The sequence below is a fragment of the Polynucleobacter sp. MWH-Adler-W8 genome (assembly GCF_001889925.1).
In the GTDB taxonomy this organism is placed as follows: Bacteria; Pseudomonadota; Gammaproteobacteria; order Burkholderiales; family Burkholderiaceae; genus Polynucleobacter.
In genome coordinates this window covers 167,595-224,458 of sequence record NZ_LZFI01000005.1, presented here as the reverse complement: position 1 = coordinate 224,458, position 56,864 = coordinate 167,595, and the positions used below count along the sequence as shown (strand labels likewise).

The following is a 56,864-nucleotide window of genomic DNA, read 5'->3' as shown; positions in this document are numbered from 1 at the left end:
GCTACTTCTGCAATGTTATCGACTTTGATTCCACCATCTACCTCAAGACGAATGTGTCGACCAGTCTCTGTCTGGTAGCGATCAAGGCGTGTGCGTACTTGAGCAATCTTATTGAGGGTGCTGGGAATAAATGACTGGCCACCGAAGCCTGGGTTGACTGACATCAGCAAAACCAGATCGAGTAAGTCCAATGTGTGATCGAGATGATCTAGGGGTGTAGCTGGATTCAAAACAAGACCTGCTTGACATCCTTGATCGCGAATCAAGTTCAGTGTGCGATTGACATGAGGACTTGCTTCAGGATGGAAGCTAATTAAATTGGCACCCGCTTTGGCAAAGTCGGGGACGATACGATCTACCGGCTCGATCATTAAATGCACATCGATCACCGCAGGTTTGCCATCTTTATTTGCATAAGGACGAATAGCCTCGCAAACCAAGGGGCCAATAGTCAGGTTGGGCACATAGTGGTTATCCATCACGTCAAAGTGAATCCAGTCGGCGCCCGCCACTAAAACGTCTTGAACTTCCTTACCAAGACAGGCGAAGTCAGCCGACAAAATGGATGGGGCAATAACAAATTGACTATTTGAGGATGATTTTTGGCTTTCCATCCCTAGATTCTAGCTTGCAGTTGGCCTTAGGATGGAGCAGAATTCGTCCATGAATCCCCACGAAATGAGCATTACGGTCAAAGCCCAGTACCTTCCTGAGCAATCTGACCCCGATAACCGCCAATTTGCCTTTGCTTATACGGTAACTATCCGCAATACGGGGACTGCCAGTATTCAGGTAATTGCCCGCCATTGGTTCATTACAGACGGGGATAACGATGTCCAGGAGGTCAGAGGTCTGGGCGTTGTTGGGCAGCAACCGCTATTACGCTCTGGAGAGCACTTTGAGTACACCAGCTGGGCAACCTTGCCCACTCCGGCCGGAACAATGCGTGGGGAGTATTTTTGTGTCACTGAGGATGCCCAGTTCTTTCAGGCCCCTATCCCAGAGTTTGCCCTGGTGATGCCACGTACTCTGCATTAACGTAGGGTGGTGAGAATGTTATTTTTTGCCCTTGCCTGTCCAAAGAACAATAAATAACAAAAGTCCTAAGGCAACAGCGCCTTCGAAAGCAAACAGTAGCATTGGGTATTCATCGAGTAAATTGGCAATCATGATTTCTAAATTTAAATTAGTTCCGTTAAGTGTATTCGCTATCCTCATAACTAGCTTGATTGTTGGATGTTCTACGCCTCCCACTCGGGGGGCGGGATATCGCTCTAGTGGTTCTGGCACTTCGCCATCAAGCTATAGCTCCTCGATTGCAAGCTTTAGTGCTGTCTCTTGGCAAGCCTTGCCTGGATGGCAGGAAGACGACTTGTCTCAGGCTTGGCCTGCTTGGTTAAAAAGTTGCGATGCTTTGCGTAAGAAAAGTGCTGATGTGAACTGGCGCTCAGTGTGTGCCCAGGCCGCCAATGTATCAAGCCGTGACACGCAGGCTATTCGTAAATATTTTGAAAATAATTTTCAAGCTTATGAAATTCGCAATAGCTCCGGTAGTGACACGGGCTTGATCACGGGTTATTACGAACCAGTAATGAATGGCTCACAAACTCGTACGAGTGCTTATAACGTGCCGCTCTACGGCTACCCTAATGCTTGGCGCAAATCTAAGCCCAACCCAGGCCCAAGCCGTGCCGAGCTAATGAGTTCTGGTGTGTTGCAGGGCTCTGAAATTGCTTGGGTGCAGGATCCAGTAGCAGCAGCGTTCATGCAAATTCAAGGTTCTGGAAAAATTCGTCTTGATGATGGACGCATCCTGCGTCTGGGTTTTGCGGGCACCAATGATCAGCCTTTTAAATCCTTTGCTCAGTGGTTGTTAGATCGCAAAGAAATCACACGTAGTGAAGCGACGATGCAAGGCATTTCACAATGGGCTAAAAGAAATCCCGGCCAAGTAAATGAAATGCTGAACGCCAATCCCCGTTTTGTTTTCTTTAAAGAGTTACCTGGCAATCTCTCTGCTGATTTAGGCCCAAATGGCGCCCTCGGTGTTCCGCTCACAGCTGAGCGCAGTATTGCAGTAGATTTACAAGCCTTGCCACTGGGCGCGCCTGTCTTTTTAGCAGCCACCAAACCATTAAGTAGTCAGCCTTTGCAAAAGCTGGTGATGGCACAGGATACGGGTAAAGCAATTGTGGGTGGCGTCAGAGCCGACTACTATTGGGGATCCGGAGATGCTGCTGGAGAGATGGCAGGTCGTATGAAACAAAATGGCAGGATGTGGTTGTTGTTGCCACGTTAATTAATACTTTTCACCGAAAGAAATTCATGAGCTACAAAACTATTTTGACTGAAGTGGATGGTAAGGTTGCCACCATTACTTTGAATCGCCCTGAAGTGTTAAATGCCTTGAACGATCAGCTCATGGAAGAGCTTGGTGCTGCATTAATGGCATTTGACGCGGATGACAATATTGGTTGCATGATCGTTACTGGCATTGAAAAGGCATTTGCTGCTGGAGCGGATATTGCTTCAATGGCCAAGTACGGTTTAAAAGATGTTTATCGCGGTGACTTTATTACCCGTAACTGGGAAGAGATCAAAAAAGTACGTAAGCCTGTAATCGCTGCTGTCTCTGGCTATGCCCTTGGTGGTGGCTGTGAGTTGGCCATGATGTGCGACACGATCATGGCGGCGGATAATGCTAAGTTTGCTCAGCCCGAAGTAAAGCTAGGCATTATCCCAGGCGCTGGCGGTACACAGCGCTTACCTCGCGCGGTATCCAAAGCAAAAGCGATGGATCTAGCTTTGACGGGCCGCATGATGGATGCCGCTGAAGCTGAGCGCTCCGGTTTGGTTGCAAGGATCTTCCCACAAGCAGATTTGCTGAAAGAAGTTAAAGCAATTGCCAAAGGAATTGCAGATATGCCTTTGTTAACTGCAATGATGGTGAAGGAAAGTATCAACACTGCTTATGAAACTACCTTGTCTGAAGGTATTCATTTTGAGCGCCGCCTCTTTCATGCTTGCTTTGGAACGAGTGATCAAAAAGAAGGCATGGCTGCGTTCATGGAAAAGCGCCCAGCTAAATTTACCAATTCTTAATTCAATAGCTGAAGAGAAAGTTTGAAAGAACTCAGTTTTTTTCTAGGAAGCGTTGAGCTAGTTTGACCCAATAGCTCACGCCGATTGGAATCAAGGAGTCATTGAAGTCGTAAGAGGGATTGTGTAAGTGGCATGGACCCATGCCATGACCTACTGAGCGATGATCGCCGTCCCCATTACCTAAGAATACGTAACAGCCCGGCTTCTCTAGCAACATAAACGCAAAGTCTTCCGCGCCCATTGTGGGATCGATTGAAGCATTGACATTCTGCTTGCCAACCAATTCACTCATGACTTCGGTTGCAAATTCCACTTCGTTGGCATGATTAATAAGAGGCGGGTAATTTCTAGAAAACGTAATTTCTGCTTGGCAATCAAACGCCCCTGCAACGCTATGAGCGATTTCTCGTAGACGTTGCTCAATGAGATCCAGGACATCTAAGGTGAATGTGCGGACCGTGCCGCCGATGAAAGCATTATCCGGAATGACATTGCTCGTTTCACCCGCATGAAATTGCGTGATGGATAAAACTGCGGCGTCCACAGGACGTTTATTGCGTGTAATGATGCTTTGTAATGCAAGCACTACTTGGGCGCCAGTAAATACTGGATCTGCACTATTGTGGGGTAAAGCGGCATGACCGCCTTTACCGGTAATGGTAATTTCGAAAGTATTGCTTGAGGCCATCATTGGGCCAGAGGTAACACCAAAGTGACCTTCCGCCAGGCCAGGCCAGTTATGCAGGCCAAATACTGCATCACATGGAAACTCTTTGAAAAGTCCATCCTTAATCATTTCATTCGCACCAGCGCCACCTTCTTCTGCTGGCTGGAAAATAAAAATCACCGTGCCTTTGAAGTCGCGGTGATTTGATAAATATTGCGCCGCTCCAAGTAGCATTGCTGTGTGACCATCATGTCCACAAGCATGCATTTTTCCGGGGTTTGTTGATGCATGAGCAAAGTTGTTGTGCTCCTGCAATGGAAGCGCATCCATATCAGCGCGCAAACCAATCATTTTTCCGGGGCCTAAGTCACCATCTAAACGACCTACGACACCTGTTTTTCCCATGCCGCGGTAGACGGCAATTCCCCAGCTAGAAAGCGCTTCCGCAACTAGATCGGCAGTGCGATTTTCTTCGAAACGCAATTCAGGATGCGCATGAATATTGCGTCGAATTTCTTGAATGGCTTCCGCGGAGTCAATAATTTCTGGGGATAAATGCATCCCTTCATCTTATCCGAAAGTCTTTGGATATGCCTTTTGGGCTAAATTACCGCAAATTAATTGTCGGGTAATTGAATGTGCTTTGCAGCAAAACCCAAGGCTTCAATTGAATATGGGCTGTTATCGGCTTTTTGGAGTTCTTTTGGAAGCTCTGGAATGAGGCCCAAAAATGGGGTATCTATTCTGGCTTGTAGAGTCTGAATATTTTCTTCAAGCAGAGGCATTTCTGTGGATAGGGTATTCGCTACCCATCCCGCAATATTTAAGTTACGCGCTTTGATTGCCTCACAAGTTAGGAGGGCGTGATTAATGCAGCCTAATTTCATGCCCACCACCAGGATGATGGGTAATTTAATTTCTTGAGCGAACATCGCTAAATCTTCCTGATCATTGAGAGGGACGATTAAGCCGCCAGCACCTTCAACTACAACGCAATCTGCTTGATTTTGAATGTTCTGAAAACCCTGCAAGATCACACTCATTTCAAGTTTTAGACCTTGATGTGCCGCTACTAAATGTGGGGCAGCAGGCCGATCTAATACATAAGGACACAAACTTAACTCCTTGGAGCTGAGCTTTGAGGCGATGCGCAGCGTCTCTAAATCTTCATTCAGAGTGTGGCCTTGTGCATCTTGATAAGTTCCAGCAACAACCGGTTTAAAACCAATCGCATTGATTCCCTGTTCGCGCAATTTCAGAATGAGAGCACCGCTCACCAACGTTTTTCCAACCTCGGTGTCTGTGCCAGTGACAAAAAGGCCCGTGGACTTACTCATGAGAACCCTTTTGAATGACTGCTTGCTCAATGGCTTTCAAAGCACCAATGAGCTGACGCAAATCTGATTCGCTATGGTTTGCAGAGAATGTAATGCGTAATCTTGCGCTACCATTGGGTACGGTAGGAGGGCGAATGGCTGGAATCCAATAGCCAGCATCATCAAGTAACTTAGCGGCGAGCAGAGCATTGGCATTACTGCCCAAAATGACGGGCTGAATGGCGGTACAAGAAGACACCTTTTCCCATTGAGAAAATTGCATTTCATCTTGCCAGATGCGAATCAGTTTATTGAGTTGAGTGCGGCGCTTGCTGCCCTCGTCCCCTTCAATGATTTTCAAGCTCTTTGAGAGTGTATGCGCTATCGCAGGTGGCGTTGCGGTGCTGTAAATGAAAGGGCGACCCTTTTGAATGAGCCACTCAATAAAAGTGGCTTGTGCACAAACAAAGGCGCCGCTGACGCCTGCAGCTTTTCCAAGAGTGCCAATATAAATTAGGCGATCAGAGCAGATCTTTTCCTGCTCCAAAATGCCATGACCTTGTTTGCCCAATACTCCGAAACCATGAGCATCATCCACAAGCAATAGTGCATCGTATTGCTCAGCAAGCTTTAATAATTCTTTTGCTGGAGCGAGGTCACCATCCATACTAAAGACGCCATCAGCAACAATAATCTTTAGTGGATGTTGATCTGTTTTCAGTAATTCATTTAATGAGTCAAGATGCGTATGTTCAAACAGCACGACATTTGCTTGAGTCTGAGCAGCCGCTAAACGAATGCCATCAATTAAAGAGGCATGATTGAGCTTTGCAGAATAAATGCTGGTGGATTTTTGTGGCGCAAGTCTCGCTAGACCTGTGATGGCGGTAAGGTTGGCGAGATAGCCGGTACTAAAAAATAGGGCGCGCGCATTCGGAATGTGTTGCTTTTGAAAAGAGGCCAATTGGTTTTCAAGCAGCTCATGAGCCCTGCTGTGGCCGCTAATGAGATGGGAGGCGCCACTGCCTACCCCATACTTCTGAGCGCCTTCAGTAAGCGCTTGAATTAACGCAGGATGGTTTGCTAGTCCTAAATAGTCATTGCTACAAAATGCTTTGAGCTCGCGTCCATCAACTAAAGCTTTGGTATCGCATGGAGATTCTGTTGCTCTGAGTTTGCGTTTGAGTAATTGCGACTCAAGATCTGCAATCTGCTCTTGCGCCAACTTTAAGGCTTGATATGCGCTCGTCATGCCAGGGTTTTCTCAAGGGCAGCTTGCACGGCATGACCTAGTTGAATGGTTTCTGCTGCAGACAAAATATACGGTGGCATGACGTAGATAGTATTGCCGATTGGTCTAATCAATACACCTTCGCTTAAACAGTTTGAGAACATCGTTCGCGCAAACATCTTAGGCTTTTTCAGAAACTCATTTTTAATATCGAATGCCAAGATCATTCCTTGCTGGCGCCAATGCTCAATGCGGGAATCCGTTTTTGCCCACGCAAATGCATTTGCTAAATCCTTTGAGCGCTCAATATTTTTTTCTAATACTTTGTCAGTTTCGAAAATCTCTAAACAAGCCAGTGCGGCAGCACACGCTAGTGGGTTACCGGTATAAGAATGAGAATGTAAAAACCCTTGCTGGATTTGATCGCCATAAAAAGCTTGATATATCTGGTCTGTCGTAAGGCAGAGTGACAGTGGAAGATAGCCGCCGCTAATTCCTTTGGACAGGGTTAAGAAGTCTGGCCAGATACCAGCATGCTCACAGGCAAAGAACTTGCCACTCCGCCCACAGCCCACCGCAATCTCATCTGCAATCAGATGTACTTCGTAGCGATCACATAAATCCCTGACTAAACGTAGATACTCGGAAGAGTGCATGGCCATTTGCCCTGCGCACTGCACCAAAGGCTCGACAATAATGGCAGCAATATTGCCATGTTTTTTTACAAATAATTCTTCGAGTTGTTTTGCTGCATATCTTGCTACATCTTCTGCGCTCTCACCAGCTTTTGCTTTGCGTGCATCAGGTGATGTAATGGTAAAGACATCTTGCAATAACGATCCATAGGCGTCCCGAAAAATAGCAACATCCGTTACTGCTAATGCACCAAGTGTTTCCCCGTGATAACCATTTTCCAAGCAAACAAATTTCTTCTTTTGTGGTTTGCCGTTGAGTTGCCAGTAGTGGTGACTCATCTTGAGCGCTATTTCTACTGCAGACGCACCATCGGAGGCATAAAAGACATGGCCTAAATGGTGATTGGTGAGTGCAGACAGTTTTTCAGATAGCTCTACTACGGGCGCATGCGTAAATCCGGCGAGCATTACATGCTCAATTTTTTCGAGTTGCGTGGTAATGGCTTGATTGATGCGTGGGTTGGAGTGGCCAAATAAATTGGTCCACCAAGAACTAATGGAGTCGAGTAAGGCTTTTCCGTTTTCGTCATAGAGCCAGGCACCCTTACCTTTTGTAATGGCAACCAGTGGAAAGGACTCATGCTGTTTCATCTGCGTGCATGGATGCCAGACGGCTGCAAGGCTGCGATTAACGAGGGGGGCTTGATTTAAATCAGAAATAACCTTCATGTTTGATATTTGACCACTAGTTTTTCCAAATTCAGGCCTGTATCTGTTATGTTTATGCCTTGAATCCCCTCATTTTCTGGAATTTACCCATGCAGGACACTCAAACCGTTGAAAAACCCTTAACCCAATTCAAATCTAAAGCGGATTTGCATCAGGGCGTAAGCGCAGGGGGAGAGGCAACTGGCGAGTGGTCAGTGGCTCAAATTCAAGCCTTATTTGCACTTCCTTTGAATGAATTGATGTTGAAGGCTCAAGAGACTCATAAAGCCTATTTCCCAGAGGGTGATGTTGAATTAGCCACTTTGTTGTCAATTAAGACGGGCGGTTGTCCTGAGGATTGTGGTTATTGCCCTCAAGCTGCTCGTTATGACACCGACGTTAAGGCTGAGAAGTTAATGGGCTTAGAAGAGGTCTTAGAGGCTGCCAAAGCTGCTAAAGCCGCCGGTTCTAACCGTTTCTGTATGGGTGCCGCATGGCGCGAACCCAAAGACCGCGATATTGAAAAAGTGACTGCCATGATCAAGGGCGTAAAAGCCTTGGGTCTGGAGACCTGCGCCACCTTAGGCATGCTGGAGGCGGATCAAGCCCAGGCACTGCAAGAGGCTGGCCTAGACTTTTATAACCATAACTTAGATACCAGCGAAGATTTCTACCGTTCTGTGATCTCAACCAGAGGCTACCAAGACCGTTTGGATACGATTTCCAATGTCCGCGCCGCTGGCATGTCGGTTTGTTGTGGCGGTATTGTCGGCATGGGCGAGTCTAGACAGCAGCGCGCCGCATTTTTGGCTCGCTTAGCCAATTTGAGCCCCTACCCAGAATCCGTTCCTATCAATCATCTAGTGCCAGTAGCCGGTACGCCCTTAGCTGAGCAAAAGCCTTTGGACCCACTGGAGTTTGTGAGAACGATTGCGGTTGCTAGGATCACGATGCCTAAAGCCCGCGTACGTTTATCTGCCGGTCGTCAGGAGCTTGGCAGGGCAGTTCAGGCCATGTGCTTTATGGCGGGAGCTAACTCTATTTTCTATGGTGAGCAACTACTTACTACCGGTAATCCCGAGGCAGAACAAGACCGTGAGCTCTTGGCAGAGTTGGGGTTAAAAACTAAACAAAGCTGTAAAGCAGAGGTTTTGGTTTAGTTTTCCACGCGGATGTCTCCAATAGATCGCCTCATTCTGGAGTTTGATACCGCCCTTCGGTCGGTGGTCGGAGGTGCTCATGCCCATAGACCGACTCCAGGATCTGATTTTCGAGGTAATTCCGGTTTGGATACTGTCGAGCGCAAACATGCAGCAGGACTCATGCGAGTCAATCATGTGGGTGAAGTTTGTGCACAAGCGCTGTATCAATCGCAAAAATTAGTTGCTCGAAATCCTGAAATTCAGGAGATGTTAGATCACTCTGGGCAAGAAGAAATGGATCATCTGGCATGGTGTGAAAATCGTCTTCAAGAGCTCGGGTCACACACTAGTTATCTCAATCCACTTTGGTATGCGGGATCCTTTGCAATTGGCTTGGCAGCAGGCTTAGCGGGCGATAAGTGGAGTTTAGGTTTTGTTGCTGAAACAGAAAAACAAGTCGAGAATCACTTGGAAAGTCATCTCGAAAAATTGCCAAAAGAAGATCAACGATCTCGTGCAATTGTGGATCAAATGCGCATTGATGAAATTGCTCACGGACAAGCTGCAAAAAATGCTGGCGGTGCAAATTTGCCAGAACCCATTCAAAAAATAATGCAGGCGATGTCTAAGATAATGACCACCACTGCTTACAAAATTTAATACGGAAATAGGTTTTAATTCTCAAAACTCATCTCTGATTAATTTTTGAGATATTTTTTTACGTATTACTGTTTTTAAATACAGTATATTTAGGCATTATCTAGTGCAATAGCTAAGATCTATTCTTAAGTATATTTTCCAAGCCATTGTTTCAAGTAGCTATTTTATTATCACCATTTTCTCAACACATGACGCTAAGTGTTTGTAAACACTAGAGAAATTCCTAAAAAAACTCCTAAAAACACTCCTAAAAACACTTGACCCTATTAGTGCGATCCTCTAAAGTGGGAGGAAGTGTGAAAAAGTGGGGTAAATGGTGTTTCAAGGTGCGTCAGCTCTCAATTTAGATGCAAAAGGTCGCATGTCTGTGCCGGCTAAGCATCGTGACGCCTTGTTGGTACAAGGCGAGGGCCGCATCACGCTCACAAAACACCCCGATGGCTGCTTGCTTCTCTTTCCCAGGCCTGAGTGGGAAACCTTCAGAGCAAGAGTTGCGCAACTTCCGATGGATGCCCATTGGTGGCGCCGTATTTTTTTAGGTAACGCAGCAGAAATGGACTTGGATAGTGCCGGTCGCGTACTGGTAAGTCCAGAGTTGCGTGCTGCAGCTGGCATTGAAAAAGAAGTGATATTGCTTGGGATGGGAAGTCACTTGGAATTGTGGGATGCGGCTACATACGCTGCAAAAGAACAGGCTGCGATTGCGCAAGGCATGCCTGAAGCACTTAAGCAATTTAATTTTTGATGACAGGGTGCCATGAACATAACTCATCGCCCAGTGTTACTGGCCGAGGCGGTGACGGCGCTAGTTGGCGGTCCGCTGATTCAAAATCAAAGTGCAGCAAACAAAATTTTGGTAATCGATGGAACCTTCGGGCGCGGCGGTCATACACAAGCCTTGCTCAAGGAGTTGAATCCTTCGGCGCGAATGATTTCTTTCGACAAAGATTTGGATGCGATTGCAGTGGCGCAAAAAATCAACGATCCACGTTTAAAAATTGTGCACGACAGTTTTGCGCAGATGGACCAGTACGCGGAAGCGGAATCGGTCGATGGAATTTTGTTGGATTTGGGGATCAGTTCACCCCAAGTGGACGAAGCGCATCGGGGATTTTCATTTCGTCGAGAAGGTCCGCTCGATATGCGCATGAATACCGACCATGGTTTAACTGCAGCAGAGTGGTTGGAGCAGGCCCCACCGGAGGAAATCACTCACGTGATTAAGACTTACGGAGAAGAGCGCTTTGCATTTCAGATCGCAAAAGCCATTGTGGCTAAGCGAGAAGAAGGGCTTTCCCCCAAAACAACTACTCAGTTGGCAAGTCTAGTTGCGGGCGTAGTGCGTACGCGCGAGGCTGGTCAAGATCCCGCAACAAGAACCTTCCAGGCATTGCGTATTTTTATTAATCGAGAGTTAGAAGATTTAGAGCTTGGTTTAAAGGCGGCTTTGAAATTATTAAAGCCCGGCGCAAGACTTGCAGTGATTAGTTTTCATTCGTTAGAAGACCGCATCGTGAAGCAGTTTATGCAAGCGCATGCAAAAGTCGAAGTGCCCCGCGGGTTACCGGTACGCGAAAAAGACTTGCCACAAAGCGCCCTAGAAATTATTGGTCGAGTTAAGCCAAGCGATGCTGAGGTATCTGAGAATCCTCGTGCCCGCTCTGCAATCATGCGTGTGGCTGAAAAGCGCATGGGAGTATCCGCATGAATCGCGCTACCTTGACTCTGCTCGCATTGCTATTGATTTGCGCCCTATCGCTGGTTGCGGCTCAGCAACGTGCGCGAAAATTATTCATCCTTCAAGAGCGCGCGCAGATAGAAGAGCGTAAGTTAAACCAAGACTGGTTGCGCTTAGAGTATGAGCAGCGGAATTTATCGAAGTCTGCACGTATTCGCGACGTCGCTCGCAATCAATTACATATGTCTCCGATTTCTCCTGAGCGCACCTTGTATCTTAAGGAGGCGAAATGAGACCGGTTGGCTTCTCTACTACGCCAAATTTAGTTTTACGCCTGCCAATGTGGCGGTCGCGTTTGATGCTATTCCTTTTGTTCTTTGTATTCATGATGTTGCTGCTACGAGCATTTTGGATTCAGGGTCCAGGAAATGCGTTCTATGAAGCTAAAGGTGTGCGTGGTACTCAGCGCGAATTAGAGCTACCCGCTAGTCGCGGAAAAATTTTGGATCGTAACGGCCAAGTGATTGCAACGAGCTTGGAAGCCAAGTCGGTGATTGCCTATAACGATACCGTTCCAGATGATTTAGCCGCAGACAAAGTGCAGAAATTGGCAAGTCTTTTGCAAATGAGCGAATCTGATCTGCGCAAAAAGTTGAAAGAAGAGCGTAAGCAGGTTTTCTTAAAGCGTCAAGTTGATCCAGTTGTAGCGCAGCAAATTAAACAGCTAGAGATCCCTGGCATTGGTTTAAATAATGAATATCGTCGCTTCTACCCAGAAGGTGAGGCGATGGCGCACGTGGTTGGCTTTACAAATGTGAATGATCTTGGCCAAGAAGGAATAGAGTATTCAAGAGAAGAGCAGCTAGCTGGTCACACTGGGCAACGTCGTGTGGTCGTTGATCGGCTGGGGCGTGTAGTTGAGGAAGTGGGCATTGATCGCTTGCCTCAAAACGGTAAGGATTTGCAGTTATCAGTTGACAGTAAGATTCAATATATTGCCTATAACGCAGTAAAGAGTGCGGTCGAGGAACATCACGCAAAAGCAGGCAGTGCTGTTGTGATTGATACTCAGTCTGGCGAAATCTTAGCTCTTGCAAATTACCCAAGCTACAACCCAAATGACCGCAGATATCTCACGGGAGAGCAACTGCGCAATCGGGCATTGACAGATATGTTTGAGCCTGGTTCTACGATTAAGCCATTTACAGTTTCAGCTGCTTTAGAGAAGGGTGCAATCACACCCACCACGAACATGGTAATTGGTGCGAGTTATTTAGTTGGCAAAAAGCCAATTACTGACACACATCCCAACGGCAATTTAACTATAGCGCAAGTGATTCAAAAATCCAGCAATATTGGCGCCGCCAAGATTGCAATGAATTACCTCACGCCTGAAGAGATGTGGGATATGTATAGCGCCGTTGGCTTTGGCCAGACTCCAAAAATTGGGTTTCGTGGCGCAGTGGCTGGCACTCTTCATCCTTATTCAAAATGGGTGGCAAGCGATCAAGCGCGCATTGCATTTGGATACGGCTTATCAGGTTCATTATTTCAAGTGGCTCGCGCTTATACGATCTTTGCCCGTGATGGGGAGTTGGTGCCCATCACGATTGAGCGCAGCCCCGAATTTAAGCCTGGAACCAGAGTGATCTCAGCCAAAACTGCAACTGAAATGCGTCAAATGTTGGAGACGGTCACTCAGCCTGGTGGAACGGCTGTCAAAGCTCAGGCGGATGGATATCGCGTAGGTGGTAAAACGGGCACTGCACACAAGATTGTAGGAAAAGGTTATGGAAATAAATACTTAGCGTATTTTGCTGGTATCGCGCCTATTAGTGAGCCACGTATCTCGGTGGCGGTTATGATCGATGAGCCTACTGGGGGGAGCTACTACGGAGGTGATGTTGCAGCACCCGTATTCTCGACAATTGTTGGGGAGACGCTGCGTTCATTAAACGTCTTGCCAGACAACAAAGTTAAGCAAATGGTGTTGGAAGATAAAGCCCCAGAAGAAATTCGGCCAGCAGCTGCACACGCTCAACATGTGGTTTTGAAGCGATGAGGGTGGATTTGAAAATAGACACCAATCATTTGATTTACCACTTACATACTTTAGCGAACTTCTCCGCAAAAGTATGTGCGGATAGTCGCCAGATTCAGTCTGGCGATATCTTTTTTGCCTACCCTGTAGGTCATGGCAATGCTTTGCGTGATGGTCGTCAATTTATTGAGGCGGCATTAGAGAGTGGTGCAGCCGCTGTGGTCTTCGATCCAGCGGGTACGGGTAAGCAATATTTAGATCATCCACAATGTTTTGCTGTTGAACATCTTGCTACAAAAGCGGGTGAGCTATGTGCGCAATGGTATGGCCATCCGAGTAAAGCATTAAAAATCATTGGTGTTACTGGCACTAATGGCAAAACTAGCATCACACAATGGTTGGCTCAGGCTTTAGATACAAGTAGTCATCGCACTGCAGTTTTGGGCACCCTAGGTACTGGGTTCCCTAGTGCATTGGTTCAAACTGGCTACACCACTCCAGATGCACCTAAATTACAAACGCAGCTAGCAGAGTTACGTAGCGCTGAAGCAAAACAAGTGGCGATGGAAGTATCTTCGCATGCTTTGCATCAAGCGAGAATCGCTGGAACAGATATTCACTGTGCAGTCTTTACGAATCTGACGCAGGATCATTTGGATTACCACGGCAGCATGGCTGATTACGCCGAGGCAAAGGCTAAGTTATTTCAGCAAACCGGCCTTGAGCACGCAGTGATTAACTTGGATGATGCTTTTGGTCGTGAGCTTGCCATGAACTTGTTGGCAAAAGAGGGCTTGAAGGTCTGGGCATATGCATTGTCTCAATCCGCGTTCCAAGGATTTGAAAAATTTGGTGATCGTTTATTCCGTATCTATGCAAAAGATATCCTACTGAGTGGAGCGGGTTACAACGCAAGCTTCATTTTTAATGGAGTGGGAAGTGCTCAATTGCATATTCCTTTGCTAGGTGAGTTTAATTTAAGTAACGCGCTTGCGGTGTGGACGGTATTACTTTCACAGGGTATGAGCTTGGAAGTAGCCGCTCAAAAAGTGAGCCAATTAAATCCAGTGATTGGCCGTATGGAGTTAATTCCTTTGGGTAAATCTCAAAAGAAAGAGGGCTTGTTAGCAGTTGTGGATTACGCGCATACCCCAGATGCTTTGGAGAAAACCTTACAAGCATTACGTCCTATTGCTGAGCAGCGCGGTGGAAAAATTTGGTGTGTCTTTGGTTGTGGCGGTGATCGTGATGCTGGTAAGCGTTCGCTAATGGGTGCTGTTGCAGAGCGCAATGCCGACCATATTCTAATTACAAGCGACAACCCTCGTTCTGAAAATCCACAAGCCATTATGGAGATGGTGCGCGGTGGTATTAGCAAGGATGCACAGAACGTTCAAGTTATAGCCGATCGTGCATCTGCCATCATGGCAGCAATTCGTCATGCGGATGCTTGCGATATTGTCTTGGTTGCTGGCAAGGGTCATGAAACTACTCAAGAAACTAATGGTAAGAAATTTGATTTTTCTGATCAAGAGCATATTCGCTTAGCCGCTGGAGGTGGAGCCTGATGTCTATCATGACCACCCTTGCACAAGTACAGGCAATGTTGCCTGGAAGTAAATTGCTAAATACATCTGTACAGAGTTCCCAGGAAATCTCTGTTTCTCGAGTGGGTACTGACAGTCGCCAGATCGATCGCAATGAATTATTTGTCGCTTTAGTTGGTGAGCGCTTTGATGCACATGACTTTTTATCCGATGTGACTAAGGCAGGCGCCAGTGCTGCCTTAGTTAGTTCGCAAGATAAATGCCCGCCGGACTTACCTGCTATTTGCGTTTCAAACACGCGTATTGGTTTAGGAAATTTAGCAAAAGCATGGCGGGCTAATCACCCCATTCCTTTGGCATTGGTTACTGGCAGCAATGGTAAGACTACCGTTAAAGAGATGATTGCTTCAATTTTTAAAGCCGCAGTGGGCGAACAAAATACTTTGGTTACCAAGGGAAATCTGAATAACGATATTGGTTTGCCACTGACACTGTTGAAATTGCGCACAACGGATCGCCTTGCCGTGGTTGAGCTTGGTATGAATCATCCTGGTGAAACAGCGCAGTTAGCTGCGATTGCGCAAGCAAATATCGCATTAATTAATAATGCCCAGCGCGAGCATCAAGAGTTCATGGCCACAGTAGCGGCGGTAGCAGAAGAGCATTCAGATGCTATTCGTGCTTTACCAACTGATGGTATTGCTGTATTCCCAGCAGACTCAGAATTTTCAAATGTTTGGCGCCAGGCTGCTGCTGGTCGAAAAGTCATTGATTTTGTTTTGTTGTCTGCTCAGTCTAAGGTTTCGGCTGCTGTGACCGGAAGTTTGCTAAGCAATGGGCATGTACAGATTAAAACTGAACAAGGGGCTACCGAAGTTCAATTAAATACATTGGGTAGTCACAATGTTCGCAATGCCTTGGCTGCGAGTGCGGTTGGTATCGCAGCAGGTATAAGTCTTGAAAAGATTAAGCAGGGTCTTGAATCATTCTCACCAGTAAATGGGCGTATGCAGGCAAAAGTGATTGATTCAAATCACACCTTAATTGACGATAGCTATAACGCTAACCCGGATTCCGTAAGAGCTGCCATCGATGCTTTAAAGCAATCGGGTAATTTATCTTGGTTGATTTTGGGTGATATGGGTGAGGTTGGCAATCAGGGCCCCGAGTTTCATCGTGAAGTTGGTGCCTATGCTGCTGAACAAGGAATCTCAAAACTATTTGCTTTGGGGGAGCAATGCCAATTTGCTCTTCAGGGATTTAACGAGGTTGTTGGTAATAGTGCGACTGTATCTAGTGCAACTCATTTTGCTGATATGGATAGTCTCATTATGCAATTAAGAGATGCTTTGCATGCCCAGTCTAGCGGCAGCAATCAGCACTTAAATATTTTGGTTAAAGGTTCACGGTTTATGCGCATGGAGCGTGTAGTGCAGGCCTTGTTAGAGGAGGCTAAAACATGCTCTTAATGTTGGCGCAATGGTTGCAAGATGATTTCGGATTCTTCCGGGTATTTAACTACATCACTTTTAGAGCGGTGATGGCAACGGTTACTGCATTATTGATTGGTTTAGCTGCGGGACCTTGGGTGATTCGTAAATTAAGCGCCCTGAAAATGGGACAAGCAGTCCGCACTGATGGGCCACAAACCCATTTAGTGAAATCAGGCACCCCAACTATGGGTGGTGTTTTGATTTTGATCGGTATCTTTATCTCATGCATGTTGTGGGCCGATCTCAGCAATCGATTTATTTGGATTGTGATGATTGTGACTTTTGGTTTTGGTTTAGTTGGCTGGGTAGATGACTATCGCAAAGTAGTCTACAAAGATCCTAAAGGAATGGCTTCAAGAGAGAAGTTCTTCTGGCAAACACTAATTGGTTTATTTGCCGCTATCTATCTTGCATTCTCCGTTTCTGAAGTAAATAACCTAAAAGTATTGCAATTATTTTATGAATGGTTAAGAAGTGGATTTGCTTTAGATCTGCCTGCAAAAACCAACTTGCTGTTGCCCTTTATGAAAGAAGTGAGCTATCCATTGGGTGTGATGGGCTTCATTATTTTGAGTTACTTAGTAATCGTAGGCAGTAGTAATGCAGTGAACTTAACCGATGGTCTAGATGGCCTTGTCATCATGCCAGTGATCTTGGTAGGGGCTGCTTTGGGTGCTTTTGCTTATGTGATGGGTAATGCGATTTATGCAAAGTATCTCCTCTTCCCTTACATACCAGGCGCTGGTGAACTCATGATTTTCTGTGGAGCTATGGGCGGTGCTGGCTTAGCCTTCCTTTGGTTTAACACACACCCAGCACAAGTATTTATGGGTGATGTGGGCGCGCTCGCTTTGGGCGGAGCCCTTGGCACTATCGCTGTGATTGTTCGTCAAGAAATCGTGTTGTTTGTGATGGGCGGCATCTTTGTTGCTGAGACTGTTTCGGTAATGATGCAAGTATTTTGGTTCAAGCTCACTAAAAAGCATTTTGGAGAGGGTCGTCGCATTTTCCGGATGGCGCCATTGCATCACCATTTTGAATTGGGTGGTTGGAAGGAGACGCAAGTGGTTGTGCGTTTCTGGATTATTACCATCCTCCTAGTCTTAATTGGCTTATCTAGCTTGAAGTTACGGTGAACCAAAAGTAAATATGTTGATTTTAGAAAATACCTTTGCAAATGCAGCCTTCATGAGTGATGAAGGTTACCAAGCTCCGAACCGATTCCTTATCTTGGGATTGGGTGAGTCTGGAGTAGCTATGGCGAAGTGGTGCCTGCGAAATGGTGCCGAAGTCCGCTTAGCGGATACGCGTGAGCAATCCTCTTTTACTGTGCGTCAAAATACTTGGCTGGAAGAGCTTCGGATTGCTGGCCTCAAGGATCTTTGTTTTGGCCCCCTGGATGAAGGCTTACTTAAGAATATTGACGTGATTGGCATTAGCCCGGGACTTTCTCCGGTGCAAGACCCAACCTATGCTTTCTTGGTTAAGGCTGAGCAGGCTGAAATCGATGTGTGGAGTGAGATTGAATTTTTTGCCCGCGCAATTTCTGCATTAAGTCGTATGGCGCAAGCGCAAGAGTTGAGTTACGCAGCTGCAGTATTGGCTGTCACTGGTACTAACGGCAAAACAACTACCACCGCATTAACTGGGCAACTCTGTGAGCGTGCAGGCAAGAAAGTTGCTGTTGCAGGAAATATTAGTCCTGCAGCATTAGACAAGCTCATGAGCTGCTTGGATATTGCCGATCAAATCGTAGATATGCCGGATGTTTGGGTCTTGGAGCTATCTAGTTTTCAGTTGGTCTATACCCATACTTTGAATGCTACGGCAGCAACAGTGTTGAATATTACTCAAGACCATTTAGATTGGCATGGCGACATGCAAGCATATGTACAAGCTAAGTCACGGATATTTGGTATTGATACAGTTTGTATTCTGAATCGTGATGATTCTCTTGTAATGGGGCTGCTGTCTGAAGAGCAAAAAGCAGAGAGAGCCATTGTGACCTTTGGCTCAAATCGCCCAGATGAGCAAGGCGCTTTTGGAATTGAGCATGACTTACGCGCGGGCGGAATAGATTGGCTGGTATGGGCTGAAGTAGATGAGGATGTTGAGCCCAAGCCTAAGCGTCGTCGTAAATCTGCAGTAGTTGAAGAAGAGGAGCCGTTGCGCCTCAAGCGCCTTATTCCAGCTGACGCCTTAAGAATACGTGGCCGACATAATGCATTAAATGCGCTTGCAGCCCTGGCCTTAGCACGTGCTGCTAATTTACCTATGAATGCGCTGTTACATGGCTTGCGTGATTACCATGGTGAGCCACATCGTGTGCAAAGTATTGCGATTGTTAAAGATGTTCAATATGTAGATGACAGCAAGGGCACTAATGTAGGTGCGACTGTCGCCGCATTGAATGGCTTGGGTAGCAACGAGTCTGGCAAGCGAATTTGGTTGATTGCTGGTGGCGATGGCAAAGGCCAGGATTTCAGTCCGCTACGTGAACCCGCGTTACGTTTTGTGAAGGGCGCATTCCTAATCGGTAAAGATGGCGCTGCAATTGGCGAAGCTCTTGGCTCAGAAATTCAAAGTACAAATTGTGGCGATTTAATTTCTGCAGTTCAGGCTGCTGCCTCAAAAGCTGTATCAGGAGACTTGGTATTACTCTCACCAGCCTGTGCAAGCTTAGATCAGTTCCATGATTATGTTGAGCGTGCTCAAGTATTTGCTGCAGAGGTTGAAGAGCTAGGCATGCGCTTTGAAGGAGTCCAGGTATGAGCTTAAAAGAAAAATTCTTTCCTGAAAATCGACTTGGCCTAAATCGCTTCTGGAATTTTTCAAGGGGTGGAATCGATAACTTCCGCACTGGATTGCGAGATGCTGTTTCAGGTGTAGAGCAAACCCGTTCGCGCATGATGGAATATGACCAGTTACTTGTGTGGGCGGTCTTATCCTTGACCTTGATTGGCTTAGTCATGGTGTACTCGGCTTCCATTACTTTGGCCGATGGACCGAAGTATGCAAATTACAGTAGTAACTTCTTTCTCATTCGTCACGTGATTTCTTTGGTGATTGCGATTGGTGTCGGTATCTGGGCTTTTAAGATACCTACTAAAGTATGGGATCGTTATTCACCAGTCATTTTTGGGTTTACCGTTTTATTACTGATCGCCGTTCTAATTCCTGGTGTAGGCAAGGGTGTGAATGGTGCGAAGCGTTGGATTCCTCTGGGCTTGATGAATTTTCAGCCATCTGAGTTGATGAAATTTGCTGCTGTGATATTTGCAGCAAGTTATACCGTTCAACGCCAGGAGTATCTCCATTCCTTTGTGAAGGGCATGCTACCGATGGGTATTGCAGTTGCTCTGGTAGGTGGTCTGTTGATGGCTGAGCCAGATATGGGTGCATTCGTAGTAGTTGCCTTGATTGCATTTGGCATCCTCTTTTTGGGCGGTATTAATGCCAAGTTATTTGGCGGTTTGATTCTGGTTGGGTTGATGAGTGGTGCAACGATGATTGCGCTTTCCCCATTCCGTCGGGGACGCATGTTGGCCTTTATGGATCCATGGCAAGTAGATAACGCCGCCAATAAAGGCTATCAGTTAACCCATTCATTAATGGCATTTGGTCGTGGCGAATGGTTTGGTACAGGACTTGGCGGTAGCGTAGAAAAACTGCACTACTTACCAGAAGCGCATACCGATTTCATCATGGCTGTGATTGGCGAAGAGTTAGGATTTGTTGGTGTGGTGGTGGTGATCTTCTTGTTTTATTGGATCGTGCGTCGCGCCTTCTTAATTGGCCGCACTGCTTTGCAGTTGGATCGTAGCTTTGCAGGACTTGCAGCTAAGGGCGTTGCCATTTGGATTGGTTGGCAGGCTTTCATCAATATGGGTGTGAACCTTGGGTTGTTACCAACCAAAGGCCTTACTTTGCCATTGGTAAGTTATGGCGGCTCTGGAATTTTGATGAATGCTGTCGCTGTAGCAATGTTGTTGCGAATTGATTTTGAAAACCGCATCCTCATGCGTGGAGGGAAGCTTTGACTAAACCCTCAATCTTGGTGATGGCTGGTGGCACTGGTGGACATATCTTTCCAGGCCTCGCTGTCGCTGAATATTTGCGGATTTGCGGTTGGAACGTCTCTTGGTTAGGTAATAAAGCTGGCATGGAGTATCGCCTCGTGAAGTCTTGCAACTTTCCATTTGAGGCGGTCGAGTTCGGCGGCCTGCGTGGCAAGGGATTAAAAGCAAAGTTGATGTTGCCCATGAATCTCATGCGTGCTTGCTATCAAAGCTGGAAGATTATGCGTCGCCTAAAACCGAATGTTGTTTTAGGAATGGGCGGTTACATTACTTTCCCTGGTGGTTTGGTATCTAAATTATTGAAGCGCCCATTGGTTCTGCATGAATCTAATTCGGTAGCTGGAAGTGCCAATCGTGCGCTGAGCAAAATTGCTATGCGGACCTTAACTGGGTTTCCAGATACGATGGCGCACGCAGAGTGGGTGGGCAATCCTATTCGCGAAGAGTTTGATCATATGTTGGCACCTGCGGATCGATATGAAGGGCGCCAAGGGCCTTTATCTATCTTGGTCGTAGGTGGTAGCTTGGGTGCTGCTGCCCTTAATGAAAATATTCCGGCTGCTCTGGCATTAATTCCAGTGGAGTCACGTCCCAAAGTCGTTCATCAGGCGGGTGATAGGCATTTGGCTGACCTGCAGAAGCGATATGCTGACTTAGGTGTAACAGCAGATATTCGTCCTTTTATTGATGATATGCCCGCTGCATATGCACAAGCCGATTTGGTGATTTGTCGTTCAGGCGCCATGACAGTTTCTGAAATAGCAGCTTGTGGCGTTGCCTCTTGTCTTATTCCTTTCCCATTTGCAATTGATGATCATCAAACTGCGAATGCGCAATTTTTATCAAATGCCAGCGCAGCGGTTTTATTGCCGCAGCCATTACTAAACCCGCAAGATTTAGCAATGATGATTCAGAACTTTAATCGCACAGAATTAAAAGAGATGGCATTACGTGCGCATGCTTTAGCAAAACCACACGCTACCCAGCGTGTAGCTGAGGTATGCGCAGATTGTGCGGGAGTAGGAATATGAAGCATATCGTTCAGCAAATTCACTTCGTCGGTATCGGTGGTGCTGGCATGAGCGGCATCGCTGAAGTACTGTTGAACTTGGGTTACCAAGTTTCAGGGTCAGACTTAGCGGATGGCGCAGTCACTAAACGCCTTAGAGATTTGGGCGCAGTCATTCATATTGGGCATGACCCTAAAAATATTGGTACGGCAGAGGCGGTAGTGATTTCTACTGCTGTTGCAGGCAATAATCCAGAGGTTTTGGCTGCACGCGCGGCGAAGGTACCAGTGATTCAGCGCGCAGTCATGTTGGGTGAGTTGATGCGCCTGAAACAGGGCATTGCAATTGCTGGCACACACGGCAAAACAACTACTACCAGCTTGGTTGCATCCGTTTTAGCTGAAGGTGGTCTAGATCCCACATTTGTGATTGGCGGCAAACTCAATTCCGCAGGCGCCAATGCGCGCTTAGGTCAGGGAGATTTTATTGTGGTCGAGGCAGATGAATCAGATGCCTCTTTCTTGCAATTATTTCCGGCCATGGAAGTGGTAACCAATATTGATGCTGATCATATGGACACCTATCAGCACGATATGGCTCGATTGAAGCAGGCATTTGTTCAGTTCATTCAGCGCATGCCTTTTTATGGTGTGGCAGTGCTTTGTATTGATGATGCTAATGTGCGCGACATCATTCCATTCGTATCTCAGCCCGTACTTCGCTACGGTTTGTCGGAGGATGCAGATATTCGCGCAAGCAATGTTCGCGCTGATGGTACTCAAATGCACTTCAGGGTTGATCGCCGCACTGTGCGCAGGCATGGCAATAAGCCGGGCCCATTAAATATCACCTTGAATTTACCGGGCTTACATAACGTTCGCAACGCTTTAGCTGCTATTGGCATAGCAACAGAGTTGGGTGTGGGTGATGAAGCAATTATGAAAGCACTGTTTGACTTTAGTGGTGTTGGTCGTCGCTTCCAGCGTTATGGAGAGATTCCCTTGGTAGGTGGTGGTAGCTTTACCTTGATCGATGATTATGGCCATCACCCAGTAGAAATGGCTGCAACCTTAGCTGCAGCAAGAGGTGCCTTCCCAGATCGTCGCTTGGTATTGGCATTCCAGCCGCACCGCTTCACTAGAACGCGTGATTGCTTTGGCGAGTTTGTTCAAGTTCTCAAAAATTTTGATGCTTTAGTGCTGACCGATGTGTATCCAGCGGGCGAAGCAAAAATTCCGGGGGCTGACAGCAAGAGTTTGATGAAGGCCGCTATCACTGAAGACAAAAATTCTAAAGCCTTATTAGATTCGAGCGCAGTTGCTTATGCTGCAAATGTTGCGGAGATGTCAGAAAAGTTAAGTCAAGTTCTAAAAGATGGAGATGTCTTAATTACGATGGGTGCGGGATCAATTTCTGCTTTGCCACATACGTTGTCGGAGGCGAAGCATGTCTAAGGTAGGTGCTAATTTGATTTCCTGGGGTGATCGCGTTAAGTCCAGCTTGGCTGGCCTAGATCTTAAGTCTTTAGGCCGTGTTGGTGTTTTGCTGGGCGGTAAATCAGGCGAACGGGAGATTTCTCTTATGTCAGGCAATGGCGTATTAGAAGCTTTGCGCGTAAAAGGGGTTGATGCCCATGCTTTTGATACGGGTTTGCGTTGCCCTACCGAAATAGCAAAAGAAAACTTCGATCGTGTATTCATTTCCTTGCATGGCCGCTTTGGTGAAGACGGAACCATCCAAGGATTGCTGGAGTTGTTAGGGTTACCTTATACAGGTAGTGGTGTTTTGGCCTCTGCTCTAGCAATCGACAAAATTGTCACCAAGCAAGTCTGGATTAGTAATGGACTTGCCACTCCTGAGTATGAAGAGCTTACAGCTGATAGCGACTGGAATGCAGTTGTGAAATATCTGGGCTTGCCTTTGATTGTGAAACCTGCGCATGAGGGATCCTCTTTAGGCTTAACAAAAGTGAAGTCAGTAGACGAGTTGCCAGCTGCATACAAGCTTGCTGCTGGGTTGGATAAAAAAGTGATTGCAGAGACTTGCATTATTGGCGATGAGTTAACTTGTCCGCTAGTTGGTCAAGGCAAGACGGCTGAAGCTTTACCAGTGATCAAAATTATTCCACCGCAAGCAAATTACGATTTTCATAATAAATATTTCTCTAATGAAACTCAGTACTTATGCCCTACTGGGCTTGCACCTGAGGTGAATGCCGCTGTTCAGGAGTTGGCCTTAGCGGCATATAAAGCCTTGGGTTGTCGTACATGGGGTCGCGCTGATGTGATGTTAGATCAAAAGACCGGCAAACCTTACTTGTTGGAAATGAATACTTCTCCTGGTATGACTTCCCACTCTTTGGTGCCAATGGCCGCCAAAGCTGCTGGTATTGAGTATGCCGATCTAGTGCTTTGGTTGCTTAGTCAAACGTTGCAGCAAAAAGAAGGTGCAGCTGCATGAGTAACTTCATGGACCGCTTCGGTGAAATTTTCTCTATGTTGATGTCTCCGCTTTGGAATCATGCGGAGCGCATGGAGAAGCTGAGTCGTTTCCTGCTGCGTTGCTTTGTGGTGATGCTCGTCATTGGTATTTTGGTTTGGTTAAGTCAGCGACCAGTGTTCGCTTTGAAGCAGATCCAGATTGAACCAGTTGCTGGCCAAACCTTGAAACACATTAACAAGCCTATTGTTAAGCAACAAGTTTTAGAAACAGTACAGGGTAATTTCTTCAGCGTTCGCTTAGAAGATGTGAAGCGAGGCTTTGAAAGTATGCCTTGGGTGCGACATGCCAATGTCCGTCGTGTATGGCCAAATGGTCTGGTGGTGAGTATTGAAGAGCAGAAGCCTTTTGGTACCTGGGGAGGCGCTGAGAGTCACGCGCTAATGAATACCCATGGCGAGCTCTTTACTGGACGCGTTTCTGAGGTGGGTGAGGATGTACGTTTAGTCGACTTCTCTGGCCCTGAAGATGCAGGTAAAGAGGTAATGAGTCTTTATGAAAAAGCCAACAATTGGTTTAAGCCATGGGGCGCAGAAGTCACTAGCCTTGCTCTGACTGAACGTTACGCATGGCATGTCAAGCTCTCAAACGGAATGAAAGTAGAGTTTGGCCGCGATGAGGAAAGCTCGGATAAAAATTTAACGGAAGAACGTGTGGCGCGTTTATTTAAATATTGGCCACAAGTACAAGAGAAATGGGCGAATCGAGTAGATGCAGTCGATTTGCGATATGCAAATGGTTTTGCGGTTCATCTTGCTTCTGCAGGTTTGAAAAAGAATGAAGTAGATGGCAAAAAAAGTGAGCTGAAGCAATGAGGAATGGTAATGAGTAAAGACAATCGCGATATTTTGGTTGGTTTAGATATTGGAACTTCCAAGGTTGTTGCCTTGGTTGCTGAGTTAGCTCCTGATGGTCAATTCAACGTAGTGGGTGTTGGTCAAACTGCATCCAAAGGATTAAAGAAGGGTGTTGTAGTCAATATTGAAGCTACCGTTCAGTCCATTCAGAAGGCACTTGAAGAGGCTGAAGTGATGGCTGATCGCCAGATTGTGCAAGTCTTTACAGGAATTGCTGGTAATCACATTGTGAGTTTTAACTCGAGCGGTATGGTTGCAATACGCGATAAAGAAGTTGGCTCTGGAGATGTCGAGCGCGTACTGGAAACGGCAAAAGCAATCAATATTCCAACAGATCAACAGATTCTGCATATTCTGGTTCAGGAATTCATTATTGATGGACAGGAAGATGTGCGTGAGCCGATCGGCATGAGCGGTCTTCGCTTAGAGGTGAAGGTCCACATTGTTACTGGCGCTGTAAGTGCTGCTCAAAATATTGTGAAGTGTGTACGCCGTTGTGGCCTCGAAGTTAACGACCTGATCTTGCAGCCTTTAGCTTCAAGCTTGGCGGTATTGACCGAAGATGAGAAAGAGCTTGGTGTGGTGTTAGTTGATATTGGCGGTGGTACAACCGATATTGCAATTTATTGTCAGGGTTCGATTCGTCACACAGCAGTGATTCCAATTGCCGGTGATCAAATTACAAATGACATTGCGATGGCATTGCGCACACCAACGATTGATGCCGAAGATTTGAAAATTGCGCATGGTATCGCTCGTCAAGAGATGGCTGATCCAACTGCGATGATTGATGTTCCCGGTGTCGGTGACCGTGAGCCACGTCCAATGTCTAAGCAAGCTTTGGCAGCAGTAATTGAACCGCGTGTTGAAGAGTTATTCACGCTGGTAAGAGGCCTAGTTCGTGACTCCGGATACGAAGATATGGTTTCTTCTGGAATTGTTTTAACAGGCGGCACAGCATTAATGCCAGGCATGGTGGAGTTGGCCGAACAAGTCTTTTTGAGGCCTGCTCGTATCGGAACCCCTGAATACCGTGGCCATCTTCATGAAGTTTTACGTAGTCCCAGATATGCCACCAGCATTGGTTTGCTGATGGAAGGCCAAGCGCAGCTATTGCGCGGTCGTCGTGTTTCTCAATCAGGCGCGTTGCAAGGTGTTATCTCGCGCATGAAGGAATGGTTTGCAGGAAATTTTTAAGTTTTTTTCGTCGTCGTCAATGTAGTACGTATTTACCTAGGAGGGTATATGGAATTTGAAATGTTAGATCAAGAAACAGCTGGCAAGACCATTATTAAAGTGGTTGGAGTCGGTGGCGCTGGTGGCAATGCTGTCCAGCATATGATCCGTCGCGGTGTTAATGGCGTAGAGTTCATTTGCATGAACACCGATGCTGGCGCATTACAGCGTTCTGAAGCATCTGTGAATTTGCAACTGGGTTCTAGCGGATTAGGTGCTGGTGCCAAACCAGAAATCGGCGCAGCTTCTGCTGAAGAAGCGCGTGCTCGCATTGCCGATACATTGCAAGGCGCACACATGGTGTTCATCACTGCTGGTATGGGTGGCGGCACAGGAACTGGAGCGGCTCCAATCGTGGCTCAAGTAGCTAAAGAAATGGGCATTTTGACTGTTGGCGTCATTAGTAAGCCATTTGACTTTGAGGGTGTAAAGCGCTTGAAGGTTGCGGAGAATGGTGCTGCGGAGCTCGAGTCATATGTAGATTCATTAATTGTTGTGCTCAACGAAAAGCTCTTTGAAGTAATGGGTGAAGACGCTGAGTTTGACAAAGCATTTGCTTGCGCTGATGACGTGTTGCATAACGCAGTTTCTGGTATTGCAGAAATCATCAATGTTCAAGGTTTGATCAACGTTGACTTTGAAGACGTTAAAACAGTAATGGGTGAGCAAGGTAAAGCCATGATGGGAACGGCAACTGTTTCTGGTATGGACCGTGCACGCTTAGCTGCTGAAGCTGCGGTGGCATCACCATTACTCGAAGGTGTTGATCTATCAGGTGCACGTGGCGTGTTGGTAAACATTACTGCTAGCCGTTCATTGAAATTGTCTGAGACTCGCGAAGTCATGGCGGCGATTCGTGGTTATGCCGCTGATGACGCAACCGTAATCTTTGGTACTGTTTATGACGAGAGCCTAGGCGATGCCTTACGTGTAACTGTAGTTGCTACTGGTTTGAATAATCCTCAAGCACGTAAAAACAACCAACCTGAAGTAGTTTGGAGACAAGCTACTGGTACTCATGATGCAATGCCAACGATGGCAGACCTCAATAGCTTTGCCCCTGCTAGCGCATCAGCAGCAATGAGCAAAGTAAGTGTGGATTCTGCCTTAAGTACTAGTGCAGGTTTGGCTCTCACTGGAACAGGTAGTGCTCCAGCAATGGCAGCTCAACCGGCGAGTACTGGCGTTGACTATAGCCAATATGACTTGCCACGGGTTTTTCGTAGCTCTCGTGAAGCGACTCCTGCGCCTACATTAGGTGCGGATAGTTCTCCTCAGGCTAAATCCATGTTGGACAAAGGGGCTGATTACTATGAAATTCCAGCCTTTTTGCGTAAACAAGCAGATTAATTAACTGCTTAATACAATAGGTAATTGCGAAATGCCAGCGCGGCGCCCCTCCGGACGACGAATCCCGCGCTTGCGTTGGCATGCTTACTAACAATTATTTATTGGAGATGTCATGATTGCTGTTGGACAAAAATTACCGAACGCTACTCTTTATGAATTTATGAATGAAGAGACAGAAGGCTGCTCCTTAGGGCCAAATGCTTTTGAAGTTGAAAAGCTGGCAGCTGGAAAAAAGATTGTGTTGTTTGCATTGCCTGGCGCGTTTACACCCACTTGCTCTGCTAAGCACGTGCCTGGTTACGTTGAGCACTACGATGCGATTAAAGCTAAAGGTGTTGACGAGATTTGGTGTGTTTCTGTAAATGACCCATTTGTGATGGGCGCATGGGGACGCGATCAAAAAGTTGGCAAAAAGATTCGCATGTTAGGTGATGGCAGTGCTGAGTTCACTAAAAAGCTTGGTTTAGAGTTGGACTTAACTGCTCGAGGTTTTGGTGTTCGCTCAGATCGTTATGCCATGATTATTGAAGATGGTGTGGTGAAGTCATTAGACCGCGAAGCTCCAGGTAAGTTTGAAGTAAGTGATGCCGCTTCCATTTTGAAAAAGCTGTAATTCAAACCCTTATATAACAAATATCCCCTGAATTTAAATACCCAAATATGATGAAGCAACGCACCATCGCCACTCCGGTTAAGACCGTGGGGATTGGCTTGCACTCTGGTCGCAAGGTGACGATTTCTATCAAACCTGCGCCAGTAAATTCAGGGGTTCAGTTTGTTCGGGTGGATACATCTGAACAGTCAGTTGTGCCGGCAACCGCTTTAGCTGTATGTGACACAAGATTGGCTTCTGTTATTCAGAAGGATGGTGTGCGTGTTTCTACAGTGGAACATCTGCTTTCAGCCTGTGCTGGTCTTGGTCTTGATAATTTATTGATAGAGCTTGACGGTGAGGAAGTGCCTATCATGGATGGTAGCGCCGCTTCATTCTTATTCTTAATTGAATCTGCTGGCATTGCAGAGCAAGATGCGCCACGTCAATTTGTAGTGATTAAAAAACCAGTAGAGGTTCGCGAGGGCGATAAGCTTGCGCGCTTAGAGCCATTCTTTGGGTTTAAGTTAGATTTCACGATTGACTTCAAGCACCCTGCGGTGGATAAAACAGGTCAACGTTTTGTGGTTGATTTTGCAGAACAAGCCTACCGCAGTGAAATTGGTCGGGCGCGTACTTTTGGATTTGCGCATGAAGTTGAAGCATTGCGCGAAATGGGATTGGCGCGTGGCGGTAGCTTGGATAACGCGATTGTTTTAGATGAGCACCGCATTTTGAATAACGAAGAACTTCGTTATGAAGACGAATTTGTGCGTCACAAAATATTAGATGCGATTGGCGATCTGTATCTCATCGGACACCCTATTGTGGGAGCTTATGTTGCAGAGAAATCTGGGCATGCTCTCAATAACGCACTTTTGCGGAAGCTTTTAGAAGACCCTAGCTCTTATGAAATCAGCTCCTTTGCTGAAAATAAGGCTCCAGGTGCCTACTCTCAAGAAAGTCAGCCCCTCTTTTTGTAAGGGCGCTGAAGTAGTTTTGAGCTACTTTGGTTTATTTTTCAGCAGTTTCTCAATGGAGGAGCGTAAACCAGAGTCTGGCCCTAACTTCTCCAATAACGATTCCCAGGATTTTTTGGCAACCTCATTTAATCCTCTTGGCTTTTCACGCTGATCTTGGCGAGGTTTAACTTCCCAGCTGGGTGGAGCGGGTTTAACTCGTACTTTGATTGCCTTACAAGGTAGCCCAGATTTACCTAACTCATTGATTAAACTGGGTAATATTTGCTGTAAGCGGCTGGCAATGCTGGCGCTACTGACCAGTAAAAATAGCTCATCTTGCGAGCCAGAACGCCAACCAGCTTCAATTTTTGGGCTCAGATGGTCTAAATCAAGCTTCGTTAGGGCTGAGTTAATGGTTGTCTTGAGTTTGGCTAGATCTTCGGTTTTAGCCAAAATTCCCCCAAGACCATCAGATTCACGTAGGTAATCCATCCAGTCGTGAGCTGTGGGCTTGCGGGATGATTTAGGGCTAAAGTTCATAAAAAATGGGGTTGCGGGTGATAAAATCAAGGACTTAATTTTCTTCAATATCCCATGGTAATCGGTCTTCTTAAAACCCTGGTCGGCAGTCGTAACGACCGCCTCTTAAAACAGTATCGCAAAGTCGTTGCTAAGGTCGCCACTTTTGAGGCGAGCCTGCAATCTTTGGATGATTCTGCACTTGCTGCAAAAACTGCAGAATTCAAGTCACGCCTTGCCGCTGGAGAGTCCTTAGATGACATCGCTGCGGAAGCATTTGCGGTAGTTCGAGAGGCTAGCACGCGCGTTATGAAGATGCGCCACTTTGATGCGCAGATTTTGGGCGGCTTGGCTTTGCATCAAGGCAAGATTGCCGAGATGGGTACAGGCGAAGGAAAAACCCTAACAGCTACTCTTCCAGTCTATTTGAATGCTTTGACTGGTAAAGGTGTTCATGTTGTCACGGTAAATGATTATTTGGCACAGCGTGATGCCGAATGGATGTCGAAGTTGTATAACTTCCTGGGCATGAAGGTGGGTGTGAACCTATCTCAAATGGACCACACTACTAAGCAAGAGGCTTATGCCGCTGATATTACTTACGGCACCAATAACGAATTTGGCTTCGATTACTTACGCGACAACATGGTTCAGGATTTGGATCAGCGCGTGCAACGTGGTTTAGCTTATGCGATCGTTGATGAAGTCGACTCCATTCTGATTGATGAGGCTCGTACTCCATTAATCATTTCTGGTCAGGCTGAAGATCACACTGATCTCTATATCAAAATTAATGCTCTGCCATCATATTTAGAACGTCAAATTGGCGAAGAGAAGACAGATGGTACGGGTGTTGAGAAGCCAGGTGACTACTGGGTAGATGAGAAGTCTCAGCAGGTTTATTTGACCGAACAAGGTCATGACAAGGCTGAGTCTATATTGGTTCAATTGGGCGCGCTCAATGATGGTGACTCTCTTTATGCGCCGCAAAATATTACTTTGATGCATCACGTTTATGCTGCTCTGCGCGCACACACGCTCTATCACCGCGATCAACAATACGTTGTTCAGGGTGGCGAAGTCATCATCGTAGATGAATTTACAGGTCGTTTGATGCAAGGTCGTCGTTGGTCTGATGGATTGCATCAGGCTGTAGAAGCTAAAGAGGGTGTGCAGATTCAGAATGAGAATCAAACTTTAGCGACGATTACTTTCCAAAATTATTTCCGCATGTATGGCAAGTTAGCCGGCATGACTGGTACTGCCGATACTGAGGCGTATGAATTTAAAGAAATCTACAACTTGGAAACAGTTGTGATTCCGCCAAATCGTATTAGCCAAAGAAAAGATAAGCAAGATCAGATCTATAAGTCATCTCGCGAACGCTATGACGCGGTGATTAAAGATATCGAAGATTGTTATGAACGTGGCCAGCCAGTATTAGTTGGTACCACTTCGATTGAAAACTCTGAGTTGATTGCGAATCTATTAGATCAGCGCAAATTACCGCACCAAGTTTTAAATGCAAAACAGCATGCTCGTGAAGCAGAAATTATTGCTCAAGCTGGTCGCCCAAAAATGATCACGATTGCTACTAATATGGCAGGCCGTGGTACTGATATCGTGCTTGGCGGCAACGTCGGCAAGCAGTCTTCTTTGATTGAGGCTGACGGCGCACTAGCTGATCCTGATAAAGCAGCCAAAATTAAGCAGTTGCAGGATGAGTGGCAAAGTATTCATGACCAAGTACTTGCTGCGGGTGGTTTACATATCATTGGCACCGAGCGACACGAGAGTCGTCGTATCGATAACCAGTTAAGAGGCCGTTCGGGCCGCCAGGGTGATCCTGGCTCCTCCCGCTTCTACCTTTCATTGGATGATCCGCTGCTACGCATATTTGCAGGCGATCGTTTACGTTCCGTCATGGAGCGTCTCAAGATGCCCGATGGTGAGCCGATTGAGGCGGGTATGGTGACGCGCTCTATTGAGTCTGCTCAACGCAAAGTTGAAGGCCGCAACTTCGATATTCGTAAGCAATTGCTGGAATATGACAACGTTGCCAATGATCAGCGTAAAGAAACTTACCGCCTCAGAAATGAAGTGCTTGAGAGTGCTGATATTGGCGAGTTAATTGCTAATTTGCGCGAAGATGTTTTGCGTTCCGTTTCCTCAGTTTATGTTCCTCTGGAGTCTATGGAAGAGCAGTGGGACCTAGTTGGACTGGAAAACGTTTTAGCCAGTGAGTGGGGTCTTGAACTTGACCTCAGAAATTGGGTTGAAGGTGCCGAGACTGTAGATGATGCAGAAATCGTTGATCGTGTATTGCAGGCCGCTAAGGAAGCTTATGATGCAAAGGTCGAACTCTCTGGGCGTGAATCTTTTGCAGGCTTTGAGCGCTCCGTGCTTCTGTATAGCTTGGATAGTCACTGGCGTGAGCACTTGGCTGCTTTGGATCATTTGCGGCAGGGTATTCATTTGCGCGGGTATGCGCAAAAAGATCCTAAGCAAGAATATCGTCGTGAAGCATTTGAGCTGTATGGTGAATTGCTCAATGTCATCAAAAATGACGTTGTGAAAAACATCATGACGGTTCAGATTAGGAGCTCAAGCGAGTTAGATCAGGCTTCGGAATCTATGAATGAGGACCTGGCAAAGCTTTCAGATGTTCAGTATCAACATGCTGACGCCGATAAGGAAGTAGCGGGCTCAACGGGTGATCGTGGCGCTGCAGTGGATATTCAGCCAGCTCCTCTTCGCGCAGGTCCAAAGGTAGGTCGCAACGATCCCTGCACTTGCGGTAGCGGAAAGAAGTATAAAAACTGCCACGGCGCCCTAGCTTAGAGCTTTAATCTTTACGCGACAGTGCTTAAATGGCTCAGATTTATCTGGGCCATTTTTCTTGGTGGAAACCCTAATAATTTAATACCCCTAGAGACCCTGAGATCTGTCATGATTTGTAGGCGCAAAAATATTTGCTTTGTCTGCAAAATCTTAAATTTAAATAAGGGGGCGTTATGACCGTGTCTTTTACTCTCAATGGTAAAGCTGTTAATTTCGATGGGGATCCTGAAACGCCAATTCTCTGGGTCTTACGAGACCATTTAGATGTCACGAGTCCAAAGTATGGCTGTGGCGCAGGACTTTGTGGTGCCTGTACAGTTCATCTAGAAGGTGCTGCTATCCGTTCTTGCTCCACCCCTATATCTGCTGCAGGCGGTAAGTCGGTTACCACTCTCGAGGGTTTAACGGCAAAAGTTGGGAAAGCACTTCAAGACGCTTGGATCGAGTTTGATGTGCCTCAGTGTGGATATTGTCAAACTGGGCAAATGATGTCTGCAGCCGATTTATTGGCAAAGAAAAAACAGCCTAGTAGTGATGATATTAAAAATGCCATGAGCGGCAATATTTGTCGCTGCGGCACCTATTCTCGTATCGAAAAAGCAGTCAAACGCGCTGCAGATAAATTGGCATAAAGGGTAAAGATCATATGAAAAATCAATCTTTAAAAAGCAACAGCCGTCGTCAATTTATTCAGCAAAGTGCCGTTCTTGGCGGTGCCTTTGTTATCGGGATGCATCTGCCGCTGGCAAGTGAAGCTGCTGTAGGGGATGCGGCAAAGCCTGCTTTAGCAAACGCTTGGGTAAAAATTACCCCGGATAATCAAATTACGCTTATTTGTGCTCGCTCAGAGATGGGTCAGGACGTATATACCTCTTTACCAGCTTTGTTAGCTGAGGAATTAAATTTACCTCTCTCAATGATTCGGGTTGAGATTGCTGGAGTTGCCCCTGTTTACATCAATGCGATGTTGGGTGGTCAAATTACCGGCGGCTCAACTTCAGTACGCGAAGCCTTTGATAAGTTAAGAACTGCCGGAGCCGCAACTCGTACTGTCTTAGTTCAGGCCGCTGCTCAACGTTGGAATGTTGCAGCTGCCGACTGTAAGGCTATGAATGGCAAGGTAACGTATTCAGGTGGCAAGTCAGCCACCTATGGAGAATTGGCTGCAGATGCAGCTAAGTTACCTCTTCCAGAAAAGCCAGCCCTAAAGTCGCCTGCCAATTTTATGGTGATTGGCAAAGAGTCGATGCGCCGTTTGGATACACCGAGCAAAGTTGCTGGCAAAGCAGTTTATGGAATTGACGTCAAGATTCCGGGTATGGCAATTGCATCCTTAGCGCAATGCCCTGTTATTGGAGGTACGCCTACATCCTTTGATGCTTCCGCTGCAATGAAGGTATCTGGAGTAATTAAAGTTGTCCAGATTTCGGATGGTGTTGCAGTATTAGCTAAAGACTTTTATACCGCGCGCAAAGGTAGAGATGCCCTGAAGATTACCTGGAACGAAGGGTCTAATGCCAACCTGAGCAATGCGGTTGTTCGTAAGTCATTGGAGGATGGTTTATCTAAAAAAGGGGCTGTGATTAAAACAGTGGGTGATTCCAATGCTGTCGTTGCAAATGGCAAGCCGCTGAGCGCCCAATACTTTTTGCCGTACTTGGCCCATTCCACCATGGAGCCTGTGAACTGCTCTGCCGATGTATCTAATGGCAAGTGCAGAATTATTGGCCCAATTCAGTTTCAGCAAGGTGGGCAGGCTGTGGCTGCAGCTGCGGCCGGCGTTAAGCCAGAAGATGTCACTATTGAAACCACCTTTCTGGGCGGTGGATTTGGCCGTAAATTGGAATTGGATTTCATTCGTCAGGCTGCTGAAATTTCTAAAGCAGCTGGCATGCCAGTCAAGATGCTCTGGACCAAGGAAGATGACATTACTCATGACTTCTATCGTCCTATGAGTATTCATAAAGTGGATGGAGTCTTGGGTGCTAATGGTCAGCTGGCTTCCTTGAAAGCCAAAATGGTTTCTCAGTCAGTGACAGCACGAGCCTTTCCTGGTTTTGTGAAGGATGGTTTTGATCCATTCATGGTGGAGGGCTCCAACAATATTACTTATGAAATACCTAATCTAGAAATTACTAATGTGATTACGGATACCGGACTTCGAGTGGGTTATTGGCGCTCAGTCAGTAATGCGTTAAATGCTTTTGCAATTGAGAGTTTTGTAGATGAGGCCGCTAAAGCCGCTGGCAAAGATCCTGTTGCGTATCGGATGGCATCTTTAGGCAAGCACCCACGAGCAAAGGCTGTTCTTGAGTTGGCAGTGAAAAAGTCTGGATACATTCCTGGTAGTAAGCGTTTTGGTGTTGCACAGATGGAGTGTTATGACACCTATTCTGCTTGCATACTTGAATTAGATTCTGCGGCTAAAGAGACCAAGGTTAAGAAAATTACGTTTGTTTCTGATTGCGGAATTACAGTGCATCCTGATCAAGCAAGGGCACAGCTCACTGGTGGCGTGATCTACGGCTTGAGCGCAGCCTTGAGCAATGAAATCACGATTGAGAATGGCCGGGTTCAGCAGAACAACTTCAATAACTACCCTAGCTTGAGACAAAATCAAGTGCCAGTAGTTGAGGTGCATTTGGTGCCAAGTCAGGAGAAGCCGGGTGGTTTGGGTGAGGTTGGAGTGCCTTTAGTGGCCCCAGCTCTAGTAAATGCAATCGCCGCAGCAACTGGCAAGCGGATTCGGGAGTTGCCAATCAAGGCATAGTATCTGTAATGGGGTTTAACCAATAAAGCGCGCCTAGAAGGTGCGCTTTATTTTTGAGCCTCATCTACAATTATCAGACTATGACTGTTAACTTACCCCTCCCCCAAAAAGCCGAACTAAAGCCTATCAAAGGTTTTGAGATGGGCATCGCCGAAGCTGGTATTAAGAAGGCAAATCGTAAAGATTTATTGGTAATGACTTTAGCGCCTGGTTCCCAGGTTGCTGGCGTTTTTACTCTAAATCGTTTTTGCGCTGCTCCAGTACAAGTTTGTCGCGAGCATTTGGCACAAGAGGGTCGAAATGGTGAAATTCGAGCTCTGGTGGTGAATACCGGCAATGCTAATGCTGGGACTGGTGCATCTGGCATGAAGCATGCCTTAGAAACCTGCGCAGCTTTGGCTAAGGATCTGAAGATTCATCCAGAGCAGATTCTGCCTTTTTCAACCGGCGTGATTCTTGAGCCGCTCCCGATTGAGAAAATTATTAGCGCTTTGCCAAGGGCGGTGGCAAACCTTAGCGAGGACAATTGGTTTGATGCGGCTGAAGCCATCATGACCACGGATACTCAGCCTAAAGCCACTTCAGCAACTGTACAAACACCTGCAGGGATGGTGACTATTACTGGTATCTGTAAGGGCGCTGGCATGATTCACCCCAATATGGCAACCATGCTGGGATTTATTGCTACTGATGTTGGATTTGCACCTGGCCTATTGAGTGGCCTTACTCGTGAGATAGCGGATCTTTCATTTAATGCGATCACTATTGATGGTGATACATCCACTAATGACTCTTTCATCATTATGGCGACGGGTCAGTCATCAGTGCAAATTCAATCGGCGAACGATCCTAGTTATGTGATCCTACGAGATGCATTAATTGCACTAGCTAGAAAGCTGGCGCAAATGATTGTGCGCGATGGCGAAGGGGCAACCAAATTTATGACGATCGAAGTGCTTGGTGGAAAGACTTCTGAGGAGTGCCGCTTGGTTGCTAAGGCAGTTGCCCATTCCCCTTTAGTAAAAACTGCTTTCTTCGCTAGCGACCCTAATTTAGGCCGCATCCTGGCAGCGATTGGCTATGCGGGTATCGCTGATTTAGATGTGAATCGCGTACAAATGTGGCTAGGAGATGTTTGGGTTGCTAAAAATGGTGGACGCAACCCTGACTATCTCGAGGCTGATGGTCAGAGGGTCATGCAGGCTCCAGAAATTACCGTCAAGATTGACTTGGGTCGCGGCAACGCTACACAAACTATGTGGACTTGTGACTTGTCGCATGACTATGTATCTATTAATGCAGATTACCGCTCATAAAAGACTATCCGAAATATGAATGAAAAATTAGACCGTCTTTTAGACCATCTTGACACTTTTTTACCGAAGTCCTTGAATGAGGAGCAGTGGAAATCTTCTACTGCATATAGATGGCGTCGACGCGATAGCATCTTTGGCAGCATTGGGTTTTTGCAGCCCGTAAAGCATGTTGCTGATATTACTTTTGAGGATTTGCAGAATATTGATCGGCAGCGTGACGCCATCCGCGATAACACCAAAAACTTTATTCAGAAAAAGCCAGCTAATAATATTTTGTTGACTGGCGCCAGGGGAACTGGAAAGTCCTCATTGATCAAAGCGAGCTTGCATGAGTTTGCCAGCCAAGGCTTGCGGCTAGTTGAGGTTGAGAAAGAGCATTTGGCTGATTTAGCAGACATTACCGAGCTTTTGGCTGAGCGTCCAGAGCGCTTCATTATTTTTTGCGATGACCTCTCCTTTGAGGAAGGTGAATCCGGCTATAAGGCCATGAAATCAGCCTTAGATGGCTCTGTTTCTGCGCAAGTCGACAATATTTTGATTTACGCCACTTCTAATCGCCGTCATTTATTGCCAGAGTATATGAAGGATAACGAGACATACGTTCATAACGACGATGGTGAAATTCACCCTGGTGAAGTGGTTGAAGAAAAGATTTCTTTATCAGAGCGCTTTGGTCTTTGGTTGTCTTTTTACCCGCCAAAACAAGATGAGTATTTGGCGATCGTGGCGCATTGGTTGCAGCATTTTGGTTTAAGTGCTGCGCAAATTGAAGCGGCGCGTTCAGAAGCTTTGGTCTGGGCATTGGAGCGTGGCTCACGCTCAGGTCGCGTTGCTTGGCAATTCGCTAAGCATTGGGCTGGTTCAAAAGCTTAAGATCTTTTTGATGAGTGAAATCAAGCGCCCAGTTACTGAAGTGGCAGCAGGAATCTTGCTGGATTCTGATGGCCGCTATCTTTTAGGGCAGAGACCTGAAGGCAAACCCTACGCTGGTTATTGGGAAGTTCCAGGCGGAAAAATCGAAAAAGGGGAAACGGTTTTCGAGGCGCTGAAGCGTGAACTTCAAGAGGAGCTCGGCATTGATATTCAATCAAGTGAAGAACTTACTATTCTGGAGCATGATTACCCGCATGCCTATGTTCGCTTACATGTGAGCATTATTCGCGATTGGAGAGGGGTTCCCAAAGGTTGTGAGAATCAAGCCTTATCGTGGGAGTTGCTTGCTGCCGAAAAGCCCAGTGTTGAACCCTTGTTGCCGGCCGCCTGGCCCATGCTAGAAAGGCTAAGAGCCCTTTTGACTTAAAACTGGCAGAGGGTGAGTTTGAATGGCACGTCAGCACTTACCAACTGTGCTTTTTTATCGCGTTCGGACTTTAAGAAGCGAACTGAGAGTAAATATTTATTTGCGCTAATTTCAGAAAACAAAGCATCATCTTCTACGGCAATACGCATTAACTGATACACCTTGCCAGATGGAGCTTGCTGAAAAGATCCATTGTGCGCAACCACATCTTTAGCCTCGCCTGATTGACGTAACAGTCGTAAAAATAATTGGCATGCCTCATGCCATGGCAAGAGCGGCCCAACATATTTTTCAAGCAACTCACGTCGCTCAGATGATGGACTATTTTTCCAGGCATGATAGCTAGGCAAATCAATTGGACTGGTACCGCCTGGAATATTTAATCTGGTGCGAATCGCATTTAACCATTCACTTTCAGTAATCACAGAGTTGGGTCTGCCGGTTGATTGATTAATACTGCTAGCCACGGAATCAATTTCTGAAAGAGTTTGTGTCAGCGCCTCTTGATCAACCTTTTGTGACGACTTCAATCCATTAAGCGCATATTTTTGACGCTCAAATTCTTTGAGTAGTAAAGACTTGATGTCACCGCGTGCACCGATGTCACCAAGATCAAATAAAACAGAGATGGCATTGTGGTGCAATTCTGGGTCATCAGAGCGGACAAAGTGGTTGAAGCGGGCGAACAAATACTCCAGTCGAAGCATGCTTCGAACTAATTCGTTAAAGGGGTATTCGTAGACAATCACAAGCCCATATTCTATGACGAACTGGTTCGATCTTTCTGAATCTGTAAGATTTTTTCGTTCAACTTTAAAACTTCAGTTTTTAAGTTCTCAAGAGAGCCCTGATTCTCAATGACCATATCCGCCCTGGTAATACGCTCTTCTCTGCTGGCTTGAGCCTTCAGAATTCTCTCTACCTCGTTTTGGGGTAATTTGCTGCGCTGCATCACACGTTCAATTTGAGTTTCTTCTAGACAGTCCACTACTACGAGGTAATCCAAAAGGGATGCCCAATTGCCAGATTCAATCAACAGGGGCACTACAAAAACAAGGTAAGGCGCCTTATCTTCTATGAGCTGTTTGGCTTGCCGAATGGTTTCTTCCCGTATAAGGGGGTGGGTGATTGCTTCCAGAGACTTTCTAGCTTCGGGATTGGCAAAGACCAATGTACGCATCTTGACTCTATCTAGCGCTCCGCTTGAATCAACAAACTCAGAGCCAAATTGCTTTTGAATGCAGGGGATAGCCACTCCATTTGGGGCGGTGATCTGATGAGCGATGAGATCGGTGTCGACAATGCCTGCGCCCAGTTGAGCGAGCTGATCGCTCACAGCGGTCTTTCCTGAGCCAATGCCACCAGTAAGACCTACAAAGGGTACATGCCCTTTGAGGATGCCTAGACCAGCTTGCTCAGAAGGAGGGTTTGTAGGGTTTGTGGCCATAACAACTCAATAATGCCAGCAATAGCTAGAAAAGGGCCAAACGGAAAAGCTGAGCGATGACTTTGTTTGTTCCACTGCAGCCAGATAATGCCGCCAATCAGTCCAGTCAGGGATGCCATTAGCAAAATACTGGGTAATGCAAACCAGCCAAGCCAAGCACCCAAGGCTGCCAATAGTTTGGCATCACCCATTCCAATCCCATCTTGCTTTTTGACCGTCCGATAAAGAAGGTTGAGGAGCCAAAGACAGGAGTAGCCTAGGATCGCTCCAATAATTGCGTCTTGAGAAGAAATAAAGCGTTGATTTGAAAGGCTATTAAATAAGAGGCCCAGCAAGATGAGCGGTAAGGTGATGACATCAGGCAAACGAAAGGTGCGCAAATCGTAATACGCTAAGTACACCAAGATCGCTATCAGGGATATTCGGATCCAGTCGAGCAAAACAAAATTACCCATTAAACAATCTGTCCTAGGTTAAAGATGGGGAGATATAAGATTATGACCAGACTTCCAATAATGAGTCCAACGATAATGATTAACAGGGGCTCCAAGCTTTGGCTTAGGGTATTTAAGCGACTGCTTAATTGAGAGCCCAATATCGATGCGCGCTTTTGCAGCATTTCAGCGAGCGCACCACTTTCAGATCCTATTCGTAAGAGCTGCAATGTTTCCTGATCAAATAGTAGGTGCTTGGGATCTGCTTTTGTTATGGCATCTCCGAGTGACCAGCCGCGAGTGAGGTGTTTGAATATATCAGCGCTGAAATCATGGCTGAGCCAGTGGTTGGATGATTGTGCGGTAACCCTCAATGCATCTGGAAGGGGTAATCCAGACTTTAGGAGATGACCTAATGTCCGACACCAGTAAGTAAGCGTTGCCAATCTGAGAAGCTGGCCAATCATGGGTATAGAGAAGCTCAGTCGATCGCAATATTTTTGAATTTTGGGGATCCTAGACCAAGCAAGGCTAAAGAGCGCAGCAAAGCCAATGAGGGCTATCACTATTTCAAGGTATAACGCTTCAAACCATGAGGATGCCTGAATTAACACTTTAGTCGGGGCTGGCAACTCGGCTTGAAAATGAGCAAAAACATCCTTAAAGACTGGCACGACCCAAATCATCATCACTATCACTAGAAGGCAAGAGCTAGTAAGAGTGATGGCTGGATAACTCATTGCCTGTTGAATTTTTCGACGCAATTCAATTTGAGCTTCAAGTTGCTGGCAGATGGTTTTTAGCGCCAGATGAAAGTCACCAGTACGCTCACTGACGCGTATGAGATTAATAAATTCCATAGAAAATAGATTTTCTTGAGCGCGCAAGCATTGAGAAAAACTTTCACCCTTTTTGAGCTGGGTGTGAATGCTAGTCACCCAAGGAATCCAGGCCTTTGGGGCGGTTGAATAAATAAGTTCAATCGCATTGAGGAGTGGTAGGCCTGCCTCTAGCAATGTTACAAGTTGCTCGGCAAAATGAAGTTGATTCTGCTTACTTAATGCCATGTGCCCACTTCTGCATCTAGGACTGCTTGATTAATAAGGCCTGATTGCATATGAATTAATCCGGCATCTCGCATGCTGAGGTATGAAGTAGACGAGTTAAACAAATGGGTTTTGCTTAGTACTTCATGAACCCCAATACGCCCAAGGTAGCCACTGCCTTTGCAGAATGAACATGGCACGTTATTTTTGATCTTAAATCCAAGACATTGTGCGCAAGTTTTGCGCACGAGACGCTGTGAGCTGACGCTTAAGAGACAGGACTCCAGAGATTGTTGATCTACTCCTAGATGGCCAAGTCTAGGAACTGCCCCACAAGCATTGCGGGTATGCAAGGTGCTAAGAACGAGATGTCCAGTTTGTGCCGCCTGAATAGCAAGCTGAGCTGTAGCGGCATCTCGGATTTCTCCAATCATGATGACATCCGGATCTTGTCGAAGAAGGGCGCGAATGATCGTTGGAAAATCCAACCCTGCCCGCGGGTGATAGGCCACTTGGTTGACTCCAGCAAGACGAATTTCAATGGGATCTTCTATTGAGCAAAGATTGCGATGATTTTGATTGAGCTCACGCAGGCAGCTATAGAGCGTTCGAGTCTTGCCGCTCCCAGTCGGCCCAGTCACTAAAATCAGCCCGTTGGATTGAGCAAGGGCTTGATGGAATATCTCGAGTTGTTCCGAGAGCAGCCCAATATCTTGAAGATCAAGCTCTTCTATACAACTGGGCAGTATGCGAACAACCGCCTTTTCCCCATGAAGAGTTGGCAAGATTGAAACCCGGCAATCAATATTGGGCTTGGAAAAGTTATGGCCAATGCCAAGCCGTCCATCTTGCGGCAGGCGTTTTTCTGCAATATCTAAGCGCGCCAGAACTTTGATGCGTGTGATGAGGCGATCGTGAAATTCAATCGGGTAATGCGACTGTATTTGTAGCAGGCCATCTACCCGAATACGAATGAGTGTGGATTGGGCCCCAGCCTCTATATGAATATCACTCGCTCTAGCATCTAGGGCATATGTAGCGATTTCATACCAAGTGCGAATGATCAGTGAGTCATCAGTGGTAATGCTCAATCTTGTTCTGGAGTCCGAATGGCGGGACGATAAAGCTTCACTGTTTTAACACCATGCTCGTCAAATTGAACAATTTCCATGACGATGCCAGCAATGCGAATGCTGACATCATGATCGGGGATGGCCTCGAGTTTTTCGAGAATGAGTCCATTTAAGGTGCGTGGACCATTTAAAGGGAGACTAAGGTTGAGTAAGCGATTCAGATCTCGTAGTGAGGCTCCACCTGTTGCTAGATAGGTTCCGTTCGGGAGCCAATGAGGATCAGTTGAGAGGTTGGAGAAAGAGGTTGTAAATTCACCAATGAGCTCTTCCACGATATCTTCAAAAGTCACTAGCCCTAGAACTTCACCATATTCATTTACAACCAAACTTAAGCGTTGTTGGTTATCTTGGAAAAATTGCATTTGCTGCAATACGGGGGTACTGCTTGGAATGAAATAGGGCTCATTCAATAGCACCTTAAAGTCTTCATGCTTAAGGTCGGTATCACCCAGCAAAGACAAGGCCTTTTTTACAGAAAGGATTCCGACAATACGCTCAGAGTCACCATCGCAAACGGGTAATTTATTGTGATAGCAAGTCTCCAATTGTTGGACCACTTCATCAATAGGTCTTGAGAGGTCCAAAATCTCAATCTTGGACCTGGGTGTCATCACATCATCAACGGTAATGTTTTCCAAGTTGAACAGGTTGAGCAGGATGTTGCGATGATGATTGGAGACAAAACGATTTGACTCCAAAACAAGGCTGCGTAACTCTTCTTTACTCATAGCCCTGCTATCAGAAGAGGATTGCAGGCCAGATACCTTCATAAGACCAGAAACAAAGTTATTGATAAACCAAAGCAGCGGTTTCAATACAAATGTGAGGGGCAAAATAAACCAGCCAACATTGGAGGCAATCTTTTCTGGAAAAGCGGCACCAATGACCTTCGGGGTAATCTCGCTAAAAATAATGATGAGTAGGGCGACAACTAAAGTAGCAATTGAGAGTACGAGACCGCTATCACCAAAAATATGCAGAGCAATCCCCGTAACCAGGATAGGAAGAACGGTATTGATCAGGTTGTTCGAAATCAGTAGCACTGACAACAAGGAGTCAATGCGCTTTAGGAGTCTCTCAGCTAGCGCTGCACCGGCATTGCCACCATTGGCCATTGCACGTAGACGGTGACGATTGGAGGACAGCATGCTGGTTTCTGCCATCGAGAAAAAACCAGAGAGTGCAAGTAAAAATAGGACTAGAGTAACTTGGCTGTAAAGCGGCCAATCGTCAAAAAAGGTGTCCATGAGGTCTGCCTGAAAAAAGTAAGGATGAGTCAATATAGCAAAGTGGCATTTCTCAAGCTATAGCCATGGAATAAAGGTCTGTCATCCCTCTTGTTTATTTATGTGAGAATCACTTGATATGGCTTCCATACCAACCCCTTTGAGCTCAAATGGCGCTAACTACTGTGTTATTGCAGCACCTTTCGGGTGTCTGGGCATTTCGACGGAAATGGTGGAGGGTAGCCTGATGCTTTCTAGAATGGATTATTTGCCAGCCAACACGGTTTTAATCGCTCCACAGAATCAACTGGCTAAAGAGGTTGCGCGGCAGTGTAAGGCTTACTTTCAGGACCCTCATTGGCAATTTGACTTACCCACAAAACCTGCGGGTACTGAGCATCAAAGAAAAGTGTGGGCTAGCATTCAAGATATACCTGCTGGTAAAACAAGAACCTATGGTGATGTAGCTAAAAAGATCAAGAGTGGGGCGCGTGCAGTAGGTACAGCGTGCGGTGCTAATCCCTACCCTCTAATAGCGCCTTGCCATCGAGTGGTGTCTGCTCAAGGTATTGGTGGCTTTATGAAAGAAAACTCCCCAGGCCTGTATCGCCAAATCAAGCTTTGGCTTTTAAGGCATGAAGGTGCTTTGTAGGTTTGCTTATCTAGCGAGTGATTTGCTGCTAAGACTGAAAAAAATCTTCATCACCACATCGCTTTTAACGGCCCACTTTGTAAAGCCATAGAAACTCATGACGGTGTTTCTGGAAAGTTTTACTTCATCTTTGCTATCGAATTCTTTGCGATCTGCAACCTTTGACAGAGTCATTACCGCTAAGCCAAAAGCCAAGAAGCAAAAACGTCTCATGCCCTGTTCCTGTTTAGGAATCAACAGAATGTAATGCAGAGATTCCTGGAGCTTTTTATAGGCCAGCCTTAGAAGTGCTTCATGACTAACATTGATTGGCTTCCAGGAGACCCCACGAGCCTTATCCTCTGGTGAGTCTTTAAGAATATTGGTCATTTGTAGCGCTTGACCAAATGCGATTGCCAAATTTTCATGCCCCGCCATTTTTTCTTTGAAGGCTTGAGAATGATTGCTAAAGATAGTTGTTAGCAGTTCGCCGACTACACCTGCCACGACATAGCAATATTGTTCAAACTCAGCAAGATCTTGAAGGCCGGCTTGGTTTTGTCTTCCATGGAAAAAAGACATTCCTTCAGACATGATGGAAACGCAACGACTGACTGCTGCTTGATCCTGGGTAGAGCAGGTATGCAAAATTCGCAGAACAGTAGGTGTATGAGAAATTAAATCCAACTCATCTTGATTGCTGTAATTTTTTAATGCATTGAGGCAAGGCGCAACAAATGTCTCAACTGGAGCCTTCTCAAGCACTGCATCTACAAATAGCGCCGAAAGAGCTTGCTTGCTCTGTGGGCTTAAATCTGCGGCATCCTCTATAGTGTCAATAATGCGGCACAGCAAATAGGTGTTGCCGACTACCTTTTCGATGCTTAGGGGTAGAAGGGGGATGGTAAGGGCAAAAGTACGTGAGACGGAACCCAGAATAGCCTTTTGGTAGGCCAGATCGGCTGATGGACTGAATGTCGGGATTTGTTCGGGTGTTTTCACTCTTGAATTATGTCAGACCGATGCTCAACTTGGAGTGATCCAAATTGGTACTTTTTGCTAACTGCCAAAAGTGACATAGCCATATAATTTCATCAAATTTCACAAGGAGTATTTGGGCGTGCTAATTTGGTTTGTCATTATTTACTGGGTTATCTCAGTCGGCATTGGCTTATGGGCAGCCCTAAGAGTCAAAAATACTGCTGACTTTGCTGCGGCTGGTCATAGCCTGCCTTTGCCTATTGTTACCGCTACCGTATTTGCGACCTGGTTTGGCTCTGAAACTGTTTTAGGAATTCCGGCCACTTTTTTAAAAGAAGGATTGGGGGGAGTGGTTGCAGATCCCTTTGGCTCCTCTCTTTGTTTAATTTTGGTGGGACTCTTTTTTGCTCGCCATCTTTATAACCGTCGCATGCTCACTATCGGTGATTTTTTTCGCGAGAAGTATGGCCGCACAGTTGAGGTTTTAGTAACCCTTTGTATTGTTGTTTCTTACTTGGGTTGGGTTGCTGCGCAAATTAAAGCTCTGGGCCTGGTATTTAATGTTGTGTCTGAAGGAAGCATTTCTCAGACGGGCGGCATGATGATTGGTGCCGCTAGTGTATTGATCTACACCTTATTTGGCGGAATGTGGTCGGTTGCTATTACGGACTTCATTCAGATGATCATTATTGTGGTCGGCATGCTCTATATCGGTGGTGAGATGACTTCGCAGACTGGCGGTATAGGCGTGGTGATTGAGCATGCAGCCGCTGCTGGCCAATTTAGTAACTTCTGGCCGGATATGAATTTAGCCTCAATCTTGGGCTTCGTTGCCGCCTTGTGCACCATGATGCTGGGATCTATTCCGCAGCAAGATGTCTTTCAGCGAATTACCTCATCTAAGAATGTGAACATTGCTGTCCAAGCAGCTCTGCTGGGTGGCGTGCTCTATTTTATTTTTGCTTTTGTGCCGATGTATTTGGCTTACTCGGCAACCTTAATTAGCCCGGATTTGGTCAAGGAATATCTCTCCACCGATCCACAGATGATCTTGCCTAAGCTAATTCTCAACCATGCCCCACTCATTGCCCAAGTGATGTTCTTTGGCGCACTCCTCTCGGCTATTAAGAGCTGTGCCAGCGCTACCTTATTGGCGCCATCGGTAACCTTTGCTGAAAATATTGTGCGAGGTTTTTTCAAGCATTTATCTGATCATGATTTGTTAAAGGTCATGCGGATTACGGTTTTGTGTTTTGCTGTGGTGGTCACTTTCTTTGCGGTGAACTCGGAGCTTTCTATTTTTAAGATGGTAGAGAGCGCCTATAAAGTGACGCTGGTTGCCGCCTTTGTGCCATTGGCGTTTGGGGTGTACTGGCCTAGAGCTAACTCCTTGGGGGGATTATTGGCTGTAGTTGGAGGTTTAACCATCTGGATTAGTTGTGAGATGTTGGCTCCGAATGCCATTTTACCGCCCCAATTAGCCGGTCTATTTGCCAGCATTGTCGGCATGATTTTGGGAAGCCTGGTACCAAAAGACTCATTAAAAGCCGTTTAGAGCATCATTTGCTTAAAAATAATGCAAATAAGAAAATGTTGCACCGCAAAATATTCTCCTCTAATATGATAGTAATACAAAATTTTTTATTCTTATGGAGTTCCCATGAAAATCTGTGTGATCGGCGGGGGTGGCGCTATTGGCGGCTACTTAGCTGTCATGTTGGCGCGAGCGGGCAATGAGGTAACGGTTGTTGCGCGCGGTGCTACTTTGGCCGCAATTAAAGAGCGTGGTCTGGCTTTAATTATGGATGACCAACCAGAGCCTTTGGTTGCCCAAGTTAAAGCGGTGGAAAAAATTGGTGATGCCGAAACTCCTGATGTTGTGATTCTTGCGGTGAAGGCTCATCAAGTGGAGCCGATCATTGATGATTTGGCGGCCATCATGGGTCCCAAAACTATTTTGATCCCAATGCAGAACGGAATTCCTTGGTGGTATTTCCAGAAGTTAAGCGGCGAGTATCAAGATCATGCAGTAGAAACGGTAGATGCTGGTGGTGTTGCTAAGAATGCCATAAACCCAGACAACATTATTGGTTGCGTCGTTTATCCAGCAACCTTTACGCAGGCTCCCGGTGTCATTCGTCACGTTGAAGGTAATCGCTTCCCACTGGGTGAGTTGGACGGCAAGACTACTGAGCGCATTCAGAAGATATCGGAGATGATGGGCTCAGCTGGATTTAAGTCTCCAATTTTGGATGACATTCGTTCGGAGATCTGGCTCAAGCTTTGGGGCAATATGACTTTCAATCCAATTAGCTCTCTGACGCATGGAACCTTGGAAGGCATCTGCCAATACCCATTGACCAAAGAGTTGGCTCGCAACATGATGGCCGAAGCGCAGACGATTGCCGAGAAGTTGGGCGTGACTTTCCGTGTAGATATCGAGCGTCGTATCGCTGGCGCTGAAAAAGTGGGTAAGCACAAAACCTCGATGTTGCAAGACTTGGAAGCGGGCCGTAGCTTGGAGATTGATGCTTTGTTAGGGTCGGTGATTGAGTTAGGCAAGATCACCCAAACCCCAACACCTTGCTTAAATACTGTATTTGCTTTGACTAAGTACTTGGATGAAAACGTTCAGGCTTCTAAGGGAAGTTTGGCATTGCCATCGGTATCGGGCTACTAAAAAAGTAAAGTTTCTCCATATAAAAAACCCTTGCTACTGAACATAGCAAGGGTTTTTGTTTTAGCGCTAGAAGTTATTCGAAGTATTACTCGAAGCGATTATCTAGTTGGCCAACGCCATCAATAATGATGCTGACATTGCTGCCAGGCTTCATGGAACCAACGCCAACGGAAGTGCCACAGGCAATGATGTCTCCAGCTTCAAGCGGTACATCATGGGAAATCAGACTCACTAATTTTTCGGGCGCGAAAATCATATCCGCAATCGGATAGTTTTGACGCTCTTGATCATTGAGAATGGTTTTGATCGTTAGCTTACTCGGATCTACATCGGTAGTGATGTAAGGGCCGAATACGCCAAAGGTATTAAAGCTCTTAGAGCGAGTCCACTGTGCATAACCAGGGTCGCGGTTCAGGATTTCAATGGCGGTGACATCGTTGATGCAGGTGTAGCCAAAGATGGCTTTAGCTGCTTCCGCCTCATCTACTTCATGACAGCGTTTGCCGATCACAATACCAAGCTCCCCTTCATAAACGACTTTTCCGGAATAGGACTTGGGAGTTCGAATCACTTGGTTGGCTGCCAAGAAGGAGTTGTTACCTTTGAGAAAGTACAAAGGCTCTGTAGGTACGGCATGCTCAAGCTTCGTTACTAGTGCATGGAAGTTATCGACCATGGCAACCATCTTAGAAGGGGTGCATGGGATGTCAATCGTTACATCAGCAAGATTGAGCGATTCACCAGTGGGCTTAGGAGCTTTAAATAAATCACCTTCATACACTGCAATTTGGTCGCCCTCTACTTGCCCTAAACCACCTTTTCCTTGATGCTGAAATCTAAGCCACTGAGCCATAATGAGTTCCTATGATGTTAAATATTTGATATGCAATATCTTACAGGGATGAATTGATGTCTAAGGCTTCTGAGCTCATATTTGCACCAGAACAGGATCAGCCGATTCGCTATATAGATCGAACCCGCAGTTACTACTTGGGTTTGGGTTATGAGCATCCTTATGTATGGGCTCACTACGTTGATGTGCCATTTACTCCGCTGAAAAAGCCACTTGCACAATCTGTCTTGGGTCTCATTACTACCGCCGTTCCTCATGACCCCAGTAAAGGACCTCAAGGCCAGGGCGCTCCTTACAATGCTGCAGCCAAGTTTTATCAGCCCTATCAACAGTCGAGCGAAGGAAGTATCGATTTACGAATTGCCCATGTGGGGGTTGATCGCAAGAATGCCAATATGGAAGACGGTAATTGCTGGTTCCCACTGGACGCTGCTAAACGAGCGCTTACAGCTGGAAGGATAGGTGCGGTTTCAGAAAACTTCTATGGTTTACCGACCAATCGGAGTCAGCGCCACACACTAGAGGTTGATGCTCCTCGCATTTTAGAAATGCTGAAAGCTGATGGTGTGGATGTGGCGGTATTAATTCCGAATTGTCCAATATGTCATCAGAGCCAAAGTTTATTAGCGCGTTATTTAGAGACTGCAGGAATTTCAACAGTCGTGATGGGCGCCGCTAAAGATATCGTTGAGTATTGCGGAGTGCCGCGGTTCTTATTTAGTGATTTTCCCTTGGGTAATGCCGCCGCAAAACCAAATGACGTTTCTTCACAAGATTTAAATTTTGAGTTGGCCTTGCGGCTTTTAGAGTCAGCTCCTGCAGCCCGCACAACGGTTCAATCACCATTGGTATGGTCGGAAGATCCATCGTGGAAATTGGATTATTCCAATCTAGAGCAGTTATCACCGCAAGAAATTGCACGTTTGCGTGAAGAGGCGGAACAGGTGCGAATGACTGCGCGTGAACTCAGATTGAATACTTTGGGAACTTAAGTTTGTCTCGTAAGAGAGTAGGCACACAGAGCTTCTAATGCAGCACTGGCTTCGTTTGACGGGAAGTCTTTTAGGCAGGCCAAAGCGAGATCTGCTTCACGTTTTGCTGCAGCTTGGGTGTAATCTAGAGCGCCAGAATTTTGGACGGCGGCAAGGATTTGCGCAAACACATCATCTGGTAAATCTTGGTTTTGCTCAATTGCTGCGCGTACCAAAAGACGTTCTTCGTTACTACCATTCTCTAGTAAGTAAATCAGTGGCAGCGTAGGCTTACCTTCGCGTAAATCATCCCCAGCATTTTTTCCCATCTGTGCAGCATTAGCGGTGTAGTCCAGTAAGTCATCCATTAACTGAAAAGCCGTACCGATGTGACGTCCAAATGCAGCGGCTTGTTCCCGTTGTGTATCGGTGGCATTAGCTAAGATGGCGCCTAGCTCAGTAGAGGCCTCAAAAAGCTTGGCTGTTTTGTAGCGAATGACCTGCAAATAACTTGCTTCATCCACTTCTGGGTCATTCATATTGAGAAGTTGCAAAACTTCGCCTTCGGCAATCGTGTTGGTTGCGTCTGACAAAATTTGCATGACTCGAAGGTCATTTGGGCCAACCATCATTTGGAAGGCTCGGGAATATAAGAAGTCGCCCACTAGAACGCTGGCCGCATTGCCAAAAGCGGCATTGGCAGTCTCACGACCTCTTCTGAGAGTGGATTCATCCACCACATCGTCATGAAGCAGGGTGGCTGTATGGATGAATTCGACTACAGCCGACATTTCTAGGGTGTGGGGTGTTTCTTTACCATTGGCTAAGGCTTTGGCTACCAACATCAGTAGGGCAGGCCTGACCCGCTTGCCGCCAGCCTGGATGATATAGCTCGAGATTTGGTCAATTAAGGCGACTTTTGAGGCTAAACGCTGACGGATAACCTCGTCTAAGGCCTTGAAATCTAAGGCAATTGGGGCCAGAATTTGGCTTAAGTCATTGGTTTTGACAGTGCTCGTCATGCAAGATATAATAATCGGCTTAGCTGGTCCAGGGTGGATTAGCTTGAATGTAGATATTAATTGAGGTTTCAAACCATGTACGCGGTCATAAAAACCGGTGGCAAACAATATAAAGTTGCTGCAGGCGAAAAATTGAAAATAGAACAGATACCAGCGGAAATCGGCAGCGAAATCACTCTTGACCAAGTCCTCGCCGTTGGCGAAGGCGCTTCACTGAAATTAGGTGATCCATTGGTTAATGGTGCAGCTGTGATGGCCACTGTCGTCTCCCAGGGACGTCACGATAAAGTGACAATCTTTAAGATGCGCCGTCGCAAGCATTATCAAAAGCACCAAGGCCATCGTCAGAATTTCACTGAAATTTTGATCAACACGATTAAAGCCTAATTCAGGGTAGGAGAAAGATATGGCACAGAAAAAAGGCGGCGGCTCAACACGAAATGGCCGCGACTCAGAATCGAAACGCTTAGGCGTTAAGGTATTTGGCGGCGAGCATATTAATGCTGGCAGCATCATCATTCGTCAACGTGGCACACGTGTTCATCCAGGTGCTAACGTTGGTATTGGTAAGGATCACACTTTGTTTGCCTTGATTGACGGACAAGTGGAATTCGGCGTTAAGGGTGCTTTGAAGAAGGCCCAAGTTTCAGTCTTGCCTCGTTCATAAGGTAGCCTGACTGAGACACGTTTGATTCAGATTTATTCCGAATTTAACTCTTAGGAACAGGCCTCGCTAAGCGAGGCCTTTTTTATTCATGAAATTTATAGACGAAGCACGTATTGAAGTGATAGCTGGGCAAGGTGGTGCCGGGAGTGCCTCTATGCGCCGCGAAAAGTTCATTGAATTTGGCGGACCTGATGGTGGTGACGGCGGCAAAGGCGGCAGCGTCTGGGCAATAGCCGATCGCAATATCAACACTCTGATTGATTACCGCTACGCAAAAACACACACTGCAAAAAATGGTGAGCCTGGTCGTGGCGCCGATTGCTATGGTCGAGCCGGTGACGATATCGAGTTGCGGATGCCAGTTGGCACAATCATTGCCGACTATGAAACTGGTGAACCCATTGCTGACTTAACTACTCATGGTGAGCGCCTGTGTTTGGCGCAGGGCGGTGTTGGTGGTTGGGGCAATATTCACTTTAAGAGCAGTACGAATAGAGCGCCACGTCAAAAGACGAATGGCAAAGAAGGTGAACGTCGTAAGCTGAAGCTCGAATTAAAAGTATTGGCCGACGTTGGTTTATTGGGTATGCCGAATGCGGGTAAATCTACTTTGATTACTGCAGTTTCGAATGCGCGTCCAAAGATTGCGGATTATCCATTTACCACTTTGCATCCAAATTTGGGTGTAGTGCGTGTGGGAGCTGAGCGCAGTTTTGTAATTGCTGATATTCCTGGTTTGATTGAAGGTGCGGCTGAAGGCGCTGGTCTGGGTCATCGCTTCTTGCGCCATTTGCAACGCACAGGGGTTTTGCTGCATTTGGTTGATATTGCTCCATTTGATGCGAATATTGATCCAGTAGCAGATGCTGTAGCGATTGTGAATGAATTGCGTAAGTACGACGAAGCTTTGGTTGAGAAGCCACGTTGGCTAGTCTTAAATAAAGTGGACATGATTCCAGAAGAAGATCGCAAGACGGTAGTTGCTGACTTTATAAAGCGCTTTAAATGGAAAGGCCCTGTCTTCGAGATCTCAGCCTTAACAGGCTTGGGTTGCGATAAGCTTTGCTATTCCTTGCAGGATTATTTGGATTCTGTACGTCGTGACCGAGATGATGCGGATGAGCGCGCTCAAGATCCGCGTTATCAAGGCCAGCTAGAAGATAAAAAACCAGATTAAATATTTCATTCGCCTTTTGCCATGAACGCTAAAAAAACTCAACGGATTGTTGTCAAAGTAGGATCTAGCCTAGTCACCAATAATGGTGAAGGCTTGGATCATGCTGCGATTGCAATGTGGGCTGAGCAAATGGCTGGGCTATTAAAGGCTGGTCATGAGGTATTGATGGTGAGCTCAGGTGCTATTGCTGAAGGCATGCAGCGTCTGGGTTGGACTAAGCGTCCACAAGAAATTCATCAACTGCAAGCCGCTGCTGCAGTTGGTCAAATGGGCTTGGTTCAGGTTTATGAAAGCTGTTTTGCGCGTTTCAATCTCCGCAGTGCTCAGGTCTTGCTAACCAACGCAGACTTGGCCGACTCTGAACGTAATGCAAATGCTAGAGCCACCCTCGATACTTTGTTGAAGTTGGGCGTAGTTCCCATCATTAACGAGAATGACACAGTAGTAACCGATGAAATTAAGTTTGGTGACAACGACAGCCTTGCCGCTTTAGTAACCAATTTAATTCATGCAGATCTTTTGGTGATTTTGACTGATCAAGGCGGTCTGTTTACTGCAGATCCACGTCAAAATCCAAATGCCACCTTGCTTGCGGATGCTATTGCGGGAGATCCTGCTTTAGAAAAAATGGCGGGCGGTGCCGCTAGTGAGCTCAGTAAGGGCGGTATGTTGACTAAGGTGTTGGCTGCAAAGATTGCCGTACAAACCGGCGCAGCTACCGTGATTGCCTCTGGGCGCGAACCTCATGTGCTTACTCGCTTAATGGCGGGCGAGAAAATAGGCACCTACTTGAGTACTAAGTAAGCGCCACGTACGTAGATCTCAACTTTTTATTGAATACCGTTTGAATTGGTTGGCTTTTGCCCGCCAATAAAGCCATTCGGATTAAGAGAATGCAAAATGGTTTTGATGTTCTTTTCTTGATTGCTAAAGTTGCAAAAAGCCCCTTGCGCTAACGAAGCCTGATAGCGATTGGGTATATCGCTTTGAATATTTTTCCAGCTACCCAAAGGATTTTCTTTCCAAATACCGTTCTCTAGAGTGCCATAGAGACGCCACTGAAAAGAATCGCAGCGAATACCCTCATATTGCGTTTGTTGGCTTCCGCTGGGGCTGCTAATAACAACAATATATCGTGTGACACCATCTGCGCCAATTAGTATCGAGTCAGTATCCACTGCAAATTTAAAGATTGTGCGCTGAGAGGCGTAAAAGGGCACTAAGGCAGATTGGTTTGGCGGATTCAAGGGCATGGCGGTAGTGCCCTCTTTGAACACCATAGGTGCAAAAGGATCTTCCCCACTAATTAGAGCATCCCCTCCGCATGCAGATAATGCAAGGCCGAGGATTGCGGTACAGCAGGAGAGGTAAAAGCGCTTCAAAGAAATAGTCATGTGGATTGATCGTTTGGGTTGTCGTCTTTCGGATGTTCGTGAGAGCTATCGTAAAAAGACTGAATTAAATCAAGAGGAGATCCCCAGGCAAGCTGGTGCATGCGCATGCCTCGAGAGAGGTAACGCGCTAATTCTGAAAGCGCGAGTTGATAAACTTCACGCTTAAAGCCAATGACGGCATCTAATTGAATCCAGAAGGGGACCCAGCGCCAAGCATCGAATTCGGGGTGTTCTGAAGCGCGAAGTTGGATATCGCTATCTAAACCTACTAGACGCAAGAGAAACCAAATTTGTTTTTGACCACGGTATGCTGCCCTATGGACCCGAGTGGCGTGTTGACGGCGCAAGTATTCCTCAGGGACGTCGTAGCGAAGCCAATCCCTGGTGCGTCCAATAATTTGGACATGCTCCGGCAGTAAGCCAACCTCCTCTTGCAATTCGCGGTACATAGCCTGTTCAGGGCTTTCACCATGCTGAATCCCGCCCTGCGGGAACTGCCACGAATGCTGCCCAACGCGTTTTCCCCAGAAAACCTCGTTACGGCTGTTGAGGAGGACAATGCCGACATTCGGGCGATACCCTTCACGGTCAAGCATGATCGTGCCTCAAATCCTTTAAAATCAACGATTTGATTATATCCATACATGAAAGCATCACAATCATTTCTCGCCACGCTAAAAGAAGCCCCCTCCGACGCTGAGGTGGTTTCGCACAAACTTATGGTGCGTGCAGGTTTAATTCGTAAGCTCAGCGCAGGCATTTACAACTATTTGCCGCTAGGTTTGAAGGTTATCCGTAAAGTAGAAAACATCATTCGCGAGGAAATGAATCGTGCTGGCGCAATTGAATTACTCATGCCAATGATTCAGCCTGCTGAATTGTGGCAAGAAACTGGTCGTTGGGAAAAGATGGGTCCGGAGTTGCTGCGCATCAAGGATCGCCATGATCGTGATTTTTTGATTCAGCCAACCTCTGAAGAGGTGATTACCGATTTGGCTCGCAATGAGATTAAGAGTTACAAGCAATTGCCAGTGAACTTTTATCAGATACAGACTAAGTTCCGTGATGAGCGTCGTCCGCGCTTTGGCATCATGCGTGGTCGCGAATTCAGCATGAAAGATGCTTACTCATTTGATCGTGATGTTGAGGGTCTCAAGAAATCCTATCAAATCATGTTTGATGCTTATACCCGTATCTTTAAGCGTATGGGTCTGCAGTTCCGTGCAGTAACCGCAGACAATGGCGCCATTGGGGGCTCTGGTAGTCAAGAGTTTCACGTGATTGCTGATACTGGTGAAGATGCGATTGTGTATTGCCCTAGCTCTGACTACGCAGCTAATTTAGAGGCGGCTGAGTCTTTAGCTTTAATTGCTACACGTGCCGCTGCAACTGCTGCGATGGCCAAAGTGCCAACGCCTGACAAGACAAATTGCGCAGATGTAGCGAAGCTCTTAAATATTCCTCTTGAGAGCACAGTAAAGTCATTATTGTTTGCTGCTAATCAAGAAAAAGGTCCGGCCAAACTATTTATGTTGCTGGTGCGTGGCGACCACGAGCTTAATGAAGTGAAGGCGAGCAAGATTCCTGGCATGACAGAATCACGCTTTGCTACTGAAGCAGAAATTAAACAAGCTTGCAATGCACCAGCAGGTTATTTAGGTCCTGTTGGGGTGAGTGCTGAAGTGACTGTTGTTGCTGATCGCACCGTTGCCAATATGGCTGACTTTGTCTGTGGCGCTAACGATGCTGGTCATCACTTGACTGGCGTGAACTGGGGTCGTGATTTGCCTGAGCCTTTGGTGCTGGATATTCGTAACGCAGTGATGGGCGATCCATCACCGGATGGCAAAGGGGTTGTGGATATTTGCCGCGGTATTGAAGTCGGGCATGTATTTCAATTGGGCACTCGTTATTCGGAAGCAATGGGTTGCACTTACTTAGATCAACAGGGCAAAGCTCAGCCAATGGTGATGGGTTGTTACGGGATTGGCGTTACTCGTTTGCTTGGTGCTGCCATTGAGCAGGGTCATGACGAGAAAGGCATTATCTGGCCAATCTCAATGGCGCCGTTCGAGGTGGTCATTTGCCCAATGGGTTACGAGAAATCAGAAGCAGTTAAAGCCGCATGCGATCAGTTGCATGACGAGCTATTAGCGGCTGGAATTGATGTGATTCTGGATGACCGGAATGAGCGCCCAGGCGCGATGTTTGCTGATTGGGAACTGATCGGAGCACCATTCCGCGTGGTGATCGGCGATCGTGGCTTGGCAGACTCTCAAGTAGAATTTAAGGGCCGGACTGATGCAGAGTCCCAGAACATCCCACTAAATGACATCAAAGCAAAAGTGATTGCTGCAGTTCAAGCAGCAAAGAGCTTAGTTAATTAATTATTTCTTAAAGAGCCCGCCAATACCCTTGGCGGCTCCTTTTGCAGCCATGGTGGCCATGGTGCGCGCCATTTTTCCACCCTTGAATTGCTTCATCATGGTTTGCATTTGCTCGAACTGAGCTAGCAGGCGATTGACCTCTTGCACTTCTACGCCGGAGCCGGCAGCAATGCGACGCTTACGACTGGCTTTAAGTAATTCAGGCTTTCTGCGCTCGCGAGGAGTCATGCTATCAATAATGCCGCGCATACGCGTAGTTTGTTTATCTGCATTGCTGAGATTTGCTTTGGAGGCAGCTTGCGCCATTTGGCTGGGTAATTTGTCCATCAAGCTCGCCATGCCACCCATCTTTTGCATTTGCATCAGTTGATCTCGAAAATCTTCTAGATCAAAACTACCTTTAGAAATCTTGCTAGCTAATTTTTCTGCTTTGGCAACGTCAACGTGTTGCTGGGCTTGCTCAACTAGAGCCAGAATATCGCCCATGCCCAGAATGCGATTGGCCATGCGTTCAGCATCAAATGCCTCTAGACCAGCCATCTTCTCGGCGACACCGATAAATTTGAGTGGAACACCGGTTACTTGGCGTACTGAAAGCGCCGCACCACCGCGAGAGTCACCATCTAGCTTAGTTAGGATCACGCCGGTGAGTGGGAGCGCTTCATGGAAGGCTTTAGCGGTATTGACGGCATCTTGACCAAGCATGGCGTCAACTACGAACAAGGTTTCGATTGGATTGAGGCTGGCATGCAAAGTTTTGATTTCTTGCATGAGCGCTTCATCAATACCAAGACGTCCTGCAGTATCCACAATCACTACATCAAAGTAATGGCGGCGTGCCCAATCTAGGGCAGCTACAGCAATGTCATTTGGTTTTTGACTAATGTCGCTCGGAAAAAACTCGGCGCCAACCTGCTTGGTAACAGTTTCTAGTTGCTCAATCGCAGCTGGACGATAGACGTCACAAGAAACAGTCAGAACCTTCTTTTTCTTTTTTTCTTGCAACCACTTGGCGAGTTTGCCAACCGATGTCGTTTTACCCGCACCTTGTAAGCCGGCCATCAAGATGACTGCGGGAGGTTGGGTAGCGAGATTGAGTTCGCCACTTTGATTGGTGTCGCCCATCATGACTTGGGCGAGCTCACGTTGAACTACGCCAACCAAAGCTTGTCCAGGGCTGAGGCTTCCAACCACTTCCTCGCCAAGGGCTTTAAATTTGATTTGCTCAAGTAGTGACTTCACTACTGGCAGCGCTACGTCGGCC

At 46.5% G+C, this 56,864-nt stretch carries 54 protein-coding genes and 1 pseudogene (2 of these 55 cut by a window edge); 37 read left to right on the top strand and 18 right to left on the bottom strand.

Annotated features, from left to right (window positions below; genetic code table 11):
* Positions 1-614, bottom strand: partial view of a ribulose-phosphate 3-epimerase gene (gene rpe / locus AOC28_RS07870; RefSeq protein WP_072583409.1) — the 5' portion only. 112 nt of this gene lie to the left of the window's left edge; only the first 614 of its 726 coding nucleotides appear in the window; its start codon is at positions 612-614; its stop codon lies beyond the left edge, outside the window.
* A 49-nt stretch (positions 615-663) separates the two neighbouring features.
* On the opposite strand from rpe, the gene apaG reads away from it, so the two are divergent.
* The 3 genes from apaG (at position 664) to AOC28_RS07855 (ending at position 3,102) form a co-directional block, all read left to right on the top strand.
* Positions 664-1,038 (top strand): Co2+/Mg2+ efflux protein ApaG, encoded by a 375-nt coding sequence (gene apaG / locus AOC28_RS07865; RefSeq protein WP_072583449.1) that lies wholly within the window; start codon positions 664-666, stop codon positions 1,036-1,038.
* Positions 1,039-1,168: 130 nt separating this feature from the next.
* Positions 1,169-2,299 (top strand): MltA domain-containing protein, encoded by a 1,131-nt coding sequence (locus tag AOC28_RS07860; protein WP_072583408.1) that lies wholly within the window; start codon positions 1,169-1,171, stop codon positions 2,297-2,299.
* Positions 2,300-2,325: 26 nt separating this feature from the next.
* Positions 2,326-3,102: an enoyl-CoA hydratase gene (locus tag AOC28_RS07855; protein ID WP_072583407.1), complete on the top strand. Its 777-nt coding sequence runs from the start codon at positions 2,326-2,328 to the stop codon at positions 3,100-3,102.
* Positions 3,103-3,133: 31 nt separating this feature from the next.
* Here the strand turns inward: AOC28_RS07855 and AOC28_RS07850 are convergent, their stop codons facing one another.
* From AOC28_RS07850 to bioA, 4 genes are read right to left on the bottom strand one after another with little or no spacing between them, the layout of a single operon-like run.
* The gene (locus AOC28_RS07850) at positions 3,134-4,330 is read right to left on the bottom strand and encodes a M20 aminoacylase family protein (RefSeq protein ID WP_072583406.1); all 1,197 of its coding nucleotides are present in this window, start codon (positions 4,328-4,330) and stop codon (positions 3,134-3,136) included.
* A 56-nt stretch (positions 4,331-4,386) separates the two neighbouring features.
* Positions 4,387-5,106, bottom strand: coding sequence for a dethiobiotin synthase (bioD, locus tag AOC28_RS07845; RefSeq protein ID WP_072583405.1), 720 nt, complete (start codon positions 5,104-5,106; stop codon positions 4,387-4,389).
* A complete protein-coding gene (bioF, locus tag AOC28_RS07840) occupies positions 5,099-6,337 on the bottom strand; it encodes an 8-amino-7-oxononanoate synthase (RefSeq protein ID WP_072583404.1) in 1,239 nt (412 codons plus the stop codon). The genes bioD and bioF overlap by 8 nt, the downstream gene beginning before the upstream one ends.
* Positions 6,334-7,680 carry an adenosylmethionine--8-amino-7-oxononanoate transaminase gene (gene bioA / locus AOC28_RS07835; RefSeq protein WP_072583403.1) on the bottom strand — a complete coding sequence of 449 codons (1,347 nt, stop codon included), beginning with the start codon at positions 7,678-7,680 and terminating at the stop codon, positions 6,334-6,336. The genes bioF and bioA overlap by 4 nt, the downstream gene beginning before the upstream one ends.
* An 89-nt stretch (positions 7,681-7,769) precedes the next feature.
* Between bioA and bioB the strand changes: the two genes are divergently transcribed.
* The 19 genes from bioB to lpxC all read left to right on the top strand — a co-directional run bounded on the left by bioB (position 7,770) and on the right by lpxC (position 28,826).
* Entirely contained in the window at positions 7,770-8,819 is a 1,050-nt protein-coding gene (gene bioB, locus AOC28_RS07830) for a biotin synthase BioB (RefSeq protein ID WP_072583402.1), read from the top strand.
* 12 nt (positions 8,820-8,831) lie between these two features.
* On the top strand, positions 8,832-9,461 hold the full coding sequence (gene coq7 / locus AOC28_RS07825) for a 2-polyprenyl-3-methyl-6-methoxy-1,4-benzoquinone monooxygenase (protein WP_072583401.1): 630 nt from the start codon (positions 8,832-8,834) through the stop codon (positions 9,459-9,461).
* Positions 9,462-9,777: 316 nt separating this feature from the next.
* Complete coding sequence (gene mraZ / locus AOC28_RS07820) at positions 9,778-10,206, top strand: division/cell wall cluster transcriptional repressor MraZ (protein WP_068320686.1); 429 nt, start codon at positions 9,778-9,780, stop codon at positions 10,204-10,206.
* Positions 10,207-10,218: 12 nt separating this feature from the next.
* The gene (gene rsmH / locus AOC28_RS07815) at positions 10,219-11,169 is read left to right on the top strand and encodes a 16S rRNA (cytosine(1402)-N(4))-methyltransferase RsmH (RefSeq protein ID WP_072583400.1); all 951 of its coding nucleotides are present in this window, start codon (positions 10,219-10,221) and stop codon (positions 11,167-11,169) included.
* Complete coding sequence (ftsL, locus tag AOC28_RS07810; protein WP_072583399.1) at positions 11,166-11,432, top strand: cell division protein FtsL; 267 nt, start codon at positions 11,166-11,168, stop codon at positions 11,430-11,432. The genes rsmH and ftsL overlap by 4 nt, the downstream gene beginning before the upstream one ends.
* On the top strand, positions 11,429-13,201 hold the full coding sequence (locus AOC28_RS07805) for a penicillin-binding protein 2 (RefSeq protein ID WP_072583398.1): 1,773 nt from the start codon (positions 11,429-11,431) through the stop codon (positions 13,199-13,201). The genes ftsL and AOC28_RS07805 overlap by 4 nt, the downstream gene beginning before the upstream one ends.
* Positions 13,198-14,748, top strand: a complete 1,551-nt coding sequence (locus AOC28_RS07800; RefSeq protein WP_072583397.1) for a UDP-N-acetylmuramoyl-L-alanyl-D-glutamate--2,6-diaminopimelate ligase — start codon at positions 13,198-13,200, stop codon at positions 14,746-14,748. Before AOC28_RS07805 ends, AOC28_RS07800 begins: the two co-directional genes overlap by 4 nt.
* On the top strand, positions 14,748-16,196 hold the full coding sequence (murF, locus tag AOC28_RS07795) for a UDP-N-acetylmuramoyl-tripeptide--D-alanyl-D-alanine ligase (protein WP_072583396.1): 1,449 nt from the start codon (positions 14,748-14,750) through the stop codon (positions 16,194-16,196). Before AOC28_RS07800 ends, murF begins: the two co-directional genes overlap by 1 nt.
* On the top strand, positions 16,187-17,356 hold the full coding sequence (mraY, locus tag AOC28_RS07790) for a phospho-N-acetylmuramoyl-pentapeptide-transferase (RefSeq protein WP_072583395.1): 1,170 nt from the start codon (positions 16,187-16,189) through the stop codon (positions 17,354-17,356). Before murF ends, mraY begins: the two co-directional genes overlap by 10 nt.
* Before the next feature lie 52 nt (positions 17,357-17,408).
* Entirely contained in the window at positions 17,409-18,992 is a 1,584-nt protein-coding gene (gene murD / locus AOC28_RS07785) for a UDP-N-acetylmuramoyl-L-alanine--D-glutamate ligase (RefSeq protein ID WP_072583448.1), read from the top strand.
* Entirely contained in the window at positions 18,989-20,260 is a 1,272-nt protein-coding gene (gene ftsW / locus AOC28_RS07780) for a putative lipid II flippase FtsW (protein WP_072583394.1), read from the top strand. Before murD ends, ftsW begins: the two co-directional genes overlap by 4 nt.
* Positions 20,257-21,330, top strand: a complete 1,074-nt coding sequence (gene murG / locus AOC28_RS07775) for an undecaprenyldiphospho-muramoylpentapeptide beta-N-acetylglucosaminyltransferase (protein ID WP_072583393.1) — start codon at positions 20,257-20,259, stop codon at positions 21,328-21,330. The genes ftsW and murG overlap by 4 nt, the downstream gene beginning before the upstream one ends.
* Positions 21,327-22,763, top strand: coding sequence for a UDP-N-acetylmuramate--L-alanine ligase (gene murC, locus AOC28_RS07770; protein WP_072583392.1), 1,437 nt, complete (start codon positions 21,327-21,329; stop codon positions 22,761-22,763). The genes murG and murC overlap by 4 nt, the downstream gene beginning before the upstream one ends.
* Positions 22,756-23,769, top strand: a complete 1,014-nt coding sequence (locus tag AOC28_RS07765) for a D-alanine--D-alanine ligase (RefSeq protein WP_072583391.1) — start codon at positions 22,756-22,758, stop codon at positions 23,767-23,769. The genes murC and AOC28_RS07765 overlap by 8 nt, the downstream gene beginning before the upstream one ends.
* On the top strand, positions 23,766-24,623 hold the full coding sequence (locus AOC28_RS07760) for a cell division protein FtsQ/DivIB (protein ID WP_072583390.1): 858 nt from the start codon (positions 23,766-23,768) through the stop codon (positions 24,621-24,623). Before AOC28_RS07765 ends, AOC28_RS07760 begins: the two co-directional genes overlap by 4 nt.
* Before the next feature lie 9 nt (positions 24,624-24,632).
* Positions 24,633-25,862, top strand: coding sequence for a cell division protein FtsA (ftsA, locus tag AOC28_RS07755; RefSeq protein ID WP_072583389.1), 1,230 nt, complete (start codon positions 24,633-24,635; stop codon positions 25,860-25,862).
* Between the two features lie 48 nt (positions 25,863-25,910).
* Positions 25,911-27,251, top strand: coding sequence for a cell division protein FtsZ (gene ftsZ, locus AOC28_RS07750; RefSeq protein WP_072583388.1), 1,341 nt, complete (start codon positions 25,911-25,913; stop codon positions 27,249-27,251).
* 112 nt (positions 27,252-27,363) lie between these two features.
* Positions 27,364-27,864: a peroxiredoxin gene (locus AOC28_RS07745; RefSeq protein WP_072583387.1), complete on the top strand. Its 501-nt coding sequence runs from the start codon at positions 27,364-27,366 to the stop codon at positions 27,862-27,864.
* A gap of 47 nt (positions 27,865-27,911) precedes the next feature.
* Positions 27,912-28,826 carry a UDP-3-O-acyl-N-acetylglucosamine deacetylase gene (lpxC, locus tag AOC28_RS07740; protein WP_072583386.1) on the top strand — a complete coding sequence of 305 codons (915 nt, stop codon included), beginning with the start codon at positions 27,912-27,914 and terminating at the stop codon, positions 28,824-28,826.
* 21 nt (positions 28,827-28,847) lie between these two features.
* On the opposite strand, the gene AOC28_RS07735 is transcribed toward lpxC, so the two are convergent.
* Positions 28,848-29,345 carry a hypothetical protein gene (locus tag AOC28_RS07735; protein WP_072583447.1) on the bottom strand — a complete coding sequence of 166 codons (498 nt, stop codon included), beginning with the start codon at positions 29,343-29,345 and terminating at the stop codon, positions 28,848-28,850.
* Between the two features lie 54 nt (positions 29,346-29,399).
* Between AOC28_RS07735 and secA the strand changes: the two genes are divergently transcribed.
* The 6 genes from secA (at position 29,400) to AOC28_RS07705 (ending at position 37,551) form a co-directional block, all read left to right on the top strand.
* The gene (gene secA / locus AOC28_RS07730; protein ID WP_072583385.1) at positions 29,400-32,165 is read left to right on the top strand and encodes a preprotein translocase subunit SecA; all 2,766 of its coding nucleotides are present in this window, start codon (positions 29,400-29,402) and stop codon (positions 32,163-32,165) included.
* A gap of 173 nt (positions 32,166-32,338) precedes the next feature.
* Entirely contained in the window at positions 32,339-32,797 is a 459-nt protein-coding gene (locus AOC28_RS07725) for a (2Fe-2S)-binding protein (RefSeq protein ID WP_072583384.1), read from the top strand.
* Between the two features lie 14 nt (positions 32,798-32,811).
* Positions 32,812-34,935, top strand: coding sequence for a molybdopterin cofactor-binding domain-containing protein (locus AOC28_RS07720; protein ID WP_072583383.1), 2,124 nt, complete (start codon positions 32,812-32,814; stop codon positions 34,933-34,935).
* A gap of 80 nt (positions 34,936-35,015) precedes the next feature.
* Positions 35,016-36,251 (top strand): bifunctional glutamate N-acetyltransferase/amino-acid acetyltransferase ArgJ, encoded by a 1,236-nt coding sequence (argJ, locus tag AOC28_RS07715; protein WP_072583382.1) that lies wholly within the window; start codon positions 35,016-35,018, stop codon positions 36,249-36,251.
* Between the two features lie 15 nt (positions 36,252-36,266).
* Positions 36,267-37,124 (top strand): ATP-binding protein, encoded by an 858-nt coding sequence (locus AOC28_RS07710; RefSeq protein WP_083564267.1) that lies wholly within the window; start codon positions 36,267-36,269, stop codon positions 37,122-37,124.
* Positions 37,125-37,134: 10 nt separating this feature from the next.
* On the top strand, positions 37,135-37,551 hold the full coding sequence (locus AOC28_RS07705; protein WP_072583380.1) for an NUDIX domain-containing protein: 417 nt from the start codon (positions 37,135-37,137) through the stop codon (positions 37,549-37,551).
* Here AOC28_RS07705 and zapD read toward each other — a convergent pair.
* Genes zapD through AOC28_RS07675 form a run of 6 tightly spaced genes read right to left on the bottom strand, consistent with a single transcriptional unit; the run spans position 37,548 to position 42,858 of the window.
* Positions 37,548-38,300, bottom strand: coding sequence for a cell division protein ZapD (gene zapD, locus AOC28_RS07700; RefSeq protein WP_072583379.1), 753 nt, complete (start codon positions 38,298-38,300; stop codon positions 37,548-37,550). The two genes, AOC28_RS07705 and zapD, sit on opposite strands and share 4 nt — an antisense overlap.
* 11 nt (positions 38,301-38,311) lie before the next feature.
* Entirely contained in the window at positions 38,312-38,998 is a 687-nt protein-coding gene (gene coaE, locus AOC28_RS07695) for a dephospho-CoA kinase (protein ID WP_083564266.1), read from the bottom strand.
* A complete protein-coding gene (locus AOC28_RS07690; protein ID WP_072583378.1) occupies positions 38,953-39,453 on the bottom strand; it encodes an A24 family peptidase in 501 nt (166 codons plus the stop codon). Before AOC28_RS07690 ends, coaE begins: the two co-directional genes overlap by 46 nt.
* Entirely contained in the window at positions 39,453-40,499 is a 1,047-nt protein-coding gene (locus AOC28_RS07685; RefSeq protein WP_072583377.1) for a type II secretion system F family protein, read from the bottom strand. Before AOC28_RS07685 ends, AOC28_RS07690 begins: the two co-directional genes overlap by 1 nt.
* Positions 40,490-41,569 (bottom strand): GspE/PulE family protein, encoded by a 1,080-nt coding sequence (locus AOC28_RS07680; protein ID WP_072583376.1) that lies wholly within the window; start codon positions 41,567-41,569, stop codon positions 40,490-40,492. Before AOC28_RS07680 ends, AOC28_RS07685 begins: the two co-directional genes overlap by 10 nt.
* Positions 41,566-42,858, bottom strand: a complete 1,293-nt coding sequence (locus tag AOC28_RS07675) for a CNNM domain-containing protein (RefSeq protein WP_072583375.1) — start codon at positions 42,856-42,858, stop codon at positions 41,566-41,568. Before AOC28_RS07675 ends, AOC28_RS07680 begins: the two co-directional genes overlap by 4 nt.
* Before the next feature lie 118 nt (positions 42,859-42,976).
* Between AOC28_RS07675 and AOC28_RS07670 the strand changes: the two genes are divergently transcribed.
* Entirely contained in the window at positions 42,977-43,489 is a 513-nt protein-coding gene (locus AOC28_RS07670) for a methylated-DNA--[protein]-cysteine S-methyltransferase (protein WP_072583374.1), read from the top strand.
* A 6-nt stretch (positions 43,490-43,495) separates the two neighbouring features.
* Here the strand turns inward: AOC28_RS07670 and AOC28_RS07665 are convergent, their stop codons facing one another.
* Positions 43,496-44,470 (bottom strand): squalene/phytoene synthase family protein, encoded by a 975-nt coding sequence (locus tag AOC28_RS07665; protein ID WP_202816838.1) that lies wholly within the window; start codon positions 44,468-44,470, stop codon positions 43,496-43,498.
* 118 nt (positions 44,471-44,588) lie between these two features.
* Between AOC28_RS07665 and AOC28_RS07660 the strand changes: the two genes are divergently transcribed.
* Both AOC28_RS07660 and AOC28_RS07655 read left to right on the top strand, forming a co-directional pair.
* Entirely contained in the window at positions 44,589-46,004 is a 1,416-nt protein-coding gene (locus AOC28_RS07660) for a sodium:solute symporter family protein (protein ID WP_072583444.1), read from the top strand.
* A gap of 105 nt (positions 46,005-46,109) precedes the next feature.
* Complete coding sequence (locus AOC28_RS07655; RefSeq protein ID WP_072583373.1) at positions 46,110-47,129, top strand: 2-dehydropantoate 2-reductase; 1,020 nt, start codon at positions 46,110-46,112, stop codon at positions 47,127-47,129.
* Positions 47,130-47,214: 85 nt separating this feature from the next.
* On the opposite strand, the gene AOC28_RS07650 is transcribed toward AOC28_RS07655, so the two are convergent.
* The gene (locus AOC28_RS07650) at positions 47,215-47,982 is read right to left on the bottom strand and encodes a fumarylacetoacetate hydrolase family protein (RefSeq protein WP_072583372.1); all 768 of its coding nucleotides are present in this window, start codon (positions 47,980-47,982) and stop codon (positions 47,215-47,217) included.
* A gap of 56 nt (positions 47,983-48,038) precedes the next feature.
* Between AOC28_RS07650 and AOC28_RS07645 the strand changes: the two genes are divergently transcribed.
* Entirely contained in the window at positions 48,039-48,974 is a 936-nt protein-coding gene (locus tag AOC28_RS07645; protein ID WP_072583371.1) for a glycine/sarcosine/betaine reductase selenoprotein B family protein, read from the top strand.
* Here the strand turns inward: AOC28_RS07645 and AOC28_RS07640 are convergent.
* Positions 48,971-49,975: a polyprenyl synthetase family protein gene (locus AOC28_RS07640; protein ID WP_072583370.1), complete on the bottom strand. Its 1,005-nt coding sequence runs from the start codon at positions 49,973-49,975 to the stop codon at positions 48,971-48,973. The genes AOC28_RS07645 and AOC28_RS07640 overlap by 4 nt on opposite strands.
* 75 nt (positions 49,976-50,050) lie before the next feature.
* Here AOC28_RS07640 and rplU point away from each other — a divergent pair, with 75 nt between their 5' ends.
* From rplU to proB, 4 genes and pseudogenes are all read left to right on the top strand, one after another.
* Positions 50,051-50,362: a 50S ribosomal protein L21 gene (gene rplU / locus AOC28_RS07635; RefSeq protein WP_011902040.1), complete on the top strand. Its 312-nt coding sequence runs from the start codon at positions 50,051-50,053 to the stop codon at positions 50,360-50,362.
* A gap of 19 nt (positions 50,363-50,381) precedes the next feature.
* The gene (rpmA, locus tag AOC28_RS07630; RefSeq protein ID WP_011902041.1) at positions 50,382-50,642 is read left to right on the top strand and encodes a 50S ribosomal protein L27; all 261 of its coding nucleotides are present in this window, start codon (positions 50,382-50,384) and stop codon (positions 50,640-50,642) included.
* A gap of 88 nt (positions 50,643-50,730) precedes the next feature.
* Complete coding sequence (gene obgE / locus AOC28_RS07625; RefSeq protein WP_072583369.1) at positions 50,731-51,819, top strand: GTPase ObgE; 1,089 nt, start codon at positions 50,731-50,733, stop codon at positions 51,817-51,819.
* Between the two features lie 21 nt (positions 51,820-51,840).
* Positions 51,841-52,611: pseudogene (gene proB, locus AOC28_RS07620) on the top strand (glutamate 5-kinase); the annotation flags it as partial.
* 38 nt (positions 52,612-52,649) lie between these two features.
* Here the strand turns inward: proB and AOC28_RS07615 are convergent.
* A complete protein-coding gene (locus AOC28_RS07615) occupies positions 52,650-53,213 on the bottom strand; it encodes a CNP1-like family protein (RefSeq protein ID WP_072583367.1) in 564 nt (187 codons plus the stop codon).
* The gene (locus AOC28_RS07610; RefSeq protein WP_072583366.1) at positions 53,210-53,809 is read right to left on the bottom strand and encodes an RNA pyrophosphohydrolase; all 600 of its coding nucleotides are present in this window, start codon (positions 53,807-53,809) and stop codon (positions 53,210-53,212) included. Before AOC28_RS07610 ends, AOC28_RS07615 begins: the two co-directional genes overlap by 4 nt.
* Before the next feature lie 48 nt (positions 53,810-53,857).
* Here AOC28_RS07610 and AOC28_RS07605 point away from each other — a divergent pair, with 48 nt between their 5' ends.
* Positions 53,858-55,600 carry a proline--tRNA ligase gene (locus AOC28_RS07605; protein WP_072583365.1) on the top strand — a complete coding sequence of 581 codons (1,743 nt, stop codon included), beginning with the start codon at positions 53,858-53,860 and terminating at the stop codon, positions 55,598-55,600.
* Here the strand turns inward: AOC28_RS07605 and ffh are convergent, their stop codons facing one another.
* On the bottom strand, positions 55,601-56,864 hold the 3' portion of the coding sequence (ffh, locus tag AOC28_RS07600; RefSeq protein WP_072583364.1) for a signal recognition particle protein. 119 nt of this gene lie beyond the right edge of the window; 1,264 of the gene's 1,383 nt are visible here — the last part of the coding sequence; its start codon lies off the right edge, out of view — the gene reads right to left on this strand; it ends in the stop codon at positions 55,601-55,603. It lies immediately after the preceding gene.

What these genes read in the sequence shown, in the direction of transcription:
- AOC28_RS07615 (WP_072583367.1), bottom strand. Translation starts at nt 53,213, where the DNA reads ATGACTATTTCTTTGAAGCGCTTTTACCTCTCCTGCTGTACCGCAATC.
- ftsA (WP_072583389.1), top strand. Translation starts at nt 24,633, where the DNA reads ATGAGTAAAGACAATCGCGATATTTTGGTTGGTTTAGATATTGGAACT.
- AOC28_RS07855 (WP_072583407.1), top strand. Translation starts at nt 2,326, where the DNA reads ATGAGCTACAAAACTATTTTGACTGAAGTGGATGGTAAGGTTGCCACC.
- AOC28_RS07705 (WP_072583380.1), top strand. Translation starts at nt 37,135, where the DNA reads ATGAGTGAAATCAAGCGCCCAGTTACTGAAGTGGCAGCAGGAATCTTG.
- AOC28_RS07720 (WP_072583383.1), top strand. Translation starts at nt 32,812, where the DNA reads ATGAAAAATCAATCTTTAAAAAGCAACAGCCGTCGTCAATTTATTCAG.
- obgE (WP_072583369.1), top strand. Translation starts at nt 50,731, where the DNA reads ATGAAATTTATAGACGAAGCACGTATTGAAGTGATAGCTGGGCAAGGT.
- argJ (WP_072583382.1), top strand. Translation starts at nt 35,016, where the DNA reads ATGACTGTTAACTTACCCCTCCCCCAAAAAGCCGAACTAAAGCCTATC.
- AOC28_RS07685 (WP_072583377.1), bottom strand. Translation starts at nt 40,499, where the DNA reads ATGGCATTAAGTAAGCAGAATCAACTTCATTTTGCCGAGCAACTTGTA.
- AOC28_RS07690 (WP_072583378.1), bottom strand. Translation starts at nt 39,453, where the DNA reads ATGGGTAATTTTGTTTTGCTCGACTGGATCCGAATATCCCTGATAGCG.
- AOC28_RS07850 (WP_072583406.1), bottom strand. Translation starts at nt 4,330, where the DNA reads ATGCATTTATCCCCAGAAATTATTGACTCCGCGGAAGCCATTCAAGAA.
- AOC28_RS07675 (WP_072583375.1), bottom strand. Translation starts at nt 42,858, where the DNA reads ATGGACACCTTTTTTGACGATTGGCCGCTTTACAGCCAAGTTACTCTA.
- AOC28_RS07765 (WP_072583391.1), top strand. Translation starts at nt 22,756, where the DNA reads ATGTCTAAGGTAGGTGCTAATTTGATTTCCTGGGGTGATCGCGTTAAG.
- AOC28_RS07645 (WP_072583371.1), top strand. Translation starts at nt 48,039, where the DNA reads ATGTCTAAGGCTTCTGAGCTCATATTTGCACCAGAACAGGATCAGCCG.
- lpxC (WP_072583386.1), top strand. Translation starts at nt 27,912, where the DNA reads ATGATGAAGCAACGCACCATCGCCACTCCGGTTAAGACCGTGGGGATT.
- mraY (WP_072583395.1), top strand. Translation starts at nt 16,187, where the DNA reads ATGCTCTTAATGTTGGCGCAATGGTTGCAAGATGATTTCGGATTCTTC.
- AOC28_RS07710 (WP_083564267.1), top strand. Translation starts at nt 36,267, where the DNA reads ATGAATGAAAAATTAGACCGTCTTTTAGACCATCTTGACACTTTTTTA.
- AOC28_RS07760 (WP_072583390.1), top strand. Translation starts at nt 23,766, where the DNA reads ATGAGTAACTTCATGGACCGCTTCGGTGAAATTTTCTCTATGTTGATG.
- ftsZ (WP_072583388.1), top strand. Translation starts at nt 25,911, where the DNA reads ATGGAATTTGAAATGTTAGATCAAGAAACAGCTGGCAAGACCATTATT.
- bioB (WP_072583402.1), top strand. Translation starts at nt 7,770, where the DNA reads ATGCAGGACACTCAAACCGTTGAAAAACCCTTAACCCAATTCAAATCT.
- ftsW (WP_072583394.1), top strand. Translation starts at nt 18,989, where the DNA reads ATGAGCTTAAAAGAAAAATTCTTTCCTGAAAATCGACTTGGCCTAAAT.
- AOC28_RS07605 (WP_072583365.1), top strand. Translation starts at nt 53,858, where the DNA reads ATGAAAGCATCACAATCATTTCTCGCCACGCTAAAAGAAGCCCCCTCC.
- AOC28_RS07800 (WP_072583397.1), top strand. Translation starts at nt 13,198, where the DNA reads ATGAGGGTGGATTTGAAAATAGACACCAATCATTTGATTTACCACTTA.
- murF (WP_072583396.1), top strand. Translation starts at nt 14,748, where the DNA reads ATGTCTATCATGACCACCCTTGCACAAGTACAGGCAATGTTGCCTGGA.
- AOC28_RS07670 (WP_072583374.1), top strand. Translation starts at nt 42,977, where the DNA reads ATGGCTTCCATACCAACCCCTTTGAGCTCAAATGGCGCTAACTACTGT.
- bioF (WP_072583404.1), bottom strand. Translation starts at nt 6,337, where the DNA reads ATGACGAGCGCATATCAAGCCTTAAAGTTGGCGCAAGAGCAGATTGCA.
- coq7 (WP_072583401.1), top strand. Translation starts at nt 8,832, where the DNA reads ATGTCTCCAATAGATCGCCTCATTCTGGAGTTTGATACCGCCCTTCGG.
- rplU (WP_011902040.1), top strand. Translation starts at nt 50,051, where the DNA reads ATGTACGCGGTCATAAAAACCGGTGGCAAACAATATAAAGTTGCTGCA.
- AOC28_RS07735 (WP_072583447.1), bottom strand. Translation starts at nt 29,345, where the DNA reads ATGAACTTTAGCCCTAAATCATCCCGCAAGCCCACAGCTCACGACTGG.
- AOC28_RS07650 (WP_072583372.1), bottom strand. Translation starts at nt 47,982, where the DNA reads ATGGCTCAGTGGCTTAGATTTCAGCATCAAGGAAAAGGTGGTTTAGGG.
- murC (WP_072583392.1), top strand. Translation starts at nt 21,327, where the DNA reads ATGAAGCATATCGTTCAGCAAATTCACTTCGTCGGTATCGGTGGTGCT.
- AOC28_RS07610 (WP_072583366.1), bottom strand. Translation starts at nt 53,809, where the DNA reads ATGCTTGACCGTGAAGGGTATCGCCCGAATGTCGGCATTGTCCTCCTC.
- bioD (WP_072583405.1), bottom strand. Translation starts at nt 5,106, where the DNA reads ATGAGTAAGTCCACGGGCCTTTTTGTCACTGGCACAGACACCGAGGTT.
- apaG (WP_072583449.1), top strand. Translation starts at nt 664, where the DNA reads ATGAATCCCCACGAAATGAGCATTACGGTCAAAGCCCAGTACCTTCCT.
- AOC28_RS07860 (WP_072583408.1), top strand. Translation starts at nt 1,169, where the DNA reads ATGATTTCTAAATTTAAATTAGTTCCGTTAAGTGTATTCGCTATCCTC.
- AOC28_RS07805 (WP_072583398.1), top strand. Translation starts at nt 11,429, where the DNA reads ATGAGACCGGTTGGCTTCTCTACTACGCCAAATTTAGTTTTACGCCTG.
- AOC28_RS07725 (WP_072583384.1), top strand. Translation starts at nt 32,339, where the DNA reads ATGACCGTGTCTTTTACTCTCAATGGTAAAGCTGTTAATTTCGATGGG.
- bioA (WP_072583403.1), bottom strand. Translation starts at nt 7,680, where the DNA reads ATGAAGGTTATTTCTGATTTAAATCAAGCCCCCCTCGTTAATCGCAGC.
- rsmH (WP_072583400.1), top strand. Translation starts at nt 10,219, where the DNA reads ATGAACATAACTCATCGCCCAGTGTTACTGGCCGAGGCGGTGACGGCG.
- murD (WP_072583448.1), top strand. Translation starts at nt 17,409, where the DNA reads ATGAGTGATGAAGGTTACCAAGCTCCGAACCGATTCCTTATCTTGGGA.
- ftsL (WP_072583399.1), top strand. Translation starts at nt 11,166, where the DNA reads ATGAATCGCGCTACCTTGACTCTGCTCGCATTGCTATTGATTTGCGCC.
- AOC28_RS07655 (WP_072583373.1), top strand. Translation starts at nt 46,110, where the DNA reads ATGAAAATCTGTGTGATCGGCGGGGGTGGCGCTATTGGCGGCTACTTA.
- AOC28_RS07640 (WP_072583370.1), bottom strand. Translation starts at nt 49,975, where the DNA reads ATGACGAGCACTGTCAAAACCAATGACTTAAGCCAAATTCTGGCCCCA.
- secA (WP_072583385.1), top strand. Translation starts at nt 29,400, where the DNA reads ATGGTAATCGGTCTTCTTAAAACCCTGGTCGGCAGTCGTAACGACCGC.
- coaE (WP_083564266.1), bottom strand. Translation starts at nt 38,998, where the DNA reads ATGGCCACAAACCCTACAAACCCTCCTTCTGAGCAAGCTGGTCTAGGC.
- rpmA (WP_011902041.1), top strand. Translation starts at nt 50,382, where the DNA reads ATGGCACAGAAAAAAGGCGGCGGCTCAACACGAAATGGCCGCGACTCA.
- AOC28_RS07745 (WP_072583387.1), top strand. Translation starts at nt 27,364, where the DNA reads ATGATTGCTGTTGGACAAAAATTACCGAACGCTACTCTTTATGAATTT.